The sequence below is a fragment of the Thermoflavifilum thermophilum genome (assembly GCF_900116565.1).
Lineage (GTDB): Bacteria > Bacteroidota > Bacteroidia > Chitinophagales > Chitinophagaceae > Thermoflavifilum > Thermoflavifilum thermophilum.
This window is the reverse complement of sequence record NZ_FPCJ01000001.1, coordinates 2,322,239-2,379,909: the sequence shown is the minus strand read 5'-3', so window position 1 is coordinate 2,379,909 and position 57,671 is coordinate 2,322,239. Positions and strand designations below refer to the sequence as shown.

Here is a 57,671-nt window from a genome sequence, read left to right as displayed (position 1 = left end):
ATTGTGTGCTGGATCACTGCGGTGGATTGGCTCTGGAAACGGTGGATGGAGGCGATTTAGAAAATGTAACCATCAGCAACATCACCATGCGCGATATCGTGAACACGCCCATCTTCATCAGACTGGGAGCTCGCCTGCGTGGCCCACAGGGCACACAACCGGGACATGTTGACAAAGTAAGCATCAGCCATATTGTGGTGTATAGCAGTGCATCCCGTGCAGCTTCTACCATCAGCGGCATTCCAGGTCATGATATCGAACATGTTACCTTAAGCGATATGCAAATCTTTTTACAGGGCGGCGGCACGGCCGACCAGACAAGCATCACTCCATCCGAAAAAGAAAATGCTTATCCCGAACCTACCATGTTTGGTACGCTGCCCTGTTATGGATTTTATATCCGACATGCAAAAAATATTGCGATCGATAACGTGCAAATTCATACCATTGAAAAAGATGCAAGACCGGCTATCCAGACGGATGATGTGAAAGAAGTGCAATTCCGGTTTCTCGATCTGCCGGGAGATAATCCCAAACCCTATTTCCATTTCATTCGTACAAACAACATTGAGATTTACCATTGCACAAATACAAAAGACGAATTTATTTCAGCCACTACAGATGAAACAAGATAAAATATTTTGCTCGTCGGATGATCTTTAATTTCTAAAACATACATCATGAAAAAAATATTATTGTTCGCATGTGTTTTATTGTGTTATCTAATGCCATCGGTTGCACAAAATAAGATACCTGTTATGCAAACCGGTGGACATTCCATGCCTGATGCCTGGATTGATGCATCTACGCATCATTTGATCATAAAACTAAGCCGTCGTCCAGGTAATAATCGCAGCTTTTATTTTCACAACTACCCATTCATTCAAACACCCGATGGCAAAGGATGGGAAATGATTTATTATGGAACTACACCCCAGGACAATCAACTGTTTGCTGTAAACCTGCAAACCTATCAAAACCGACAGATCACGCATTTGCCTTTCCGGTTTGGTGGTGAAATCATTGCACCCAAATCCAAAACTGCTTATGTACAAAGCAGAGACAGTGTGTTCAAAATCAATCTGGAAAACGGAAAAGCTGAACTGATTTATGTTTTTCCGAATGATTTTCATGGGCACATTGCATCGGTGAATTGCAACGAAACGCTGCTGGCTGGTGTGTGGAGCGATCCGCGGGAAGCCGAAATCCTGCGAAGATATCCATCCAAAAGCGGATTTTTTAATCGCATTTATGAAGCGCATATTCCGCATGTATTGTTTATCCTAAACTTGCAAACCAAACAACTGCAAAAAATAGATAGCGAAGATACCTGGCTCAACCACGAACAATTCTCGCCCACCGATCCGGATTTGTTGCTGTATGCCCACGAAGGTCCCTGGGATCAGGTCGATCGGACATGGGTGATCAATGTAAAAACAAAAGAAAAAATTTTGCTTCACAAACGATCGGTACCGCGCGAAATCAATGGCCATGAGTGGTGGGCGCCCGATGGAAAATCGGTATGGTTTGATTTGCAAATCCCCCGATCTGTCACATTTTATATCGCAGGTGTGCCCATTGCCTATGCAAATGGACATTTCATCAAAGGAAAAGAAATTCGCTATCCCATTACCCGCGATGAATGGTCTATTCACTTTAATCTCTCGCCTGATCAAACCATGTTTTGCGGCGATGGAGGCGATTCCACACAGGTAGCACATGCAAAAAATGGAATGTGGATCTATCTGTTTAAAAAGAACGGCAATCAATTGCAGGCAGAGCGTTTGGCAGATATGCGATATCAACGTTATCGGGCGCTGGAACCCAATGTACATTTTTCACCGGATGGCAAATGGGTCATTTTCCGGGCCAATTTTGAAGGAAAAGATGAAGTGTATGCAGTGAGTGTGAAACGTTATGAATGAACTATATTGGGTTTGTTATGATGAAACTTCGGCTGAGAATTTATTTGTTGATGTTTCTGGCAGCACATCAGGCTTTGGCTCAAACGCCATGGCCGCAGGTGCACGTAGAGGCTCGTCCCTGGACGCGCTGGTGGTGGCTTGGCAACGCCGTAGATACAGCTGGGATTGCCTATCAGCTGCAAGCCTTGCATGATGCCGGATTTGGTGGCGTAGAAATCACACCGATCTATGGAGTCCATGGATTTGAAAAACAAGAAATCCCCTATTTGTCTGATCGCTGGATGCAAATGTTACAATACACCATCCGCAAAGCGCATCAGTTGCACATGGAAGTGGATATGAATAACGGCACGGGATGGCCTTTCGGTGGTCCGCAAATTCCCCTCGATGAAGCCGCTTCGAAAGTGATTTTTCAAACATATATCCTGCATGGAGGAGAAAGTCTTACCGAAAAAATATTCGCCAAAGATCCACGGCAAAAGTCTATTGCAAAGCTGCAAGCCCTGATGGCTTTTTCAGATCAGCATGAAAAATTGGATTTAACCTCAAAAGTAGATACATTCGGCTATTTGCACTGGCAGGCACCTCCGGGAAAATGGTTGTTGATTGCCGTATTCAACGGAAAAACTTTGCAAAAAGTAAAACGGGCAGCCCCAGGCGGCGAGGGCTGGGTAATGGATCATTTTTCCCGGACAGCATTACACACCTATCTGCAACGTTTTACACAGGCATTTCAGGGAACACATACTCCGCTTCCACACAGCTTTTTTGATGATTCGTATGAAGTATTTGGAGCCGACTGGACTGCCCATTTCTTTACAGATTTTAAGCGATTGCGTGGCTATGACTTGCGAAATTATTTACCTGCTTTGCTTGGAATAGGAAACCCCGACACGGTGCAGCGCGTGATCATGGATTACAGGCAAACATTGGCCGACCTGCTTTTGCATGATTTTGCAGAACCCTGGACGGCCTGGGCACACCAGATGGGCCGCACCACCCGCTATCAGGCGCATGGCTCACCAGGCAACTGGATTGATTTATATGCCAGCGCCGATATTCCTGAAACCGAATCATTCGGTTCTTGCCATTTCAATATTCCTGGCATTCCGGAAGATTCGCTTGGCATGCGTGCAGGTCAGCTCGATGAACGTGTATTAAAGTTTGCCTCATCAGCTGCCCATATCTCTGGTAAACGTTATGCCTCATCTGAAACATTTACCTGGCTGGGCGAGCATTTCCGCGTGAGCCTGGCTCAATGCAAACCCGTGCTCGATGAGATGTGGATATCCGGTATTAACCATGTTTTCTTTCATGGTACACCTTATTCTCCGAAACATGCGCCCTGGCCTGGCTGGCAGTTTTATGCTTCTGTAAACTTTTCACCCTACAATCCCATCTGGCACAATCTGCCAGCTATGAATCAATATATCACCCGCACCCAATCGTTTCTTCAGCAAGGAAAGCCAGATAACGATATCCTGCTATACTGGCCTGCAAGCGATGTATGGGCCAAACAAAATCAGAATTTACTATTTCAACTCACAATTGGGAATACGCAACAGTGGCTCGATTCCACCGGATTTGGGCAATTAGCCGATCTGTTAATCCATCAAGGATATAGCTTTGATTATATCTCCGATTATTTTATCGAAAAAACAACAGTAGAAAATGGAAAAATAAAAACTCCCGGCGGTGATTATAAAGTTTTGATCATTCCACCCTGCACTTTCATTCCTCTGCACAGCTTTTCCCACATCTTATCATTGATAAAAAATGGTGGAAAAGTGATTTTCCTTGATCATTTTCCAGAAAATGTACCGGGATTAAATGCCTGGCAGTTGAGAAAAGATACCCTTGAACAATTCAAAAATCAGATTAACCAGGCATGGATTTTTCACCAAACCGAAGTAAAAAAAATCAACAAAGGATTTGCCTACATGGGTCCAGATGTTGTTGCGTTATTATCAATGGCCGGTGTGAAGGCTGAAAGCATGGTACGCAACGGATTATCTTTTATCAGAAGAAAAACAAACGATGGTTATATATATTTCATCAGCAACCTGAGTTCAAAAAATTTCAATGGATGGATAACGTTAAATATTCATGCACCTTATGTTGTGATATATGATGCTTATGCCAATCGAACGGGAATAGCAAAACTGAAACAAGCTCCAAATGCAGAAGGAATGAATACAACCACTGTTTACTTACAAATTCCTTCGGGATATTCATACATATTGAAAACCACTAACCAGACTCCTGTGCATATACCCAGATGGACTTACATTCCCTCGTGGCAATCGAATTCAAATCTTTTGCGCCTATCATTGGACACTTCGTGGACTCTACAATTTATAGAAGGAGATCCTGATATCAAAGGAATTTATCGTTTAAAAAAATTAGGTTCATGGACTGATTTGAATGATTCGGCACGCACGTTTGCAGGTACAGCCCAATATCAGATTAGCTTTCAGATAACAAAAGAGCAGAAAAGCAAAGCTGATCAATGGATATTAAAGCTGGGACAGGTAGATTTCAGTGCAAAGGTTATATTCAATGGCCATGATGTGGCTACTGCATGGGCTGTTCCGTTTACTTGCGATGTAACTCCTTATATTCAAACAGGAAAAAATGTACTGCAGATTCAGGTCACCAATCTGGCAGCAAACCGGATTGCAGCTTATGACCGAAATAAAATCCCCTGGAAAATTTTTAAAGATATTAATGTGGTGAACATGCAGTACCAGCCGTTTGATGCCTCAAATTGGGGCACGGTACCATCCGGATTGATAGGACCTGTATGGCTGGAAGGGTATAAAAATAAAAATGATTTTTAGTTTGTTTACCTTTTTCATATCCATTTGTGATGCTTCATGTCTGTTTTCATGATGCTATTTTTCTTGTACTTCTTTGTCAAAATTGAACTTAACCACATCACCCATCAAACATAAAATAAAAGGTTGGTTATAAAAACAAACCGGGACAGGTTGTGCTGTTTCTGTAAATTTTGTAATTTTTGGCGAGATTTGCATGGGATACTTGAGAAATGTTCTTTTTTGCATCATTGAGGCATTAAGGAAGAGAATACAGCCAATAAAAATTATTATTCGATAAATTACACGCAAAATCTATGCTTTCCAAAAAAACCAAATATGCCCTCAAAGCCATGATTGTGCTGGCCAGAAATCATGGCAAGGGTCCCATGCTTATCAGCACCATTTCTGAACAGGAAAACATTCCGAAAAAATTTTTGGAAAACATCCTGCTGGAGCTTAAAAATGCCGGCATGCTGGCGAGCAAGAAAGGCGCCGGCGGCGGTTATTACCTGCTGAAACCACCCGATACTATCATGCTTTCGGATATTATACGCCTGATGGGTGGACCTATTGCGCTGGTACCTTGTGTAAGCCTGAATTTTTATGAACCTTGCGAAGAATGCAAAGATGAACTCACATGCGGCATCAGGCAGGTAGCCCTGCGGGTGCGGGATGCATCTCTGGAAATCCTGGCGAAAACCAGTATTAAAGACCTCGCCGAAAAAGAAGACAGCCTGATAGCCATGCATAAAAAAACACGACAAAAATCCCACGCCAAATAGAAAACTTCTAATTTACCTTCGTTTTATTTAAAATTTTCTATTTTTTTCCGCATTATTCCTATTAACTCCACTAAATTAGTAGAGAAACCATATTTTTGTGTTATTAAAAAATGATCATCCCATGAAAAGTTTTCGCACGGAGCTGGAAAATCCTGTTGTGGAACAGGAAATCATCGAACTGGAAAAAAAGATCCGTCAATATCTCACGGGGGAATTGCACCCGGATCGTTTCAAAAGCCTGCGCCTGGCCCGCGGCATTTACGGTCAGCGCCAGAAAGGCGTGCAAATGATCCGCATCAAACTACCACAAGGAAGATTAACCACAGCGCAGCTAAAACGTATAGCCGATATCTCCGACGAATATGCAACCGGAAATCTGCATTTAACCACCCGGCAGGACATCCAATTGCATTTTGTAAGTCTGGAACGTACACCGGAATTGTGGACTAAGCTGGCTATGGATGACCTTACCATCCGGGAAGCCTGCGGTAATACTGTGCGAAATATAACCGGTTCGCACCTGGCAGGTGTGGATCCGAATGAACCTTTCGATGTTACTCCATACGCAGATGCTGCATTCCGGTATTTCCTGCGCAACCCGGTGTGCCAGGATATGGGCCGGAAATTCAAAATCGGCTTTTCCAGCAGTGAACAAGACGAGGCTTTTGCTTACATACACGACATCGGCCTGATTCCACGCATCCAGGAAAAGGATGGTAAGCTCGTGAAAGGATTTAAAGTAGTAGTGGGTGGCGGATTGGGAGCACAGCCTTTCACAGCCAAACTGGCTTTTGAATTTTTACCTGCTGAAGATTTGCTTCCCTATATTGAAGCTGTATTAAGAGTTTTTGATCGATATGGTGAACGCACCAACCGACATAAAGCCCGGATGAAATACCTGATTGAAAAGCTGGGTATGGAAAAATTTACCGAGCTGGTGCAGGCCGAATACAAAGGTCTGAAGGCTTTTCATGTGCCCATCGAATTTCACGAACAGTTAGAACATCTTCCAGAACGAATAGAGATACCGCCATACACCATTTCCAATACTGAAAAATTCCAGGCCTGGTTAATTACCAATGTCATTCCCCAAAAACAGACGGGCTATCGGGGGGTGTACCTGAAAATTACAAATGGCAATATCTCTTCTGATACAGCCCGCAAACTGGCTGATCTGGTCAAATCCCTTGCAGCCGATCAAATGCGGGTTACCAATAACCAGGGCATTTTCATTCGCTATGTACCCGAACAGGCACTGGGCTATTTGTTTACCCGACTGGATGAACTTGGGCTGGCTGAACCTGGATTTGATTCCACTGCCGATGTTACATCCTGCCCGGGAACAGATACATGCAACCTGGGTATTTCTAATAGTACAGGCATTGCCCGCATGCTGGAACAGGTCATTCTGCAGGAATATCCCCAATTGATTTACAACAAGGATATTAAAATCAAAATCAGTGGTTGCATGAATTCCTGCGGCCAGCATGGCATTGCTACCATTGGCTTTCATGGCGCTTCGCTGAAGGCGGGCGGCAAAGTGCTCCCCGCGCTGCAGGTGCTGCTGGGTGGAGGTCCCACCGGACACGGTGAAGGCAGGCTGGCTGAAAAAATCACCAAAGTACCCAGCAAACGTGCACCTCAGGCCCTACGTTTGATCCTGAACGATTACCTGAAAAATGCTCAGCCGGGAGAAACATTCAACGCCTATTACGACCGGCAGGGGAAAAACTATTTTTACAACCTGCTGAAACCTCTAACCGATCTAACCAATCTGCAACCCGATGATTTCATTGACTGGGGGCAGGAAGTGGAATATTCGACTGCCGTCGGTGTAGGCGAATGCGCCAGCGTAGTGGTGGATCTGGTTTATGTGTTGCTGAACGAAGCCGAAGAAAAACTTGAAATAGCTGATCAGTGGCTAAAAGACGGAAATTACGGAGATGCTGTTTATCAGGCTTATACAGCTTCTGTCTATGCAGCCAAAGCTCTGTTGCTGGATAAAGAAGTAAACTGCAACACCCATATCGGAATCATCAATGATTTTGATCAGCATTTTCAGGCGGCTGAATTTGATGTGGCTCCTTCGTTTGCCAGCTTCGTGCTGCAAATCAATCAGCACGAACCTAAGCCTGATTTTGCAGAGGCTTACCTGCATCAGGCACATCGCTTCCTGCAAAAAGCCAGAACTTATCATCAGCAAAGATCCATAGCGGTTGCAGATGCCCAAGAAACCATTCCTTCCTAATTCAAGCCATGAAAAAATGATGAAAAAGAAACTAAGTCTGGTCGGTGCGGGACCTGGTGATCCGGAACTGATTACGTTGAAAGGGATGAAAGCCTTACAGTCAGCACAGGTCATTTTATACGATGCCCTCGTGCATCCTGATTTGTTGGGTTATGCTTCACCGGAATCACTGAAAATATTTGTTGGCAAGAGAAAAGGATTTAAAGCCTATACCCAGGAAGAAATTCATGAACTCATCCTGCATTATGCTACACACTATGGTCATGTAGTGCGGCTTAAAGGAGGCGACCCATTTTTGTTCGGCAGAGGATATGAAGAACTGGCTTTTGCTCAACAACATGGCATGGAAGTGGAAATCATTCCCGGCATCAGCAGTGCCATAGCCGTTCCCGAGCTGCAGCATATTCCCGTAACCCTGCGGGGTATCAGCGAAAGCTGCTGGATTACTACCGGAACTCTTGCGGATGGCCAGTTATCAAACGATCTGCAGCTGGCTGCCCATTCCAGTGCCACTATCGTAATTCTGATGGGCGTGCATAAGCTTCCTGAGATTGTGGCTTTGTATCGTCACCTGAAAAAAGAGCACATGCCAGTGGCTATTATCCAGAATGGTTCATTACCGGATGAAAAAATGGTAATCGGATACATGCACGACATTCTGGAAAAAGCCTCTGCGGCTGCCATTGAATCACCTGCCATCATCATTATTGGTGAGGTGGTAAAAACACATCCTTTGTTTTCAACTGAAAATTATCATCCTGAAAACGTGCTTGTTGCTGCACATGCTCACTGAAAACTCCATATCGCCTGCAAAAGCTGTATCTGCTGAAGAAAAGTCGAGCAGCAGAAATACTCTTTTCCCTGTTTTTCTGAAAGCAGAATCTCTTCGTTTTCTGATTGTAGGCGGCGGTAAAGTGGGATTGGAAAAGCTGGCTGCTTTGCTGGGCAATGCACCACGGGCATACGTAAAGCTGGTGGCACCTGATATTTTGCCTGAAATTCGGAAGTTTGCAAATGCCGGCCATCGTCTCATATTGATTGAAAGAGCTTTTGAGGCTCAGGATCTGGAAGATATTGATATCCTGATTCTTGCAACCGAAGATCATGCATTACACAAACATATTCATGCTCTGGCAAAAGCCCGTGGCATCCTTACGAATGTGGCCGATACGCCCGAGCTCTGTGATTTTTACTTAAGTTCTATTGTACAAAAAGGGCAACTCAAAATTGCTATATCCACAAACGGACTTTCGCCCACCTTCGCAAAAAGGCTTCGGGAATGGTTTAACGAAGTCATCCCGGATGATATCGACAACATTTTATATCGCCTGAACGCCATTCGCAATCAGCTGAAAGGAGATTTTGCCTACAAGGTACAGCAGCTGAATGTACTGACAGCTTCATTTGTGCCCAATCATACGAAATCTGCAAAACAATCGTCTCTTCATAGCCAAACAAATCCTTCCACTACCCTAAAATCATCGAAACATCAACTGGTGATAATCGGTATCTATCGCTGGATCATCGTGTTACTGGCGATAGGATTGATTGCCATCGGGTACGAACTAAAGCCTTTGTTGTCAACAATATCCTGGCATGAGTGGACAGGCCGCGCAGTGGATCTGCTGGGTAAAGATTTCATCTGGTTTCTGGTAGGGGGATTTTTGGCAAAGTACATTGATGGCACGCTGGGACTGGGATATGGCACCATAGGAACCACCTATTTGCTCTCATTTGGTATTCCGCCTGCACAGATCAGCAAAACCATTCACATTTCAGAAATCTTCACCAGTGGTTTTTCCGGATGGATGCACTGGCATTATCGCAACGTAAACAAGAAACTGTTCCGCGCTTTGGTATGGCCCGGACTCATAGGCGGCATAGCCGGAGCTATATTGATTACGCATTTGCAACATGCTGCATTGCACACGATCAGACCTGTGATTGCATTGTACACGTTTTTTCTGGGAGTCAATATTTTGCTGAAAGGCATTCGTTTTCGACGAACACAACAACGGAAAATAAAGCGTGTGGGCTTTCTCGGGATGATCGGAGGTTTTCTGGATGCCGTTGCTGGTGGCGGCTGGGGTACACTGGTTACTTCTACGTTAATAGCCAGTGGCCGCAATCCGAAATACGTGGTGGGAAGCGTGAATCTGGCGCGTTTTTATGTGGCGCTGGCAGGGTCGGCCACTTTTCTGGTTCTGCTGGGGCTTTCCCAATGGCAGGTATTATTGGGTCTGCTGATAGGCGGTGCACTGGCATCACCTCTGGCAGCCCGCACTACCCGCAGCCTTCCCACCCGGCAACTATTGGTAATTTTAGGTTTGCTGGTGATGTTGCTCAGTTTATGGATTGTATATAAAAGCTGGTTACACTAAAACATCAATGAAATGAGTAGCGTATGGACTGCTGAACGATTGCAACAATTACAGGCAGGTTTTGCTGACCCGCATGATGCAGAGGCTATATTAAAGGCGTTGGCTGCCCATTTTCCTGCCCATACCATCTGCTTTTCCAGCAGCCTGGGCTGGGAAGATCAGGTGATCACCGACATGATCTGGAAGGCTCAGTTGCCCATCGAAATTTTTACGCTCGATACCGGAAGACTGTTTCCCGAAACTTATTCGCTGATGGAGCGCTTGCATGAACATTATGGCAAACGCATAAGGGTCTATTTCCCGGATGCAGCTCGGGTTGAACAACTGGTGAATGAACGCGGGCCCAATTGTTTTTATACTTCCGTAGAAAATCGCAAACTCTGTTGCCAGATCCGGAAAGTAGAGCCCCTGGCCCGCGCACTGCAGGGCATGCAATGCTGGGTTACAGGCATACGCGCTGAACAATCGCCCGAACGCAGCCATTTGCCACAGGTAGAGTGGGACGAAGTACATCAGATCGTGAAAGTTCATCCTCTGTTGCATTGGACGCTGGATGAAGTAAAAGCTTACATCCGCCAGCATCGGGTGCCTTACAATCCCTTGCACGACAAGGGATTTGTGAGCATAGGCTGTGCACCCTGTACCCGCGCTATTCGCCCGGGCGAGGATTATCGGGCCGGGCGCTGGTGGTGGGAAGATCAAACCAAAAAAGAATGCGGATTGCATGTTTCATCCATCAAAAATTAATCGGTTGTATCATCTTATGAGACATTAAAACGTATGGTGTATGGCAAAACAGGTGTATGATTTTGACTATCTCGATTATCTGGAATCAGAGGCGATCCATATTCTGCGAGAAGTAGCCGGACAGTTTGAACGGCCAGCCTTGTTGTTTTCCGGAGGAAAGGATTCTATTACCCTGGTGCATTTGGCATTAAAAGCCTTTCGGCCTGGCAAATTTCCTTTTCCATTGGTGCATATTGACACCGGACATAACTTTCCTGAAGTATTGCAGTTCCGCGATGATCTCGTCAACCGGATCGGTGAACGATTGATTGTCCGAAAAGTAGAAGATACCATCAAACAAAAAAACCTGGAACCACCCAAAGGCAAGCTGGCAAGCCGTAATTTCCTGCAGGCTTATACTTTGCTCGATACCATTGAAGAATTTGAATTTGATGCCTGCATTGGGGGTGCCCGCCGTGATGAAGAAAAAGCACGTGCTAAGGAACGTATTTTTTCTGTAAGAAATGAATTTGGCGAATGGGATCCGCGCCTGCAAAGGCCGGAGTTATGGAATATCTACAATGGTAAAATCCATAAAGGTGAAAACGTGCGCGTGTTCCCCATCAGCAACTGGACGGAACTGGATGTTTGGCATTATATCCTGCGGGAAAATATTGCTTTGCCATCCATTTATTACGCCCATACGCGTAAATGTCTGCTATACGAAGGCCAGCTGGTGGCTGTTTCACCCCATATCCAGATCGAACCGGACGATGTAATTGTAGAAAAAACCGTTCGTTTCCGTACCGTAGGTGATATGAATTGCACGGCTGCCATTGAATCACAAGCCCGTACCACCGAAGAAATCATCCAGGAAATCCTACAATCCAAAATCAGCGAACGCGGCGCCACCAGAATCGATGATAAATTTTCAGAAGCCGCCATGGAAGATCGCAAAAAGGCAGGTTATTTCTGAAAAACAGAACAGATTTAAACGTTGAAAAATCAAAAACTTTTCTAACATGGATTTATTGCGATTTACAACCTCAGGAAGTGTGGACGACGGTAAAAGCACGTTGATTGGCCGTTTGCTATACGATAGCGAATCTATTTTTGTTGATCAGCTGCAAGCCCTGCAAAGGGCTTCCAAACACCGGGGCAGTGAACAGCTTGATCTGGCATTGATTACCGATGGCTTGCGTGCCGAACGCGAACAGGGAATTACCATTGATGTAGCTTACAAATATTTTTCAACACCCAAACGCAAATTCATCATTGCCGATACACCCGGGCATATTCAATACACCCGGAACATGGTTACAGGAGCTTCCACAGCCAATCTGGCCATTATTTTGGTGGATGCCCGCCAGGGCGTAGTGGAGCAAACCCTGCGCCATACCATCATTGCAAGCATCCTGCAGATTCCGCATCTGGTGCTGTGCATCAACAAAATGGATCTCGTCAATTATTCGGAAGACCGTTTTTACGAAATTGTACATGCTTATCAAGAAGCCATTCAAAAACTGAATGTAAAGGATGTATATTATATTCCCATTAGTGCGTTGCATGGCGATAATGTGGTGTACAAATCAGATCGCATGCCCTGGTACACAGGCAAGCCTTTGCTGACTTATCTGGAAGAAGTACCCGTTGCGCAGGATATCAATCAGGATATTGCACGTTTTCCGGTACAATATGTAATCAGGCCACAGGATGATGCTTATCATGATTATCGGGGCTATGCCGGAAAAATCATCAGTGGCAGCTTTCATGTAGGACAGGCCGTAACAGTATGGCCATCCGGTTTAACCAGCACGATTGATCGGATTGAATATGCACAACAACCTCTTGCAGAGGCACGTGCTCCCCAATCAGTCGTTATGTTGCTTAAGGATGATCTGGATATCAGCCGGGGTGATATGATTACACCTGCTGATCAGCCGCCCACACTCACCCAGGATATTGCAGCCACCATCTGCTGGATGGATAGCGCTCCATTGAAAACGGGCGACAAGCTGCTGTTGCAACAAGGACCTACGCTTGTGCGTTGTGTGGTGAAAAATATTGAATACAAAATTGATATCAACACGCTTTCCCATCAGGATGCAGCCGGCACATTACAACTAAATGATGTGGCACGCGTGCAAATCCGCACCGCCAAACCTCTTGCCGTGGACGCTTACGCCAAAAACCGGGCATGCGGAGCAGCTATTCTAATCAATGAAACCAGCTACAATACGGTTGCTGCCTGTCTCATTGAAAACTGAATAACACAATTTTTAAACCCATCTCCACTGCACCATAGCAGTGGAGATGATTATTTATTGACCATAAGAAAACCACCCTATCCGGAATTGTGTTTCAGGCAATAAAATAATCGCATCTGAATTCAGGGATTCATAATAGTAAAATACCCTCACACGTGATTGCATTTGCCTTGCACACAGGTTTCTGCACAAAGGCTCTCCGCCGGCTTACAGATCCATTCATCAAAAAATAGGAAAGAATCCACACGGAATGTATAAATTAGTCGCCCCGAAACGTGAAAATCATCTTTCTTTCAGCATTACGTTTAACTTTAAAATATACACACTATGAAAAAACATCTAAACCTGCTCATCATTGTGGTATGTTTTCAACTGGGGATGATAGGAATACATTTCCAGGCTCAAGCACAGGAGCCCCGCAGACCACAGCCTCCCGCTACTGAAAATGCCACTCAGAAAGACAAATTGCCACCCGCACAGCCCGATGTAACCACTACAGGCAGTGTAACAGTTGAGGGGCAGCGAATCGACTATCAAGCCGTTGCTGGCACCATTCCCCTGCTTGACGACAATGAGCAAGACACTACAGCACGTATGTTTTACGTAGCTTATTTCAAACAAGGCGTAACCGACGAATCCACCCGTCCGATTACATTTCTTTACAATGGAGGTCCTGGATCAGCTACTATTTGGCTGCACATGGGCGCATTTGGCCCTCGCCGCGTGGTGATCGACACCACGGTGCACATGCATGGAGCTCCGTATGAACTGGTAAATAATGATTACAGCCTGCTGGATGCCAGCGACCTGGTATTTGTAGATGCTCCGGGAACGGGCTTTAGCCGCGTGATGCAAGGCAAAGAAAAGGATTATTATGGCGTAGATCAGGACGGACGCGCTTTCAGCCAGTTTATCATGCGTTTTATTACCAAATACGGACGGTGGAACAGCCCGAAGTTCCTTTTTGGTGAAAGTTATGGCACAACCCGCTCTGCCGTACTTTCAAGCATGCTGCAAAGCATGTATGATATTGATTTAAACGGTGTGATCCTGCTTTCGCAGATTCTGAGTTTTGATAATTCCATTGATGGTCCCTCACGCAATCCAGGCAATGATATGCCTTATATCCTGGGCCTGCCCACATTTGCAGCTACAGCCTGGTATCATCATCAGCTTCCACAACAGCATCCGGATCTGGAAGCTTTTCTCAAAGAAGTAGAAAACTTTGCCACGGGAGAATATGCACAGGCATTGATAAAAGGCAATACGCTCGACTCGAATACCTTCAATGCCATTGCCGAAAAACTGCATGAATATACCGGTCTGGACGTGGATTACATTAAAAAGGCCAATCTGCGCGTGGATGGCGGTGAATTTGAACAGCAACTGCTCAACAAAAAGGGACTTACCACCGGTCGCCTGGATACTCGCTTTTCAGGTCCTTCACTGGATATCCTGAGCCAACGGGCTTATTATGATCCACAATCCGAAGCCATCAGCGGAGCTTATGTAGCCTTATTCAACGATTATGTCCGCAAAGTGCTGAAATATGGCCAGAACATGGATTATCATCCTACCATTTATGGCCGCATGCAATGGGATTGGACTCACGGAGGGTCGAGAATGGGCGTGAATGTGATGACCGATCTGGCTACAGCCATGAAGAAGAATCCTCGCCTGCAAGTGCTGTTGCAAGCCGGCTATTATGATCTGGCAACACCTTTCTACGAAGGCGTGTATGAACTGCAACATTTGCCCATTCCAAATGACCTGCAGAAAAACATTCATTTTGAATTCTACCAATCAGGGCACATGGTATATCTGCATGTACCATCCTTAAAACAATTGCATGATAGTACCAAAAAGTTTATTGAATCCCTGTATTCACCAGCACATTAATTATTTCCTGCATCAGCCATAACAGCATCACCTCCAGATTCATGCATATCTGGAGGTGATTTTTTTATTGAAGCAAGGGGAAACATTATTTGTCAAAATCTGTAAATAAAGCATGCGCATGTATTTCTTCCAACCTCTCATTAACCCATTGGATCCACATCCACAATCATTCGCACATTTCGGAAGGAGCTGTTTTGTTGCAGCTGATTACAAATATTCACGATTTTATTTTTCTGTTCCTGCAACTTCTGAGCAGAGCGGGGCAAGCGAATGAGTATTTCCTGAAGATATTCATTGCGGATCCGGCTAACCAAAGGTGCAGCCGGGCCCGTGATCTGACCGGGAAACTTGTCAGACAATTCACCTGCAAGCAAATGTGCAGCTTCAGCAACTTTTTCCTGCTGGGTATGTTTGAGTATAATCTTTACGAGCCGGGTAAAAGGCGGATATTGAAAATGCGCCCGGGCTTCAATTTCCATCTGAAAAAATGCTGCATAATCATGTGCCATGACATGAGCCAGTACAGGATGACGCAGCTGATAGGCCTGAATCACAACTATCCCCTTCTCGCCCTTTCTTCCGGCCCGGCCACTGACCTGTTCCATTAACTGAAATGCCCGTTCATTGACCCGAAAATCTGGATAGTTTAGCAAACTATCGGCCAGCAAAATGCCCACCAGACCCACAGAATCAAAATCCAATCCTTTCACTACCATTTGCGTGCCCACCAGGATATCAATTCTTCGTTGTTCAAATTTGTAAATCAATTGATGATAACTATCTTTTTTTCGCATGCTATCCAGATCCATCCGTGCAATGCTGGCTTTGGGAAAAAGGGTATGCAATTCATCTTCTATTCTTTCTGTTCCGAAACTTTTGTGTATGATGGCGTGGCTGCCACAGGCCTGGCATTGGGTAACCGGCGGATATTTTCGTCCGCAATAATGACAAAGTAGCTGATGGATGGATTTATGATAGGTTAATGCTACATCACATTGCTGGCAATGAGGCACCCATCCACATACCTGGCAGATTTGCGAAGGTGCATAGCCTCTGCGGTTCTGAAACAAAATCACTTGTTTGTGTTGCTGCAGGGTGCGGCGGATATAATCTTCCAGCAACGGAGTAATATGCCTTTCACCGCGATGCTGACGTGGAATGGTATGCATGTCAGCCAGTATCATATCCGGCAGGGCAATCTGGCCATATCTTTCCTTTAACATCACATATCCGTATTTGCCCTGCATGGCCTGTTGATAGGTTTCTACAGCTGGTGTGGCTGATCCCAGGATTACACGCGCATCCAACAGATGCGCATAGTAAATAGCCGCATCACGCGCATGATAGCGAGGAGCCGGATCCTGCTGTTTGAATGATGAATCGTGTTCTTCATCTACAACGATCAACGATAATTTGCAAAAAGGCAGCCATAAAGCCGATCGGGAACCTACAATCACCTGCAGACTTCCTTCCCGCACTTTATTCCACATTTCAACCCGCTCATTATGACTTAATCTGGAATGATAAACACCCACCTGATTGCCAAGATATTGTTGCAAACGACGAATCATCTGTGCGGTTAAAGCAATTTCCGGAAGCAGGTACAAAACCTGTTCACCCTTTGCAATTGCTTCCTGGATCAGCGATACGTAAATCAACGTTTTACCGCTGGAAGTAACACCATGCAGGAGCACTACCCGTTTTTCCCTGAACCAATCATGAATTTGCTGCACACATGTTTGCTGGGATTGTGTAAGATGCAGTTGCTGAATAGCACCATCATAGGTAAATGCAATTCTATCAACCGTTTGTTTGATTTCCTGAAAAATTCCTTTATCAATTAATGCTTTTAATTGATTGTGGCTGGCTTCAGCTTGCTCCAGCAAATCTTTTTTCCGCACCCATCCCTGCTTTTCTCTGAGCTCATAAAATTTCATCAATAGCTGCAATTGTTTGGGAGCTTTCTCAAGTTGATCAAACAATTGATGCAAAGCCTTTTCATCTGCATAAACCGGGGAAAGAAGAATATAGGTTTCCAGTTTGGGACGATACGATTCGCGAATGGATTCGTATGCCACACAAATATGTTGATCAATCAATGATTTCACTACTGCCTGTGCAGATACGTAAGAAGTCTCTCCAATCAACTGCTGCACTTCTGCAAGCGTTAATTCGTGCCTCACAGCCAATGCCTCCACGATCTGAAAAGCCTCATCTGTCAGCTGCACAGCAAGTGCAGCAATAGAAGTTTCATCAGCATAGGCAGGATCGAGCTGAATAATGGTTTCACTGCTCAATTTCAGATGAGCGGGTATAGCCACGTTCATCACCTCTCCTTCCGTGCAAGCGTAATATTGGGCTATCCATTCCCAGAAATGCAGCTGATGCGGCCACACCACAGGATATTCGTCCAGTTTGGATAAAACCGGTTTTACGGCGTAAGCAGCAGGTGCTTCATCATGTATGCGCTTGATAATAGCGGCATACTTGCGCCGTTTGCCAAACTGAACAACCACCCGCATACCTGGTTCTACTTTCATACCTTCAGGAATCTGATAGGTATAAAGTTTGGGCAAGGCGAGTGGTAAAATCACATCGGCAAACATGGCTTAAAATTAAAGCAAATCCCCTGCAGAGATTCAACAAAATGCAGATGAAATAAAATGATAATACCGGAATAAAGTGGGCATTACTTAGCAAAAATCAATAGCTTCTACATCATAAAGCCATGCATCGGGCACAATGTGAAAACAAATCAATCAGTATGAAAAACAAACAATATTTACCTGCAAAACTTATCAGAATAACATTAGAATTCTACAGAAAAACTGCGGTAAAATGCATGAAAATGAATCTACGAAACTACTTTTCAAGCAAGCCAACGTCCAAGCCTGTAAACAATGAAACAAGGAAAGGATAAAATAAATAAGAAAAGGAAGTAAAAAACAAAGTCTCTGAATCAAAAATTATTTTACGCAAATGCACGATTTCAGATCAACATGCACCTGATAAAAGATACGTTTCAAAGTAACATAAGTAGTGGGAGCTATTGGAGTCGAACCAATGACCCTCTGCTTGTAAGGCAGATGCTCTGAACCAACTGAGCTAAGCTCCCATGTTTCAGGGTTGCAAAGATAATGGCTTCTGCAAAACAGAAAAAATTTTCCTTGCAGAATTTTATTCAATTGTCCAGTCAATGATACGATTGATCCAGCTTTCCCGATAGGGTGCCTGCACCCGGATGTAATTATCGGTATATCCTTCCATTATTGCTGAATGGCCTGGCTGACTGGCAGGTTTCACGCTGGCTTCAAACAAAACCGGACGAATCGTACCGACAAAACGTTGCACAAACGCTTGATGCTTGGCGGCCGATAACTGCCGGAGTATTTCATTGCGCTGATGCCGAACGGCAAGCGGCACTGATGGCTTAAGAGAAAGAGCGGCCGTATGGGCGCGTTCAGAATAGGTAAACACATGAAGATAAGCGACGGGAAGCGACTGCAGGAAGTCAACTGTTTGTTGGAAATCTTCATCGGTTTCCGTGGGGAAACCCACAATCACATCTACACCGATGGCGCAATCTGGAATATGTTCGAGAATAGTATGCACTTTTTCGGCATAAAGCTCACGGCGATAGCGTCGGCGCATGAGCCCCAGGATGCGGTTGCTGCCGCTTTGCAACGGAATATGAAAATGAGGCATCCATCGGGATGATTGCGCCACAAAGCGAATGATATCCTTTGTAAGCAAATTGGGTTCAATTGATGAAATCCGGAATCGTTCAATGCCCTCAACCGTGTCGAGCGCCTGCATCAGCTCCAGCAGGGATTCCTGATGTGTATGCTGATTCGGATCCGTTTTGCCAAAGTCACCCAGATTCACACCGGTTAGCACAATTTCTTTCACGCCGGCAGCCGCAATCTGTCGAGCCTCTTCCAGTACGCTTGCAATGGTATTGCTGCGGCTTTTGCCGCGCGCCTGGGGGATGGTACAAAAGCTGCAATGATAATCACAACCATCCTGCACTTTTAAAAAAGTGCGTGTGCGATCGTGCAGGGAATAGGCACTATGAAAATCCTTAACCTCCTCAACCTCGCAGGAACAAATACGCCTTGTGGATTGTTCAATTTGTTGCAGATGGGCTGCGAGCCGGAATTTTTCTGCTGCCCCCAGTACCAGGTTTACCCCCTCGATAGCCGCAATTTCCTGCGGCCGCAGCTGTGCATAACAACCCGTAACCACCACCACGCTTTCTGGAGCCATCCGCTTGATGCGCCTGATGATTTGCCGGCACTCCTTATCGGCCTGTTCCGTAACCGAGCAGGTATTAATCACATACACATCGGCCACGGCTTCATCCATTCGCCGGAACACCTGATATCCTTCGGCTTCCAGCATACGGCCAAGCGTGGAAGTTTCGGCAAAATTGAGTTTACAGCCCAGAGTATGGAAGGCTACCGTTTTCATGGGTATGCAAAGTTAGGAAGAATAGGCGGGAATTAAGGAATTACAGCAGATGGCGGCATTCTCTCTATCGGCAGGTGTGCGGCTTTTGACAAAGGCTTTTTACATCAACCGAACATGCACTTCCTGAACAGCATGATTTTCTCCTTTATCCAGAATCAGGGTGGCTCTCCGGCGAGTAGGAAGAATATTTTGCAGCAGATTTGGCAGGTTAATGCTCTCCCAGATTTCATTGGCCAGCCGAATGGCTTCCGCATCGCTCAAGGACGCGTACTGATGGAAATAGGATTCTGGACGTTTGAAAGCTGTTTCGCGCAATAACAGGAACCGATCAACATACCATTTCCGCAGATAAGCTTCTTCGGCATGTACATAAATTGAAATATCAAAAAAGTCGGACACAAACAGCGGGGCTGCCCGCCTGGCCCCCGGTGAGCCAACCTGCAGCACATTAATGCCTTCAATAATCACTACATCCGGATGATGAAGTTCAATATACTGATCAGGTAAAATGTCGTAGTGTAAATGCGAATATACCGGAGCTTTTACGTGATCATATCCGGCTTTCAGCTGCTTGAGAAACTCAATGAGCCTCTTCACATCGTAACTTTCCGGAAAACCTTTTTTATTCAAAATGCCTCTTTCTTCCAGAATTTTGTTGGGATACAAAAAACCATCGGTTGATACATTTTCCACACGGGAATGCTGAGGCCATTGTTTCAATAAAAACTGCAACGTGCGTGAAGCCGTACTTTTGCCCGCTGCTACGCTGCCTGCCAATCCTATGATAAACGGCGCCTGCGGGCAACAGCCTGGTAAATGTTCATTCAGCTTTTGCCGCAGTTGTTGATACGACATGATGTAATCATGCAACCAACAGGCCAGCGGCAAATAGATATCACGGATTTCTTCGGGTGTGAGTGGTTCGTTCAGGGCTGCCAGCCTGGGAATCTGCTGGTCAAGCATATCAATAAATGGTAACTGATGGCCGCATTGTTTCCATTGTTCCCGACTGAAAGAGCGGTACAAAACCTGATCAGGCGTTTGATTCATGATTTGTGCAATAAAATGATTTACACATTAAACCGAAAATGCATGACATCACCATCCTGCACCACATAATCTTTCCCTTCCATGCGCAATTTGCCATGCTCTCGGCAGGCAGCTTCCGATCCGTATTGAATAAAATCCTCAAAGCTAATGACTTCAGCTTTAATAAATCCTTTTTCAAAATCACTATGAATTACACCCGCAGCCTGTGGAGCTTTCCAGCCACGATGAATCGTCCATGCACGCACTTCTTTTTCTCCTGCTGTAAAAAAAGTGATGAGATCCAGCAAATGATAGGTCGAACGAATCAGCCGATGCAGGGCCGGCTCTTTCATTTGATAAGCTTCCATGAACATTTGCCTGTCTTCTTCGCTTTCCATTTCAGCAATCTGGGCTTCAATGCTGTTATTCATGATTACCATTTCAGCATTCTCTTCAGCAATAGCCTGTGCGAGGGCTTGGGTATAGGCATTACCCGTGAGCATGGAATTTTCATCTACGTTGGCTACATAAATCACTGGCTTGGCAGTCAGCAAAAACAAATCGGCAATAGCTTTTTTTTCTTCATCCGTCAAGGAAAGTGTGCGGATATTTTTTCCTTGCTGCAAATGTTGGCGGCATCGCAACAAAATCTCAAATTCTTTTTTCATTTGTGCATCCGAAGAAGATTTCACCGTTTTCTCCACGCGCTGGATTTTCTTTTCAACACTTTCCAGATCTTTCAGCTGCAATTCGGTATCAATAATTTCCTTGTCGCCCACGGGATCTACAGGACCTTCCTCACGGATGATATGGGGATCATCAAAACAACGAATCACATGTACAATGGCATCCACTTCGCGGATGTGCGAAAGAAACTTATTGCCCAATCCTTCACCTTTGCTGGCGCCTTTCACCAATCCGGCAATATCTACCCATTCGATTACTGTAGGGACAATCCGCTGCGGATGCACACAAGCAGCCAATTGCTGCAAACGCGGATCGGGTACTTCAACCAGGCTTACATTGGGTTCAATGGTACAGAAACGATAGTTGCTGGCCTGCGCTTTTACACTGGTACTGACTGCATTGAACAGGGTGGATTTTCCTACATTGGGTAAACCTACGATTCCGGCACGAAGGGGCATCTGAAAATTTTTGGCGCAAAAATACGGATACTTGAGCAGGCACGCAGACAAACGATTGTTTCCAATTTCGGATTACCCGTCAAAATTCAGATCAATATGTATTTTTACGCCTTTGAAATGCTTTTTTCATGATTGATCCACACATTCAAGGCACAGCCATCATCCTTACCGATGGGGCATTAAAGGATGGTCCGGCCAAAACAGCTCATGGGCTGATTCGCGGCACTGAACGTTTTACCATCCTGGGAGTCATTGATCCCGTCTGGGCGGGGCACGATGCAGGCGAAGTGCTGGATGGAAAAAAAAGAAATATTCCTGTTTATGCTACCGTGCAGGAAGCCATCCAATCAGCTCCCCGGCATATCGAATATGCACTGGTAGGTATCGCTCCCAAAGGCGGCAAGTTGCCCCCCGAGATGATTCGTTTGTTGCTGGAATGCATCCGGCACGGACTTCACATCGTGAGTGGTTTGCACCAGAATTTGAATGATATTCCAGAACTGGTACAGGAAGCTTCGCAAAAAGGCGTGCAATTGATTGATATCCGCAAGCCCAAACCCAAGGATCAGCTGCATTTCTGGTCGGGCAAAATCTTTGAAGTTACCTGTCCTATTGTGGCTGTGCTGGGCATGGATACCAAAATCGGGAAACGTACCACAACCCGTTTGTTTACAGAGGCTTGCCGCCGTCATGGCTTGCGGGCCGAAATGATCAGCACCGGCCAAACAGGCTGGATGCAAGGTGCCAATTATGGTTTTGTGCTCGACACGATGTACAACGATTTCGTATCCGGGGAACTCGAGCACGCTATCCACAGCTGTTTTACAGAACAACATCCAGATGTGATTTTTCTGGAAGGGCAATCGGGTCTGCGCAATCCTTCCGGGCCATGCGGCGCAGAGTTTTTGCTTTCGGGGGGTGCCCGATATGTGATTCTGCAATACGCACCCAAACGAATGTATTTCGATGATAATCCTGCCTGGGGCCCTATTCCCGAGCTTATAGATGAAATTGCCCTGATCCGCATGTACGGATCCGAAGTGATTGCCGTAACCCTCAACACCGAAAAATGCAGCCTGGAAGAAGCTTTGCAATATCAACAAGCTTATCGGTCAAAAACTGGATTGCCAGTTTTGCTGCCGCTGGAACAAGGAGTTGATGAAGGTATTAACCTGATCCGCAGACTGATTGCATCTCACAAAAGCCCGTCCGCATGATTATCCGCGACCTGCAAATCCGCAAAGAAAACCTGGGGCTTAAACGCCCTTATACCATCGCCTACAAAACGGTGGATCATGTGGAAAATGTAGTGGTTACCCTTACCCTGCAAAACGGTATCGTGGGATGGGGAGCGGCCAATCCAAGCAAATACGTGGTAGGAGAAGATGTTGATGATACCTGGAACGTGCTTACCCATGCTGATCAGGCGCGGGAACTGCTCATCGGCTCGGATATCCGTCGGCTGGGTGAATTGCTGAACCGCGTGCATCAAGCATTTCGGGGGCACGCAGGGGCTCTGGCTGCCCTGGATATTGCCCTGCATGATGCTTTTTGCCAGGCTCTGGGTATTTCCCTGGTAGAGTGGCTGGGGCAGGCTCATGAAAAAATGCTCACATCCGTCACCATTGGGATAAAATCCGTGGATGAAACATTGGCTGAGGCCGAAGAATATCTGGGTTTGGGATTTCGTTGCCTGAAAGTAAAACTGGGACATTCCTGGGAGGAAGATGCAGCCCGTGTCGCGAAATTGCGCGAACGCTGGAAAGACTTGCCCATTCGCGTAGATGCCAATCAGGGTTATGATACGGATTCCTTGCTCAAATTTTATCATGAGATCCAAGATTATCACGTGGAGTTGATTGAGCAGCCCCTGCCAGCCCATGCCATCGATGCCTACAGGCGATTACCCGAAGAGCTGAGGCACATGATTGCCATCGATGAATCCCTGATTACACCGGCTGATGCTTATCAGCTAAGCCTTCCACCCGCTGCGGGAGACATTTTCAACATCAAACTGATGAAATGCGGAGGCATAAGCGAGGCCTTGCATATTGCCACCATTGCCCGTCAGGCAGGAATTAGACTGATGTGGGGCTGCAACGATGAAAGCATCATCAGCATCAGCGCTGCCCTGCATACAGCCCTTTCCTGCCCCCATACGCAATATCTGGACCTGGATGGGAGTTTTGATCTGGCAAGAGATGTGGTGGCAGGTGGATTCAGGTTAGAGGATGGATATCTGATGCCTGTAACGGACAAACCCGGCTTGGGATTGCAGCCGCTTTCGTAGTACAAGAAAACTCCTGTACGGATTGAAGCCGGACTGATACAACCCAAGCCAAGATCCTTTTCTCATCCGAGAGACGAAGTATTACCAATTGCAAAATTGCATCTTATGGCATTGAATATTGTCTGGATTGCCTTTTTCCTGATTGCTTTTGTGGTTGCTATGTACAAGCTCATCGTGCTGGGCGATACCCATATTTTTCAGGATATGGTCAACAGCACGTTTGATGCAGCCAAAACCGCAGCCGATATTTCGCTTGGCCTGATAGGAATCATGACTTTATGGCTGGGCATCATGAAAATCGGCGAACGGGGCGGAGTGGTGCGGGCCTTTTCCAGGCTCGTTAGGCCCGTATTTTCGAAACTTTTCCCGGAAATTCCGCCCGATCATCCGGCCGGTGGCTCTATCCTGATGAATTTTTCAGCCAATATGCTGGGGCTCGACAATGCCGCTACCCCCCTCGGCCTCAAAGCCATGAAAGAACTTCAGGAATTGAATACCGAAAAAGATACCGCCTCCAATGCCATGATCATGTTTCTGGTGCTGAACGCATCCAGCCTTACCCTGCTGCCCATCAGCATTATGGCTTATCGGTCCCAGGTTAAGATACCGGCTGCCAATCCGGCTGATGTATTTTTACCTATTTTGCTGGCTACTTTTTTTTCTACGTTGACCGGACTCGTGTCGGTAGCCATTTATCAGCGTATCAACCTGTTCCAGAAAGCTTTGCTGCTGCCATTAGGGGGACTCACACTGGTCATTGGCGCTCTGCTGTATTTTTTCTCGCAATTGCCTGCTGCAGAAGTAAACACCATCAGTGAGGTGCTGAGCAATTTTTTATTGTTTTCCGTGATTATAGCCTTTATCGTACTGGCCATGATCCGAAAGGTAAATGTGTACAGTGCTTTTATTGACGGCGCAGTAGAAGGGTTTCAGATCGCTATCAAAATCATTCCCTATCTGGTGGCTATTCTGGTGGCTGTGGCTGTATTCCGGGTTTCCGGGTGTATGGATTACCTGATTCAGGGCATAGCAGCTGTGTTTCACGCATTGGGGGTAAATACGGATTTCGTACCTGCCCTGCCTGTGGCTTTGATGAAACCATTAAGCGGAAGCGGCGCCCGAGGGTTGATGGTAGAAATCATGAACCAATATGGAGCCGACTCATTTCCCGGGCGTGTCGCATGCGTCATACAGGGATCCACCGAAACCACCTTTTATGTATTGGCTGTGTACTTCGGCTCAGTAAATATCAAAAAAACGCGATATACCCTGCAATGCGCGCTGCTGGCCGAACTGGCAGGCATTGTGGCAGCGATCATCATAGCCTACATTTTCTTCCATCACAGCTAATCCTCTGCCAGCCAATATTTCCGGCGGATCATCAGCAGTTTTTCATCTCTTAACAGCTGGTTAATGAAAAGAATTTTTCCCTATTAATCAAAATGTTTTATGTTAAAAAATGATTATCTTTCGGAGCTGTTTTAAACCTACAAGAATATGGAGCCGAATCAAAAATTTGTGTACACCGATGCCGGTGTTACGGCAGAGCATCTGCAGTTTTTTGATGCATTTGGTTTCATTCATTACAAACATTTCTTTACACCCGCACAAATACAGCGTGCCATTCAGGCAGTGGAAGAACTGGAAGCACAATGGATTGCAGAGAAAAAAGACAAAGTCTTTGGCACGCCGATCAAATACGGCAAAGATGAGAATGGACGTACTGTGATTCATCGGTTTGCATTTGCTTCCCTGCACCATCCTTACCTGCATGAGATGCTGCAGGATCCACGTATCCAGGAGCTTAAAAAATTTCTGGGCGACGTGCCGGACGCGCGTATAGCAGAAAACGAAAAAGACGGGCTCGTCATCAACCATTACATCAACACGGGTGAAAGTGAATTCACCAAACTGGGCTGGCATACGGATGGCCTGCGTGATCTGGTATTGAATTTCAAATTGTATCCCATGCTGAATGTGGGCATTTACCTGGACGATTCACCGGTGGAAAAAGGCGGCCTGCGTGTGTTACCCGGCACACATAAACAAGGTCTTTACCAAATGATGTTCCGCAAAAAATATTTTGTAGATAACACACCGGATCCGGATGAGCTGATCATTGAAGCGGAAGCCGGTGATCTCACCGTTCACTCCGGGCGCATCTGGCATAGGGTAGCATTGGCAACGGTGCAGGGCGCGGCCAGCCGCCGGCGGGTGATGTATTTCCCCATCATCAGCGGAAAATACAGCCCCAAATCCCATCGGAGTCCAACTCCCATCTATCATCGCTTTTTGCGGATGATTAAATAGCGCTATTTTTGGAAATATGAGATATGCACTGGTAACCGGTGCCAGCAGCGGCATTGGAAAAGAAATAGCACGTTGCCTGGCACAACGGAAATGGAATCTGCTGCTGGTTGCGCGCAATGAAGAAATACTGGCGCAAACATCCGCTGAATTGCACCAACAATTCCAGGTGGATGTCCGCTATCTGCCGGCTGACCTGGCCGCATCATCAGAAGTAGAGAAGCTCATTCAGTGGGTGCATCATCAACAAATACCCCTGGGTGTGCTGGTTAACAATGCGGGTTATGGAGTGTGGGGAGCCTTTGACAGGCTTAGCTGGCAGGCACAACAACAAATGCTTCAGGTAAATGTGATGGCCTTGCTGCAAATTACCCATAGTTTGCTACCCCTGCTGCAGTCCGACAAAGAACCAGCTTATATCCTCCAGGTGGGAAGTCTGGCCGGCTACCTGCCTCTGCCTTATTTTAACCTGTATGCCGCTTCCAAAGCACTGGTGAATTCTTTCACAAGAGCGCTGGCTTATGAGCTGCGCAGCCGGAATATCTATGTAACCTTGCTGGCACCGGGAGCCGTTGCAACCCGTTTCAATGAAAGAGCCGGGCTCAAAGACATACCTGCAGCACAACGATATGCCATGCCAGCTGAAATAGTGGCCAAAGCTGCCATAGATGGGCTTTTTAAAAGAAAAAAAGTGGTGATGCCAGGCTTCTCGAACCAGTTGATGGCCCAACTGGTAAGTAGCTTGCCTAAAAGCTGGTCAATGACTGTTGCTGCCCGAATCTATAGGCCACAACAAAGCTGAATCGCTTTATGGATACTGACCAACATACAGACTTGCCTCAAACATCCCTGCGGACGGAACACCTCCATCCTACTGCAGAAAACGTTGCTCATAGTAAGTTAAAACACCTGAAACAAGCATGGAAAACAGCATTCCAGATTCCTTTCTTCTGCTGGAATGCACTGCTGACACTGATAGCCGGCATAGTGCTGGCTTATATTGCACAATTATTTTTCCCCTACATTCAGCAGCGGCATGGCATTACACTCTATGACCCGCTGCTGCAGCTGATTCCAGCACACGACGTATCCTTGTTACTGTTTGCATGCCTGTATATTCCCATGTTGGTGTGGTTAACTATGCTTATTGCATACCCACGAAGCCTGCTTCAGGTACTGATGAGCATCATTGCGCTGCAAACCCTCCGCCTGATTACCATCTGGGCCATACCGCTGGACCCGCCGCAGAACTGCATAACATTGCGCGACCCATTGGTTTATATCCTGGCCTATCATCATTTGCCTGTTACCCGTGATTTGTTTTTTTCCGGACATACAGCTACCATGATGGTATTTTATCTTGCTGCACCGAAAAACAAAAAGCACTTGCTGATCATCTGGATGGCTGTAGTGATCCTGTTGCTGCTGATACAACACGCCCATTACAGCATCGACATACTGGCTGCCATTCTTATAGCTCCTGCCATCTGGATTTGGATGGAAATATATCTTTCACGTGGGTTAAATGGGCTGCCCACCTGGGAAAAATGATATTCCTTTACACAGATTGTATCAATTACGCCATACATCAGAATAGTTGGTTTGATTGCCTGTTATGCATGTTGCATTTTTTATTTTTTACGTTATCAATCTTTGTGACTTCTGATTTGAAGTTTTTTCATTTTGTAAACTTACTTGATGGCCAAATGCAAATCATAATGCACTACGTACAACCTCACAAAATTTTCGCTTATTCAATGGTTGCAACCGGAACATAAGAAAGCGTTGTTCCCGGTTCTGATACCTTTTGAAATCATCTGCATACGTACCTGGTTTTAAAAAATTGTATTATTTTTATCTGTGTAAAAAACTTTTCTGACTTGATTGCACCAGTTGTGACTCAATGATAAAACCCTTGTATAAAATAAGCTTCTTCAAAAACTTCTAAATTATGCGTAAGTACTGCTTTCTGCTTTTGCTCACTTATTTCGGGATTATAACCACCGCCCCGGCTCAGCTTGATATCAGGGGTGCCTGGCTGCGTGTACAGCATGCATCATCGCCCGTGAAGACGGTTGCCTTGTTTGGCGATCGGGTATTTATGGAAAGTGAGGTGGATACTGCTACTCATCACATTGTATTTGCTGGAGGTGGTACCTACACGCTTCATGGCGACACGCTGGATGGGCAGTTTTTATATCAGATGGGTGATGAAACCATGCAGCCTGCCAGCTTTCAGTTGGTACTAAAAGGCAATGATGAAGAGCTGAGCTTCACCACTCCGGATGGTGAAACACAACGTTGGAAACGGATTGACAATGGACAAGGAGCTTATGCAGGAACCTGGCGCATTGTGCAGCATCAGCAAAATGGTCAGCTGCGCGATATCCCCCAGACCGGCGATCGCAAAACCTTAAAACTGCTTACCGGTACCCGCTTTCAATGGGCTGCTGTAAATATTGCAACCGGCCAGGTTTTTGCCACCGGCGGCGGAACCTACAGCGTGAGCAATGGTCAGTACACCGAACATATTGAATTCTTTTCCCGCGATTCTACGCGTGCAGGCATGTCGCTGCCCTTTACTGATGAAATCAAAGGTGATCTTTGGTATCACAAAGGTAAAACCACAAAAGGTGACCCTAACTTTGAAGTGTGGAAGCGAGTGGAAGAATAATGATCTCCGCATTTCAGAAAATATGTATTTCACAAAGAAAAATCACTACTTTTCCAACACATTCAATTGCTGATAAACAATAACCCGTAAAGACCCTACCTATGCTGATTCACACATTTCACAAATCCCGAAGGCATAGAAATTCAGCCTTATGGCTGATGATGAGCCTGCCGATCTTATGCCTGCTTCACCCACAACAAGCTGGAGCTCAGCAACACCTGATTCGTTTTGAAAAATATCAATTGCCCAACGGACTCACTGTGATTCTGCACCGCGATACCACGGTACCCGTTGTGGCGGTTACCATGATGTATCATGTAGGCTCAAAAAATGAAACACCCGGGCTGACAGGATTCGCTCATTTTTTTGAACACCTGATGTTTGAAGGATCCGAATACATTCCACGCAAATCATTTGAGAAATACATCACCAACGCCGGCGGCAGCTATAACGCCAATACCACGCAGGATCGCACGTTTTTCTACGAAGTACTTCCTTCCAATCAGCTGGCCCTTGGTCTGTGGCTGGAAAGCGAAAGATTGCTGCACCTGAAAATTGATAGTATCGGTGTCAATACCCAACGCGAAGTGGTGAAAGAAGAAAAACGCCTGCGAGTAGATAATCAACCCTATGGCACCATTTTCATTGAAGTATTGAAACGAGCCTTCAGCGGACCTTATCACTGGTCGCCTATCGGATCAATGGATGATATCAATCGAGCACAATTGGGACAATTCCTGCAATTTTATCATACCTATTATGTGCCCAACAATGCGATTCTTTCCATCGCTGGCAATATTGAAATTGACAGTACCAAAAAATTAATCCAGGCTTATTTCGGTTCTATTCCAAAAGGCAAAACTCCTATCCCACGCCCTGATCCGAATGAACCACCGCTGACACATGAAATCAAAGACACCATCTATGATCACATTCAACTACCTGCCGTCATAGAAGCTTATCGCATGCCAAAAGAAACCTCACCCGAATATTACGCAGCACAGGTGCTGGCCACAGCTCTTTCTGGCGGGCCTTCATCCCGGTTGAATACGGTGGTAAAAGATCAGAAACAACTGGCCGTAGCGGTTGCATCTATTCCTTATTTCAATGAAGATGCCGGTTTGCTGATCAACTATGCGATTGCAAACATGCATGTAAATCCTGACAGCCTGCAACAGGCCATGGATCAAGAAGTACATAAACTAACCACACAACTGCTTCCGGAAAAGGAATTTGAAAAAATCATGAATCAGATTCAAACCGATGTGGTATCCAGTAACAGCACCATGCTGGGTATTGCGGAAAGCCTGGCCGATTATCAAATGTTTTTTGGCGATGCCAACCTGATCAATCAACAATTGCAAAAATACCAGCAGGTAACACGCGAAGAAGTTTTACAGGTTGCCAAAAAATATTTGCGACCGGATAATCGGGTCGTGTTGTATTATTTGCCAATATCACAAAAACAAGCTGCAGGCGAATAAACCATTGAATCTTCAAAACCAAATCATATGCAAAAGATTTCTGTTTTATTACTGTTCATCTTGTTAAATGGCATAACTGCCTTCGCACAAATAGATCGAAGCCATCCGCCAGCTGCAGGTCCAGCACCGGAAATCCACATCGGCACACCCGATACATTTACCCTGGACAACGGATTGAAAGTATTTGTGGTGGAAAATCACAAACTGCCCTGGGTTACAGCTACACTGATCCTGGATCATCCACCGGTTCGGGAAGGTGAAAAAGCGGGTTATGTATCTATGGCTGGCCAGATGCTGCGCACAGGCACGCTGGACATGAATAAGCAACAATTGGATGATACCATCGATTTTCTGGGTGGTAATATCAGAACATCCAGCAGCAGCGCCACAGCATTTTCACTGAGTAAAAATTTTCCTGCCTTGTTTGCGATATTTTCCGACATAGTCTTGCATCCTTCCTTTGATACAACAGAACTGGAAAAACTCAGGAAACAAACACTTTCATCTCTGGCACAACAAAAGGATAACCCCAATGCCATTCTTTCCCATGTTACGGATGCTCTGACTTACGGCAAACAACATCCTTACGGTGAAATTGAAACCGAACAAACCGTCAGCCACATCAACCGCGATGATCTGGTGCAGTATTATCAAACCTACTGGCGGCCCAACACAGGTTATCTGGCATTTGTAGGTGATATTACGCCCCAGCAGGCACGTGAAGTCACGCAAAAATATCTGGCTCACTGGCAACCCGCACCGGTGCCCCATCCCATCTATCCATTCCCTGAACAACCGAAACAGTTGACTGTGGCAATCGTGAACCGACCGACTGCCGTACAAAGCAATATTGCCTTTGCCAATCCCATTGACCTCAAACCTGGCGACATGCGCAATTTTCCGGCTATGATCATGAATGAAATTCTGGGTGGAGGATCGAACAGCCGGCTTTTCATGGATCTCAGGGAAACACATGGCTACACATACGGTGCCTATTCATCGCTCAGCAATGATCCTTATGTAGGTATATTCCGGGCCAGCACAGCGGTAAGAACAGAAGTTACCGACAGCGCTATCAGCAGACTGCTGGCCGATTTGCAGGATATGCGCACCAAACCTGTAACAGAAGATGAATTAACTCGATTCAGAAATGCGCTTTCCGGCAGCTTTGCACGCTCATTGGAAAATCCATCTATCATTGCGCAGTTTGCTATCAACATTGAACGATATCACATGCCGCGCGACTATTATCAACATTATCTGCAATATCTCGCACAAGTAAATGCTGAACAGGTTCAAAAAGCTGCGGAACAATTTATTCAACCTGATCATGCCTATGTGATTGTAGTAGGCAATGCAAAGCAGTTTGCTGATAAGCTGAAGGCTTTTGGTAAACTGGAATATTACTCTGTTTACGCAGATCCGGTTACACCCGATACCACTACACAGGCACCGCAAGGAATATCAGCAACCGACGTCATCAATCATTATCTCACGGCCATCGGTGGAAAAGAAAAATTGCAACAGGTAAAATCATTCAGCCAGGTTGCAGAAGGTGAAATACAGGGTCAACAGGTGCGCCTCACCGAATGGCACTTGCAGGATCAGCATTACATGCAGGAACTTTCTTTGCCATCATCAGGTATGGTGATTACAAAGATAACGATGAACAAGGATAGCATCCGCATGCAGCAAATGGGCCAACAAGTCGCACTTACACCTCAAATGAAACAACAAATCCAACAAAATGCAAAATGGTGTCCTGAACTGACATTGTTAAATCAGGCAGACAAACTAACGCTTACCACCGCTACCGATGAAAATGGTAAACAGGTATATGCGATACAATACACACAACCCAATGGAACCATCACGTACCAATATGATCCGCAAACCGGTTTAAAACTTCATGAAATTCATCAGGTGCAGCTTAATGACAGAACCCTGACTTCTGTATATGATTTTAGTGATTACCGTCAGGTAAAGGGTCTGCAACTGCCTTATGAAATTTCCACCAGCATGGGACCTCAGCGTGTTACTTTCCACGTTACGCAAATACAGATCAATGAAGGATTAAACGAAAGTGATTTTCTGTAATGGTTAATTAACAAATACAGTTTTACCTGAAACAGCAAACAAAAAATGCAGGGCAATCAAATGAGCATCATTAAAATCAGAAAATGAAATTCCAGGTTACACTTGGAATAATGGGGAACAAAGCAACTTTTTTGGCCTGTATTTGCAGGTTGCCCTGCAGCAATCCTCCTGATTGATCGAAGTAAATGAAATACGGATTCAGCCGGCTATATACATTGTATATAGAAAACATCCAGCTGTGATGAAAACGATGATGTTTGGGTTTGGGTGTATAAACGGCAGCTATATCAAGCCGGTTGTAAGGTTTCATGCGATAACCATTGATTTGCGTATAGGATTGCGTCAGAACACCTTCAATGAAATAAAACTGATTGGGAATCGTTACAGCATTTCCGGTAGCAAATACAAAATCAGCTGAAAAATTCCATCGATCATTCAACCGATAACCAACCACAAGATTCAAATCATGCCGCCTGTCAAAACGTGCCGGATATTTTTGCCCGTCGTTCAGATCCGGAAATTTTCTCCAGGTCCAGGAAAGCGTATAGGAAAGCCATCCCGTTAGTTTTCCTTTTTGTTTGTGAATAAACAATTCACTACCATAACTCCATCCTTTGCCAAATACAAAACTGTTTTCCGGGTCATCAAGAGAAGGTGTATATCCTTCAGCAAATTCAATCTGATGATACATTTGTCGTTCATATATCTCCAATGAAGCTTCCCACATCTGGTCATGCAGCTGGGTAAAATAACCTATCGTATATTCCCATGCTGTTTGTGGTTTTACACGATAAGTGCTGGGCACCCAGAGATCTGTTGGAAGTGTAGTTCCAGAATTCGATACCAGATGAATGTATTGTGCCGTGCGGGTAACAGAAGCTTTCAGTGAAGCCTTTGTATTCAACGAAAATCGTGCTATAAGGCGAGGCTCCAACTGCATGTAGGTTTTTACTGGCTGAAACCTGCGATAGAAAACGGAATCATCATGTCCGCTGCCATCAGGTTGTACACGCACATAAGGCCCCACCTGCTGAAACAGGCTGTAGCGTATGCCCAAATTGAAGCCCCATCTTTCACCGGCCTGCATATCATCCAGCACATATACAGCTGCTTCATGTGCATATTTTTTCATGGGATTGGCAGGATGAAAGCTGGCAGTATCCGAACGTCCGGAAGCTGTGGAAGGTTGAAAAGTATGAAAAATATAATCATATCCAAATTGCAGATGATGATGCGGATTCAGATAATAATCCACATCTGTCTTCAGATTCCAGTCGTGAATACCGGAATTCAATCCAACCGTGAAATTATTTTGTGTGGCACCAAAGCTGAACCGATAATCGTTGTATATCAGGGATGTATTGGCAAACATCCGTGCATTGAATACATGATTCCATCGAACAGTTGCGGTGGTATTGCCCCACGGAATATAGGCCTGAAAAGTATTTTCACTGCTGCGGAAATGAAACACATCCCGTCCCAGATAAGCACTCGCATACAACCTGTCACGATCAGAGAATTGCTGATTGAGTTTTGCATTTAGATCATAAAAATAATATCCAGATCCGTAAAACGAACTGGATTTGCTTACGAAGGGTTTCACCAACATATCCACATACGTGCGCCGTGCTGAAAGCATATATGATGATTTGTTTTTTCGGATAGGTCCTTCTATAGAAAACCGGGAAGCAATCAGCCCTATTCCACCTTCACCATGCATTTGCTGATTATTGCCATCTTTCATGGAAATATCAATTACCGAAGAAAGTCTTCCTCCATAATTGGCTGGAATACCTCCTTTAATCAACGTTACATTTTTAATCGCATCAGCATTGAAAATGGAAAAAAATCCGAACAAATGACCGGTATTGTAAACCGGCGCATCATCCAATAAAATCAAGTTCTGATCAGCATTTCCACCTCGTATATACAGACCGGTATTACCTTCCGATGCCTGTACACCCGGAAGCATCTCCAGCGTCTTTAATACATCCACTTCACCTGCCATGACAGGCAATGATTTTACTTCCTGAATGGGTAAACGAATGCGGCTTACCTCCGTGCTTTTAATCTGATCATGTACCCGCGAAACAATGGTTATTTCCTGCGTGGTGTAATGCAAGGGCTTCATTAAGATATCGAGTGACAAATCTTTTTCGAGCATGATCAAACATGAATCAATTTGATAACCCGGATCTATCACGTATAGCTTGTAAGTACCTGCGGGCAGAAGGATAGAATAAAAACCATAATGATTGGTGCTGACATCTAAAACACTGCCTGTAGCTGATTGTACATGAATATCTGCACCTATCAGCAGTTCACCATTCAGGCTATCGCGTACATACCCACTAAGAGTGTACTGAGCAAAACCAGTAAATGAAATCATCAGCCAGAAACATACCGCAGGGCATATCCTGCAACATTTGCTTTTCCATAAATTTTCCTGAGAAATCAAGCGCATTGATTCAGATTCTGATGAAGCAAATTAAACAATAAAACGGCTTGCTGCTGCCTGTTGGCTGGCAGGGTTGTGGAATCATCCAGTATGGGAATTTTTGATAGCTTTGCCGGCCTGAATGATGGTGAGTTTGCAACATATTACGCTTGAATTTGGGGCACGCAGCTTGCTACATAACATAAACTGGCACATTGGCAAAGGAGAACGCATAGGATTGGTAGGTCGCAATGGTGCCGGAAAATCAACCCTGTTGAAACTCATTGCCGGTGAATTATCGCCGCAGGAAGGGTTTGTGAATCGGCAGCGTGAACTGCGCATCGGATTTTTTCACCAGGAATTGCTGAGCTTTCAAACAGAAGCGCCCATCCGCGATGTGGCGATGAGTGCGTTTGATGAAATCAACCGTTGCTGGCAACGCCTGCAGGAACTGAGCCAGCAGATGGCCTCCAACCAGCAGGAAAGCCTGATGCAGGAATATGGCGAATTGCTCCATCAGTTTGAAACAGCCAATGTTTACCAATTGAAAGCCCGTACGGAAGAAGTGCTGGAAGGCCTGGGCTTCCAGACGAGCGACCTGGATCGCCCTTTTCATACCTTTTCCGGCGGCTGGCGCATGCGCGTATTGCTGGCCCGCCTGCTGCTGCAGCAGCCCGACTTGCTCCTGCTCGACGAACCCACCAATCATCTGGATTTACCCAGCATGCAATGGCTGGAAAATTATCTGCAACAAATCCCCGGCACTTGCATCATTGCCTCGCACGACCGCCATTTCCTCGATAGATTGGTTGAGAAAATCGTGGAAATCGATCAGCAACAACTTTTTATCTATACCGGAAATTATAGTGCTTACATCGCACAGAAACAAGCCAGGCAGGAGCATCAGCAAAGGACATATGAAAATCAGCAGGCTTTCATTCAACATCAGCAAGCTTTTATAGAACGCTTCCGGGCAAAGGCTACTAAAGCCGCACAAGTGCAGAGTGCAATCAGAAAACTGGAAAAACTGGAACGCATTGATCCCGTTGAAGCAACAACAAATACACCACGCTTTCAGTTCCGGATGCAACGTGAACCGGGACGACTGATCATGAGTGGGCATCACATCAGCAAATCATACAACGAAAACACTGTATTGAAGGATGTTTCCTTTGAAATCATGCGGGGTGATAAAATTGGTTTGATTGGTGCCAATGGCCGTGGAAAATCAACCCTGCTCCGCATCCTGGCAGGCCAGGAATCATTTGAAGGAAAACTGCATACCGGGCACCATGTGGTAATGGCCTATTATGCACAACATCATACCGAACAACTGAATCCAGCCAACACCATCTTGCAGGAAGTAGAACAACATGCTCCCTCCTACACTACCCAGGAAATTCGCAATGTGCTCGGGCAGTTCCTATTCAGTGGCGATGACATTTTGAAGCCCATACAGGTATTGTCAGGCGGCGAAAAAGCCCGGGTGGCTCTGGCCAAATTGTTTCTCACACAAGCCAATTTCCTGTTGCTCGACGAGCCCACCAATCACCTGGATATTCCTTCCATAGATGCGCTGAAACAGGCATTGAGCAATTTTCCGGGTAGTTATATCGTTGTTTCTCACGACCGCTATTTTCTGGAGGGAATGATTCAAAGAATCTGGTATATTGAAAATGCACAACTCTGCGAATGGCAGGGAGATCTCATTTCCTGGGTCCAGCAAAAAGCATTTGCAACAGCTTCTTCATCTTCAACCTATACTTCCCGGCAAATTAACCAGCCTGCTGCAGAAGAGCGAGCCCGCAGAAAAGCCTATCAACAACAAAAACGCCAGTTTGAAAAAATCGAAAAACAACTCGATACTCTCCAGGCAGAAATTCGCAATGTTGAACTACGACTGGCTGATCCCGTCCTCTATGCTAACAAACAGGAATTTCTGAAGATTGAACAACTCTACCGCAATCTTCAATCCCAATATCAGGATTTGCAAACCCGCTATGAAGAAGCGTTTGAGCGACTGATGGAAATGGAGAAAGAACTATAATGCCTGCACATCGTTGAAATCCGGTAAATTTGAAGCACACAAAATCTGCGTTATGCCTGCACAGGATGTCTTCATCGTAGGTGCTGCCCGTACGCCAATCGGCAGCTTTCAGGGGGCTCTCTCATCCGTACCTGCCACCGAACTGGGTGCCATTGCCATTCGCGAAGCGCTGAAACGCGCTCAGGTGGCTCCTGAACAAATTCAGGAGGTATTCATGGGTAGTGTGCTGCAGGCCGCACTGGGTCAGGCTCCTGCTACCCAAGCCAGCCTGAAAGCCGGAATTCCCGACAGCGTGCCGGCTACATTGGTAAACAAAGTATGCGCCAGCGGCATGAAAGCCATCATGCTCGGCTCCTTGTCCATCGCATCCAATGATGAGCATTTCATTGTGGCCGGAGGCATGGAGAACATGAGCCAAACGCCTTATTACCTCACTAAAGCACGCAGCGGATACCGGTTGGGGCACGGCGAATTGATTGATGGCATGATTCTGGACGGGTTGTGGGATCCTTATCACCAGTATCACATGGGCAATGCAGCTGAATTATGCGCCCGCACCTATCATCTTACGCGTGAACAACAGGATGCATACGCCCGCCAAAGCTATGAACGGGTTGCACAAGCCTACGCCAACGGATGGATGCAATCGCAGCTAGTTGCCGTGGAAGTGCAAGAAGGTAAAAACATGCGGACGGTGCAGGAAGACGAAGAATTCCGCCGTGCTAATTTTGAAAAAATGCCTTTGCTCAAACCCGCTTTTGAAGAAGGGGGTACCATCACCGCAGCCAATGCTTCCAAAATCAATGATGGAGCGGCTGCCGTGGTGCTGGCCAGCGAAGAGGCCGTAAAAAAATCAAATCTTCGCCCCCTGGCGCGCATCGTTTCCTTTGCCGACGCCGCACAAGCTCCCGAATGGTTTACCACCACCCCCATCAAAGCCATGGATAAGGCTTTGCAAAAAGCCGGATTAAAAATTCAGGATATGGATTTTGTGGAAATCAACGAAGCCTTTTCCTGCGTGGCCATGGTAAATGCCCAACAGATGGGCATTCCGGAAGAAAAGCTGAACGTGTGGGGAGGAGCCGTGGCATTGGGACATCCCCTGGGCTGCAGCGGAGCCCGCATCGTGGTTACCCTCCTGCATATCCTGCAGCACCACAAAGCCCGGTACGGATTGGCCGGCATCTGCAACGGAGGCGGCGGTGCCAGCGCCATGATTATTGAAAACCTGTTGCGTTAACAAGTTCAGTTCAAATCATCAACAAACGGTAAACATACCTGTCATTCATTATTTCCTATTCCCATCTATGCAAAATGAATCACTTCCTTTCACATAACACGATACATGTTAAATCAACACGAATAAATTAAAACATATTCAAACATACAATTACAAACATGTGCACCTCAAAAAGGAATTTACCCATAACCCGAAAATATAGTTGTCTGCAACAAGGATTTGTGTCCCTGATGCCAATATGGATAATCCTTATGAGCATATCTTTTGTATGCAACATCGGTACAGGATATGCGCAAACTACATCCGTCCGATCATACAACGTGCTGGATTGGAACGGTCATCAGACCCTGCATGATTTTATTACACAAAGATTACACCAGCAATACCGACATCGGGACAGCCTGTTACATCAAGCTTTGTTGCATCATCAGCTTGAGCAATACCAGCAATATTGCCGGCAGCAATATCTTTCCATTCTTGGATCCATGCCTCCAAAAACACCTTTGCATGCACAGTTGCTGAGTACGATCGCAGAAGATGGATATCGGATTGAAAAAATCATCTTTGAAAGTTTGCCGCATCATCATGTAACAGCCAATCTGTATGTCCCTGTTGGAAAAGGACCCTTTCCCGGTATCCTGTTTTGTTGCGGACATGAAGCAACAGCCAAAGCCACTCTTACCTATCAGCAAACCGCTATCTTGCTGGCCCAGCATGGATTTGTGGTTTTAATGATTGATCCGATCTCACAAGGCGAAAGATATCAGCTCACGGATTCTTCGGGTAATCCTCTAACCCGCGGGGGCACTACGGAACATACCTTGCTGGCTGCAGGCGCCAATTTGCTGGGCACCAGCGTAGTAAAAGATGAAATGTGGGATAACATTCGGGCAATAGATTATCTATGTTCCAGGCCTGAAGTAGATAGCACGCGTATTGGATGCATAGGCAATTCGGGTGGGGGCACACAAACGGCTTATCTAATACCCTTAGATGCTCGTATCAAAGCAGCCGTCATATGCAGCTATGTAACCCGCAGGGAAAGAACATTATGGCTGCTGGGACCGCAGGATGGCTGCCAATGGCTGCCAGGCGAGAGTGAAGCGGGGCTGGATATCAGCGATTATATCATCATGTTCGCTCCCAGACCTGTATTGATTCTTGCAGGCAGGTATGATTTTGTGGATTTCAATGGTACACTCGATGTGTATCATGAATTGCAGCAGGTGTATGATACATTGGGTGCTTCCTCCCATATTAGTCTTTTTGCTTATGATGACGGACATGGCATTCAGCCACCCAAACAGGAAAAAGCCGTACAATGGTTCCGGAAATGGTTTATGCATGATGATATGCCTGTCCACGAAAAAGCGCTTCCTACATTGCCTGCAGACAGCTTGCAGGTAACCATCACAGGTCAGGTGAATACAGCATTTGCAGATGAGCAGACATTGCCGGCAATGCGGCTTTCCATAGCCAGGAGCTGGCAAGCCTCACGTACCCATTGGCTTCATGATAGCAGCCGAATGCAATATCAAAACATGATCAAACGAATCTTGCATCTGCCTGAATCAAATCATTTTTCCATTGACACCCAGCAAATGGGCACTGTGGTTATTGCAGGTTATCGTTTTCAAAAAATCATTATTCGTGGAAATGATTTCCCACCTATACCCTGTTTGATAACCGATCCATCAGCATTCAAATCATTTACGAAATGGAAAATAATGTTGAATCAGGCCGGTAAAGATGCGGTATTGAAAGATAGCCTGTATCTGATGAAATCTATCCGGCAAAGCTGTATGCTGCTGATAGCCGACCTCAGAGGTATGGGAGAAACAGCCGATGATGCGGCCTTTAATGATAAGAAATATATGAATCAGGAATACCGGAATGCCGTGCTGGCTTTGTTCACCGGATTTTCCCTGCCTGCACAGCGCACACAGGATGTGTTGATGCTGCTGAATTTTATTACACAACATACATCCCTATCTTCATTACCGATAGATATAGAAGCCACAGGGCCGGCTGCTGAAGCAGCTTTACTGGCTGCAGCACTTAATCCGCATGTCCATCAGTTCACGTTATCCGATATGCCGGATAGTTTTATGGATTTTCTTTTGCATCCTGCCACACCCAATCAATACAGCTATGTAATTCCCTATGCTTTAACCTGCTTTGACCTACCTGATTTGATTCAGTTTGTTGGATCGGAAAAAGTCAGGATTACAAACAAATAAGGTGTTCTACAAAATGAATCTTAAAATATTATTGCATATCAGCTTGCGCAGGTTCCCGAAAACTATAAAATAAATATATCAGAAAAGGCAGTATAAACAGGCTCCCACCGAGCAATGCCCAAGCAAGCGCATTTATGGTTGCATCCGGCGCACGATGGATAAACAATGACACGTGTGTGCCGTTTTGCAAAATCATGAAATCAGGAAAATGATGATAACCTACGGCAAGTAAAATCATGGTTACCTGAAAACATGCCAGCATACGCAATAAAAATTTTCTCCTGCCCCTGATGCATGCATACCAGAGCCAGCCCAGAGAAATCAAAGCAGCAATAATGGCAAACTTTCCCACCGGGTTGCCAAATATCCATTGCCATAAAGAAAAATGTGCCCAATGTGAAGTTAAGAATACACCTATACCAGCCAGTAAAGCTAAAATATTCGATACAATGGCTTTTGAAACAAATCTGCGTTGATCATACGAAGTAACGGCTTCACCTATCAGATAAACTGCTGCCAGAAATGCACAAAGGGCAACGGTAAACAATCCTACCATAAAGCAAAAAATATTCAGCCAGGGTTTCAGATATAAATCCGAAAAATGATGAGCATAAGGATTAATGTTACCTGAAATCACGGCACCAGCTATCATACCCAAAATCATGGGCGTAATAAAACTTGAATACACAAAGATGGCATTATACACCGTTTGCATCCGATCCCTGACAGCATCATAATGCCGGAAAATAAAAGCTGTGCCCCGCAAAATGATGCCCAGCAACATCAACAACAAAGGTATATGCAGATATGTAGTAAATGTGGTATAGATTTCAGGAAATCCTACAAACAAAATCACAATGAAGATAATCAACCACATGTGATTGGCTTCCCATACCGGTCCAATAGCCAGATAGGTGATACGCCTTGTGCGCGGCTGATTGCGGGAAGAGGTAAACATTTCCAAAATACCCGCCCCAAAATCAGCACCTCCCAAAAGCAAATACAACAATAAGGAAAGGTAAAGATACATGATGACTACAAATAGCATGTTTCAATTTTTATCTGAAACAACATCGTATAAAACAGGTACCATTTTGATTTGACGATAAAGCAGAAATATCACCATGGCCGACAGCATCAAATATATCCCTGTGAAAACATAAAAGGTATATACAATACCCGGCATAGGGGTCACTGCATCCGCAGTACGCATGATATGATCAATAATCCATGGCTGACGGCCCACCTCCGTGACCGTCCAACCAGCCTCTATGGCTAAGAATCCTCCAGGAATTGCCATGATGTGCCATTTAAGAAACCATGGTTGATGCAGCCATTTTCGGTATTTCCACACACCGCATAAACTGATTACAGCCAATAAAAAAAGCAAAATGCCAAGAGCTACCATTATTTGATAAGCAATATGTACTATGCCTACCAATGGCCATTCATTCTTTGGAATACGATCCAGACCGATTACTTCGGCATTGGCCTTTCCATGCACCAACACACTCAGCAAATCCGGAATTTCAATTGCATACTTGAGCCGATACACGATACTATCAGAACCGGAAGCAGGATGGACAGCAGACCAGATGCCTCCCACAGACAGGGGTGCGTGAGATTGTGTATGATAAAGCCCTTCCATGGCAGCCAGTTTGGCAGGTTGCAGCTTTGCCACACTTCTGGCCGCAAAATCGCCGCTGAATGGTTGCAACAAAGCGGCAATGGCTGCAAAACTCACAGCAATTCGGAAAGCTCTCAAATGAAATTCAACATTCTTTCCGCGATACAACATCCAGGCATGTACACCCGCAACTGCAAATCCTGTGGCAATAAAGGCAGCTAAAATCATGTGCAGGGCCTCAGGAATCCATGCGGCATTATACATGGCCTTCCAGGGATTAATATCGGTAAAATGCCCGTTTTCGTAAGTAAAACCAGCCGGGCTGTTCATCCACGCATTGGCTGATACCACCAGAATACCAGATGCCAATCCGCTCAAGCCAATCAACAGTCCGGTATACCAATGAAACCATCTGTTGAGTTTTTCCCAACCATACAAATAAAAGCCCAATGCAATGGCTTCAATAAAAAATGCCGTTCCCTCCAGCGAAAACGGCATGCCAATGATAGGCCCTGCATATTTCATAAATCCTGGCCACAATAGTCCCAGCTCAAACGACAACATGGTACCCGACACGGCACCGGTAACGAAAAATATGGCTACTCCCCGGCTCCAGGCACGCGTAATATTTTTGTAACAAACATCTCCTGTTCGCAACCATTTGTAATGAGCTACAGCCATGAAAAACGGCATCACCATGCCAATGCAGGCAAATATGATATGAAAGCCAAGCGAAACACCCATTTGCGCACGAGCAGCCAGAAAGTCATCCATGCGAATAATACGTTTTAATCATCTCCACAAACATTCATCACAAAGATACTTGGGAAATGATATGAACGTATTAGCAAAACGCACGTGATGATTGAAAGAAACCATGCTGTTTGCAGCGGAAAGAAAAACGATCAGCTTTTCGTAGAAGTAAAAAACAATATTTTCACCGATACCATCAGTATAAACCAGGCAAATATTTTCTTGACGACAAGATCGGGCAACTGTACAGCCATTTTTCCTCCCAGATAACTTCCCAACAGATAACCACTGACAAGCAGCAAACTGGCAGATATGTGTACATATCCCCGCAGATAATATTCCCGTGCTGCAAGCAGACCAATAGGCGGGAGCATCATGGCAAGGGTAGTTCCCTGTGCCTGATGTTGACTGAACCCAAAAATATATACCAACGCCGGTACCACCAAAATGCCGCCGCCCACACCCGCAAGGCCACCCAGATATCCCGCAATGATCCCGAGTAGCAACAGCCCTGCCATTGTAATCACACTGAACTGCATAACATAAAACTTTACTGCTGTTTAACGGATATATTTGCTCTTGCTTTTTCAATTTCTTCAAATGGGCCGTATTTATGTTGTGGCTCCTGAAATGAGTCGGCATACGGTCCAAAGGGATAATCCACAGGCTTATCGGCAATCCTGGGCCAGTCATACTTCAAATCCCGATAAGCCTGTCGGGGCTGTGTATTCACAAAAGCGGCCACATCCCAGGCTTGCTCATCGGTTAACAGCGGATGCAAGTAACTTGTTCCAAACGGCATATTATTTTTAACAAATGCCGCAAACTGGGAAATCCGATACATACCGGCACCCGTATTGTAACTATGTTTACCCCACAACGGAGGATATTGATATTCACCTGTACTATCCACCCACAAGCCTTGTCCATGGCGTCCATGGCAGTTTTGGCAGTAAGTCATAAATACCATCCTGCCGGCATTCGTATCGGCTGCACGTTTCAAATAATTCAATTTTTCTGTACCAGCTCCCCAAACTGTGGGTGTTCGGCTACCGGCAGAGCTGTTTGCATGAAGTTGCCCTCCAATCCACAACAAATAAGCTACAAAAGCTTTCATTTCCCGCGAATTAGTGTCCAGTGCCTCACCGTTTAAACTTCTTTTCAAACAGGCATTTACGCGAAAAGCAACGGTTTCTACCCGATCATTCCGTGCACGATATTTGGGATAAGTAGATGCCACCAATGAAAAATTATTGGCAAATGGCAATGTTCCCGCAGCCAGATGGCAATTCTGGCAATTCATGCCATTGCTGATATGTGCAATTTTGCCCTTTGGACCCAGATAACGGGCTGTGTGTACAACCAATAAGCGGCCATAACGAATCAAATCTCCCTCTGCTGTATGTGGAATTGTGTGGGTATCGGGTGGTATCCAGACAATATTTGTAACTGGTTGTTGATACAATGCATGCTTTTGATGAAGAATATGCATACGATATTCATGCAACCATATCCTTCTCCACACAGAGAATAAGATCAGGATTCCCAATCCTGCCGTTAGCCACACAACTATCCACCTTCGTTTCATGCATCCGCATCAAACACGACAATAGGCGCAGCCATGCTCCTGTGCTCGCCCCACAGCCCACACACCTGAAGGTACCACTTCAATGCCTGGCAACACATTGTCCAGAAAATCTTTTCGCACCGCTTCGGGATCCATACTCATGCCCTGAGCCACAGCAGCACTATATACCCGAATGGCCATATTGCATACACAAAACATTACTCCCTGCTGCTGAAGATCATTGATGCCAATCGGTACAGGCCCTAATCCGGGTAAAATAAAATCATTTGGATCCGGCTTCCAGTAAGGGTTCCGAACCGATGGCTGCCCCGTTTTCGGATCATTGTACTTGAATGCTTCCCCCAAATGATATTTTTCCCATAATGCAGGTTGCATGGCAAAAGGTATGGATTCATGCCGCAAAATAACTACCACACTGCAATCCTTGGGATCTGTACCGGTTGATTGATTTGTAACTAAAAAAACTGCCGGCCATGCAAAAGGAAAAATATCCTTGGGCTCAGTAACATCAAATACAATGCGATGTTTACCCTGAATTTTATTAAACCAGCTATCCGGATCTTCAGCCTCAACCCATGAAGCAACAGGATTTACAGCAGAAGTAAGCGGAGAAGTGAAAAGTGTAACAGCCCCTGCTGAAATCATTCCAATGAAACCACGCCTGTGGATAAATGTGTTGTTCTTTGTCGTCATTTTAAAACTTTTTAAGGTTATCAATGTTGGTATTGATGTGCGTTAGAAAATGTATAACATGATTAAAAAGACATAGCAGAATAGAATATCACCTTCTCTCATACAAACAAGAATACAGGTATTTATACCAGATATTCAAATTGAGCAGAATAATAACTAACGTGCTACTTTAATATATCCAAATCCATTGCGTTGTTTGCTGATAATCTCATAAATACCATCTGGTACGGTTTGCACGCCGGTGATCAATTGGGATTCTGTTACATGCTGACGATCCATGGCGATATGACAAGCCTTAAAAGCAACTCCCAGTTTAAGAAGTTTTGCAATTGCATCTTTATCTACAAACTTATCTTTTCGCACCAGATCAAGGCCCTGCCCATAGACAACTACTTCCAGCTGAGCATCCGGATGAGCCGATTTAATCAATCCCGCATCACGGATAACCTGTTGTTGTGCAACCGGATCATTGCTGGTAAGGTCAAATACAACCTTGTAATCAGATTTCTGCGCAGAAGCCAACTGCTGAAAGATTAACAAAACAGCAGAAAAAAAGATGAGCCTGAACATAGAATTTATTTTTGGGGAATAACAACACAAAATTTGAAATCTATCCGGGTAAAGTCAACTACATAAACATGTAGTTTTATACGATCTTATTTTTCAATGCTTTGATAACAGCCTCCCTTCCGCAGTTGACATGAAGTTTGTGATAAATGTTGCGAATATGAAACTGTACAGTAGCAAGGGATACATGGCATGCATCTGCAATCATTTTGTAGCTGTATCCTTTTACAAGATAACGAAGTACATCCATTTCTCTCCCCGAAAGCCCGTACTTATTTTGATGACCCGCCTGCTGGCGAAAATATTGTAATACTTTCTGTGCGATAGCAGGCGACATGGGCACACCACCTTCCTGCAATTCCCGAATGGCTTCATGCAAGTAACTTAATGAAGTGTTTTTTAAAATATATCCACTGGCACCTGCACACAAGCTATCAAATAACTTATCTTCATCCTCAAATACGGTGTAAATAATCACATGTGTTTCCGGATAAGCTTCCTTAATCATTCTCACACCCTCAATTCCTGAAACATAAGGCATGCCAATATCCATAATCACCAGATCAGGGCGAAGCGTAGCCACCATTTCACCGGCCCCTTCACAGGATCCAAAATCAGCAACTACCACATAGTTACCTGTCTGTTCAAGATATAGCTTCAGTGATTTTCTTAACTTTTCATTGTCTTCAAATAAAATAATGCGCAAAATCATGATATAAAGCTAAATATGAAAACAGATATGAAAAACTACATATTCATGCAGGTTTAAAATAAAGAATAAGATGAGTACCTTTTTCAGCACCTGCACTGATATCGAGCAACCAGTTATGTCGCATTGCTCTTGTTTTCATATTATACAAGCCATTGCTCCAGAGATAGTTATCCGGATTAAATCCTTTTCCATTGTCGGCTATTGTCAGGGAAAACATGTTTTGTTTTTTCTCAAAAACAATCTGCACGCTGGTAGCTTCAGCATGCTTCACAATATTATGAATGGCCTCTTTGAAAATAAGTACCAAATCGCGCTTCTCATACATAGTCATTTTAAATCCGTCGGCGTCAAGTATCATTGCATGTACTTGAATATTACTGTATTCAAGAACCTGTGAAGCATAACGAATCAGAAACGGAAGTACCTGTGTAAATGAATCGTTACGTGGATTTATCGTCCATACAATTTCTCTCATCGTGTCTGAAACATGCCGACTATCTTCTACGATTCTTTTGAGCAGATCGTTTAACTGAACTGTTACGCCGGTTTGTCCGGCAAGGTTCTGCTGTAGTTTTTCTTGTGCAAGCAGCGCTGTCAGGCCAATAGTAGTCAAATGAGAACCAATTTCATCGTGCAAATCATGCGAAATCTGCGTTCGCATGTATTCGAGTTTCACCAGTTGAAGAATGCGATAACGATACCAGCCGTATATGATACCAAACCCGCAACACACAAGAAGCAGATAAAACCAAAAAGAATGTGTAAATGGAGTTACAACCATAAAATCCAAATGTTCAATATCCGGCCCCCATTCACCTCCGCCTCGCGCGGCTTTAATATATAAATGATAATTACCCGGTGCCAGATTAGCCAATCTGATCTGCCGCTGATGACCAATATTTATCCAGGAACCTGTTCTGTTGTTTCCTTCATCCAAACGATAAGCATAAATATTGCTTTTCCCATTGGTAAGATTGATACCGGTAAAAAATACAGAAATATCGTTGTCATGATAAGGAATCCGGATATTCTCTGCCTTAAAATCATCCATGATCTTATTTTTGATATATATGCCTGTAATTCTTACAGGTAGAGGATACGAAGAAACCGTCATCCGATCAGGATTAAAGCTGATGATACCACCCAATGTACCCACATAAACCAGATGAGTTGTGGAATCTACATAGAAATTACCTGTAAAATAAGAAACGGGCAAGCCATTTAATTCCGTGTAATAAGAAAAGGTATGATGATTCGGATGATAGCAACTGATTCCCTTTGTTGTTGCAAGCCATATATTCTGCTCATATTGCATAATGCCTCTTATTGATCCGAAGTTTAATCCCTGGCCGGGTCCATATATCTTTGTTTGCTGGTTTTTTGGGTTATATTGAATCAATCCAACCGGATCAACAGCATACCAAATATTGTGTTGATGATCCACGCATATTGTTCCTGTGGCTGCCGTTATCTTTCCTTTCAACACTTCAGGAGTGACTATTTGAAACTGACGGGTTTTACGAGTCCAGTGCACCAATGAACCCACATCATCGTTTACCAACCAAATGTCACTGTTTTCATCTTCCACAATTCCCGTAGGATAACGATACGGATAACTACCTGCATGATTGGGAATCAGCTGAAATTTTTGCTGTTTTATATCATAAATACACAACCCGTGACCAAGACCCATTCCCATCCACACAAGGTCTTTGCTATCAGTAAATTGAGTGGTAATAGGCACTGAGTCCAACAAACCTGGATGGTTCTGTAAAATCCGGCCCGCATGATTATTTTTTATATCATACCACATTAATCCCATTTGCGTACCCAACCAAAATGTATCGCCTCTTTCATGGCGGATGTTCCAGACCATGTTTAGTAACTGATTCAATAACCTGGAATGTGGGTAAGAAAAAAGAAAATGAGTAAGTTCCTTGCCAGATAAATCGAGATTATACAATCCACTTCCATAATTAGAAATCAGCAAGTTATTTTTATACCTGTACATCGAGAGGACATCATGGCGCTGACTACCTTTTTCCAGCCAGAAAGATTCAAAATTCTGTTTATCAGGTGAAACTCTCAACAGACCATCCGTCTCTGTCGTAAACCAGAGATTCCCTTCCCTATCTGAAAAAATTTTTCGAAATGTATATTGCGGAAAATAAATCTTCGGGTAAAACACCAACGAAAGACTATCACCCGTATCCCGTATTTTAATCAACGAAAAACCTTCATTCTGATATGCAAGAGCCAGCCATCCGTTTCCAATTTCTGAAATCTGTTCTATTAAAGGTATTAAGCGATTGCTATTCCATACCCGAATTTGAAGAAATCTGCAAGCGGCTTTATGTTTCGTCAATTCATCCCATACATACAAACTATCATGCATGGAGGAAGCAAACAACAAATAATGCCCATATACACGAAAACAGAGATTATTGTAATGCAGCTGATTTAGAAAATCCAGATCAGGTGTATGTAATTTACTCACTGGTATCATCTGTTTCATACCCGTATGACATAAAAACCATGTGCGATGAGCCTGTGTTGTATAGGGATCGGATGCAAAAGGCAAATTCAATAAAACCAGTGTCCCCTGCTTGACAGATAAAGGAATGATCTTCCATACATAATTTAATCTCCTTCCATACAAATCATAAGGTCGTACATGCCTGTAAGAAACATACACGAGGTGCAATTGATTGCTAAGACAGATGAGAGACGCACGGGTACCTAACCACAAATTCCCTGATGCATCTTTCTCCATATTCAGAATCACATTGTGATAGGCTTCCCATAATTTCTTCTCTTCATTTTGCATGCTTACTTCAGGCTGATCGAGTTCGGGAAGATGCAAATCATCGAGGGTAAAATAAAAATTATGAAATTTCAGATCCCGGGTATTGAGAATACTTAACCCCCGGTTGGTTGCAATTGCCAGATGAAAGGAATCAAGTAAAATGAGTCGGTGGATGTAATTATCAGGCAGGGTATTGGAATGATCGGGATTTGCGTAAAACGTTCGGATTTCAGTTCCGTCAAACCGGTTTAATCCATCATCGGTCGCAATCCACAAGTACCCATCACCATCCTGCACCACGTCCGTGACCATATTGCTGCTTAGTCCATCGGCCATGGTAAGCTTTTCCGGATCATGCAAAACTGGCTGGGCAGCTACTGAAATGCATATCCTGAAAAGCACAAAGCATGTGCAAAGGATTCTGGGGTACATCCAAAACTAATGAATCACCCCAATTTAATCATTTTTTTAGATTTTAGAAAATAACTCAACTCATTAGGTTTCAGGTTTTGATTGAACTCAGCTTATATGATCATGATTTAGCTTAGATCAATTGGAGAAAGAAACTTTAATCAATTGTTAATGGGTTTCAGATAAGCAAATCATTCAAAATTTCTTTAGTATTGTGAGGTAAATTTGCAACTCGTAGAGTTGATTTGGGCCTGTGACCTGAAAAGAGTTTCCCAACCAAATGTAACATGAACATGAATAAGTACATCCGCTGTATTGTTCTTCTTTCTTATTCCACCCCACACTCCAACTTGCTCTTTCATCCCGAACGAGCTTACGCTTTTCTTATTTAAATCATGGATTATGAAAATCCAGAAAAACCATCTGCTTATCCGTTGGTTCTCACCGTTGCTTACCCGTAATTACATGCTTTGGCTCTGGTTGGGTATGGGTGGAATAGCTTTGTTAAGCGAAGCCATGAGTCATAAGGTCAATAACAATTATTTTGTTTTTACGCATGTATATTTTCATCTCCTACATCAACAACCGTTATATATCCCTTATCCGCATGAATATGCCGATGTGAATCTATATGGACCCTTGTTTTCCCTGATTATTGCCCCTTTTGCTATCATGCCCATATCGGTTGGTGTGGTTTTATGGGTCATGGCAAATATTCTGTTTTTGTATGCAGCCGTAAAGCAATTGCCAATACCGCATGAGCATCAGCAATTTGTGATGTTGTTTTCGGCAATGGAATTACTGATGAATGCGCAATGGTTGCAATTCAATGCATGTATTGCTGCCTGTCTGCTTTTAAGCTTTGTTCATTTCAGAGATGATAAGCCACACCTGGCAACATTGTGGATCGTATTGGGCAGCTTCACTAAATTATACGGGATAACCGGACTGGCTTTTTTGCTGTTCAGCCGAAAACCCATGAAAGCTTTTTTCTGGCTTGTGATATGGGGTACAATTGCATTTGTATTACCCATGTTGCTCAGCTCGCCGGAATATATTGTAAGCAGCTATCAGCAGTGGTTTCAGGCATTGATAATAAAAAATGCCAAGAATATGACAGCATCTTTAAACAATTATTATCAGGATATTTCGGTTATGGGATTAATTAAACGCATAGGAAATATTCATGCCGCAATAGATGGATGGGTGATTCTTACGGGTTGCTTACTCATGTTGATTAGCTATTTGCCAATCATACGGTTTCGTTTTGATCCATCGTTTCAATGGTTATGGTTGAGCAATATTTTGTTGTTCACCGTTCTATTCAGCACCGGATCTGAATCTCCCACCTATATCATTGCAGTTCTGGGCGTAGCCATCTGGTATGTGACCTACGGTGCAGCAAAGCACAGAAAACTTGCTGAAGGTTTATTGATTTTTACTTTTTTCATTACAAGCATAGCCAGTACGGATCTGGTTACGCCATGGGTAAGAATTAATATCACCAGGCATTTTGCATTAAAAGCCCTACCATGCCTGCTGGTGTGGATGATGATAATCTTTGACCTGATGACAGGATTTGTGAAGCCAATATGGAGAAAAACAACTGTTCCTGAGAAAAACCTTTCCATATTTTCATCATAGAGTAGCATGAAAATTTTGTTTTAGTACACAATATTCTTTTATGGAAAAGGTTATTACACTGGTTATTCCTGCATATAATGAAGAACACAATCTTCCTGTATTGGTGAAAAAATTATCTGATTTCTTTCAGCAATATTCCCGCTATCGGTTTGAATGCATTATAGTAGATGATGGTAGCACTGATCATAGTCGGGAAGTAATAAAAAAACTTTCAGCCGAATACAAATGGCTTTATTATCTTTTCCTTTCCCGCAATTTTGGAAAAGACATTGCCATGAAGGCCGGAATTGATCAGGCAAGGGGTGATGCCATTATTACCATGGATGCTGACGGACAGCATCCGCTGGATTTGATTCCCAGATTTATTCAGGAATGGGAATCGGGATATGATGTGGTGTATGCTTATCGCAAGGAAGCTTCGGATCATTATACCTATATGCAACGGCTCCGTTCCAGGCTTTTTTATGTGATTGCCAGCAAACTTACGGATTTAGATATGGAAGAGGGGCTGTCTGATTTCAGGTTATTCAGCAGGCGCGTGGCACAAATCATCACACAGTTTCAGGATAAAGAACTTTTTCTCAGAGCCATATTCAAATGGATTGGATTCAAACAAAAAGGGGTTCCCTATCAACCTTTGCAACGTGAATATGGAACAACAAAATATACCCTGAGAAGCCTGATCAGGCTTTCATTGCAGGGTATCACCTCATTCAGTGTCAAGCCTTTAAACATGGCCATTTATCTGGGTCTTACCATATCCATTCTTTCTTCACTGTATATTCCTTATGTGATCTGGAGTTTTATGTACAATCATCCCATCTCCGGCTGGGCTTCCATGATTGTAACCATTGCATTTTTTGGCGGATTGCAATTGATGATTCTTGGCATCATTGGTATTTATATTGGTAAACTGTTTATCCAGACACAGTTTCATCCGCCCTATATCATCGAATCCACCAATATGCAATCAGCTTCTTATCTGCACTCTTATACTTATCCTGAGCTTCATGCTATTACACCCGAATAATGATTCACATGAGTGATTATCAAAAACAAGCTACCGTTTTGCTGAGTTTTGACCTGGAAGAATTTGATCTACCATTGGAATATGGGTATGTCATTTCTTTATCCGACCAGATTGCCATCACGACAGAGGGATTGCAGGCTCTTTCAGAAACGCTGACCCAATACGCAATAAAAGCTACTTTTTATACTACTGCCCGATATGCAACTCATCAGCCTGAGTGGATAAAAAAGCTTATCCAGGATGGCCATGAACTGGCTTCCCATGGTATGCATCATGGTGAATTTAACAGAAATGACTATGCTGCATCACGGGAAATACTTGAAAATCAATTTCAAGTACCTATTTACGGATTCCGGATGCCGCGTATGAAACAAACAGATATTGATGCCCTTGGAAAAGCAGGTTATAGGTATCATTCATCACTTCATCCAACCTGGATTCCGGGACGTTATTGCCATCTCCGGGAGCCAAGAACAATTACTACTCAGCAACATATTCTTCATATTCCTCCCTCTGTTACGCCCCGTTTACGTTTCCCTTTGTTCTGGTTATCCTTTCACCTGATTCCTTTTGATAAGTATATCGCACTTTGCCGACAGACCATACAAACAGACAACTACCTTCACCTCTATTTTCATCCCTGGGAATGGGCAAGTTGGCCAAAAAGACTTATCAAACATATACCTTTCTACCTGCGGGTACAATCAGGCATAAACATGAAACAACGGTTTAAACTTTGGATTGAAGCAATCAGCCAAACCACATTGAACTTTACCACAACTTATGACTGGCTGAAGCAAAACTATTGGAAAGATGAAAGCCTGCCCGATGAAATACAGCCTGACAAAAACTTATACCGCAGAACCTTTGAGTAATGGATGATGTTTTTTTAATCGGTAACCCAGCAATAAATACGTTACCGCCGAAATCAATGCGTTTATACCTATCACCCAACCAGACAAAAGTAACGCACTGGCTGGTTCGTTAAAAAACATCCACAAAATAATAAACCCTAACATAATAGAGAAAATACCACTGAGCATCAACCAAACTTCTCCTTTAATTTCCCTGCGAAGGCGAAAAGCCGAAATAAATTCCATCAAGCCAATCAACATAGACCATATCCCAATGCTTGCCCATAGAAAAGCAGCCAACACCACAGTTGAAACCAATGGATAGAAAAATACAACCAGTCCGGTCAGAATACCCAAAATACCACTAAACAGCAGCCACCCCCAATGCTTCCCTTTCTGCATTTTGCGAACAGAGAGGACTACAGCAAATATCCCGTCCGCAAAAGAAAATGCACCAAACACAATAGTCAAAGCAAAGATTGCCGTAACCGGCATAAAAAATGCAAGTAAAGCAAAAATCAAGGCCAACAAGCCTCGGATGATAAAAGCCCACCAGTTGAAACTCAATTCACAACCCGCGAGAAAAGATACTTTTTCCCCGGCCGACTGAGATTCATGTGGAAGTTCCATGTATGAAGTAGTTTTTTAAGAAATCGCTTATGCAGTTTTTTCTATTTTCCCTTCGGTTGATTCCGGTTTTTCCAGCAAAATCTTGGTCATAGCATGATAATGATGTTGGAGTTCATGCACCGTGAGTGCATGTTCGATTTCACGGGTATGCTCACCATGGCAGATGAGCAGGCAATGAGCCCGGTTTTGCTTGTCGGGATAACGAATGATGAAAGGTCCTTTTACATAAGCAATGCCGTGCGGGCCGGCTATTTCCGGGTTTTCCCGTTTTTCAAATCCAAAGGAAAACAATTGTTCTTCTGTAAGAGGTATGGGATCCACTGCTTCCGGCTCATACCAGTAAAGATTGTCCTCAAAAGTACGTACACACACCTGCCCATCGGCCAGCTCTTCTACCTGGCCTTCGATCCTTTCGTTTTCCACTTCCACAAGTACCCAGTCTCCTACCTGAAGTTCTTTGTAAGGTATCATGGCTTGCTTATTTTTAAGGCTCTTAAATTTCAACAAAATCTGTGGAATATACAAGTCTTTTGATTGATTTTCAGGATTGTTAATATGCATTTTCGTATGAAACCTGAAATTTTCTCTGTATCCTGAAGGGTTTTGTTATCTTTGCGTTTACGATTCCCATTTATCCTGAAATTCAGATCTATGAACGAAACCATCACACAAGGGCGCATAGCCGAATTATTGGGCGACCAGGCCGAGTATTTGCTGAATCATGTCTGCAAGACTATTGATGCTTCTCAGCTGACGCTGCCAGGCCCGGACTATCTGGATAGAGTATGGCTGAATTCCAACCGAAACAATCAGGTGTTGCGCAGCCTGCAGGCTATTTTCAATCATGGCCGACTGGCAGGTACGGGGTATATTTCTATTTTTCCGGTTGACCAGGGCGTGGAGCACAGCGCCGGATCGGCATTTGCTCCCAACCCGATGTACTTCGATCCGGAAAACATCATCCGGCTGGCCATTGAGGGTGGGTGCAATGCTGTAGCATCAACCTTCGGCGTGTTGGGTATCATGTCCAGAAAATACGCACACAAGATTCCTTTTATAGTAAAAATTAACCACAACGAATTTCTGAGTTATCCCAACCGGTATGACCAGACTCTGTTTGGTACCGTGAAAAGTGCCTGGAATATGGGAGCTGTGGCTGTAGGCGCCACTGTGTACTGGGGTTCAGCCGAAAGCAACCGGCAGCTAAAAGAAATTGCCGAAGCCTTTGAGCTGGCGCATGAGCTGGGCATGGCCACCATTCTCTGGTGCTACACCCGCAACAGCGCCTTCAAAGTAAACAATGTGGATTATCACACCTCTGCCGATTTAACCGGCCAGGCCAATCACCTGGGCGTTACCATCCAGGCCGACATTATCAAGCAGAAACTTCCTACCAACAACGGAGGATATCTGGCCACCAAACATGGCAAAACCAGCCCACTGGTCTATGAAAAGTTAACCACCGATCATCCTATTGACCTTTGCCGGTATCAGGTATTAAACTGCTACAGTGGCCGCATCGGGCTTATCAACTCAGGTGGCGAATCCAAAGGCCAATCCGACCTGGCCGAAGCCGTTGCTACTGCCGTCATCAACAAACGTGCGGGTGGAATGGGGCTCATCCTGGGAAGAAAAGCCTTTCAACGGCCTTTCAGGGAAGGCGTGCAACTCCTGCATGCTACGCAAGACGTATATCTGGATAAGTCCATCACCATTGCCTGAACCCCATGATGCCGGGTTTGTTTTGCCAGCATGGATATGCCCCAAAACAAGCAAACCTTCGGTATTCTCTTTTCCATTCTGGCCTTGAGCTGGAATTCTAAATTTCGTGCACTATGGCAAAATGGTTTCAAAGGATCAAAAAAGGAATTGAAACTTCCACCAGTGAAAAAAAAGAACCGCCTGACGGCCTCTGGACCAAATGCCCCAAATGCAAAAAGCTCATCCTGACCAAAGACCTGAGAGAGAATAATTTTGTATGCGATAAATGCAATTATCATTTTCGCATCAACTCGGCCGAATACTTTCAGATTCTTTTTGATGAAGATCATTCACGGGAATTATTTGGCAATATTTATCCGGTGGATATCCTGGGATTCAAGGATATCAAAACCTATGAAGAACGGCTGCAGGAAGCCCAGAAAAAAACGGGACTGGCCGATGCAATCCGCGTGGGCGCCGGTAAGGTCAATGGGTTTGACCTGGTAATCGCGTGCATGGACTTTGATTTTATCGGAGGTTCCATGGGTTCGGTGGTGGGTGAAAAAATTGCCCGTTCGGTAGATTATTGTGTGGAACATCGCATTCCGTTGCTGATTATTTCCAAATCGGGTGGTGCCCGCATGATGGAAAGTGCATTTTCTTTGATGCAAATGGCCAAAACAGCCGCCAAGCTTACCCAGCTTGCAGAAGCCCGCATTCCCTATTTTTCACTCATGACCGATCCAACCACCGGTGGCGTTACGGCATCATTTGCCATGCTGGGTGATATCAATATGGCTGAACCCGGCGCCCTGATTGGATTTGCAGGGCCCCGCGTCATCAAGGAAACAATTAAGAAAGATTTGCCGGAGGGTTTTCAAACCGCCGAATTCCTTCTGGAACACGGTTTTCTGGATTTTATTGTGGACCGCAAGGAATTAAAGACCCGCATCAGCGAGCTATTGCTGCTGTTTAGTAAATAATGTTGTTACACGCCCATCCCGTATCATTATGGAAATCAGCAATCGCTCGGCATGGTTTAACTACGAAATCAAAGACCGCTATATTGCCGGAATGGTGCTCACGGGCTCTGAAATCAAATCCATCCGCGAGGGAAAGGTGAGCTTCAACGACAGCTTTTGCTATTTTCAGGGCGATGAGTTGTTTGTGAAAAATCTGCACATTGCAGAATATAAAAATGCCACCTATAGCAACCATGATCCCTTGCGGGAAAGAAAACTCCTGCTGCAAAAAAGAGAATTGAGAAAACTGAAAAATGCCGTACAGGAAAAAGGCTATACCATTGTGCCCCTGCGCATCTTCATCAATGAAAAAGGATGGGCTAAAATGGAAATTGCACTGGTGAGAGGTAAAAAGATATACGACAAACGCGAAACCATCAAACAAAGAGAAGCTCAGCAGGAGATCATGCGCCGCTGGAAAAGATAACCTATCTCTTCCTTGTGTTTAATGCACATCTCTTTGTTTTTTGTTGTGATAGGTCATATAACGAGCTGTTTCATAAAATGCATACATCCAGGTGCGCATGGCACGAAATACAGAATCTGTATAGGCATTCTGCGGAATAGGATTGTTGTTTACAATCGAGACAAACTGATATTGATTAGGTTGATGAATGGATTGTTTGAGATAGTACGCACTGTTTACCAATCCCATCTGGTCATTATCCCGCTCGATGATAAAAGCCATGTTATGCATAGTATCCTGCAGATGCAATAAATCGCGGCCCAGCGTAAAATCGTGATATGATACATTAGCCAGACCAGCCAGCGTAGGCAACACATCCACCTGCGATGCAATCATGCTGTGCCGCTCAGGTTTCAACCATGCAGGTGCATAAATGATGAAAGGGACATGCTCACTGGTAAGCCTTTGATCTGTCCATGCACGGGGAAACATGTTGCCTGCATCACCATTGATTCCATGATCCCCAATGAAAGCAAAGATGGTATTTTTGAAATAAGGTTCATGGCTGGCTGTATCCAAAAAGGTTTTCACACAAAAATCAAAATAGCGGAAAGCATTGAGTTCTTCATTCGAGAAAAAACCATATTTCTTCAAAGTATCAACCGGAAAATTGACTTTCTTAAAATATCGCAAATCCTCATCGGGAATGGAATAGGGACG

At 44.6% G+C, this 57,671-nt stretch carries 45 protein-coding genes and 1 tRNA gene (2 of these 46 running past the window's edge); 29 read left to right on the top strand and 17 right to left on the bottom strand.

Annotated elements, in window-relative coordinates:
* The 11 genes from BM367_RS10135 to BM367_RS10085 all read left to right on the top strand — a co-directional run.
* Nucleotides 1-635: the final stretch of a rhamnogalacturonidase gene (locus BM367_RS10135; protein ID WP_092460215.1), read on the top strand. 937 nt of this gene lie to the left of the window's left edge; the window shows 635 of its 1,572 coding nt (coding positions 938-1,572); the start codon falls outside the window, past its left edge; the stop codon is at nucleotides 633-635.
* Nucleotides 636-680: 45 nt separating this feature from the next.
* The gene (locus BM367_RS10130) at nucleotides 681-1,925 is read left to right on the top strand and encodes an oligogalacturonate lyase family protein (RefSeq protein WP_092460214.1); all 1,245 of its coding nucleotides are present in this window, start codon (nucleotides 681-683) and stop codon (nucleotides 1,923-1,925) included.
* Between the two features lie 17 nt (nucleotides 1,926-1,942).
* Nucleotides 1,943-4,765, top strand: a complete 2,823-nt coding sequence (locus BM367_RS10125; RefSeq protein WP_177224192.1) for a glycosyl hydrolase — start codon at nucleotides 1,943-1,945, stop codon at nucleotides 4,763-4,765.
* Nucleotides 4,766-5,058: 293 nt separating this feature from the next.
* Nucleotides 5,059-5,526 carry an RrF2 family transcriptional regulator gene (locus tag BM367_RS10120; RefSeq protein ID WP_092460210.1) on the top strand — a complete coding sequence of 156 codons (468 nt, stop codon included), beginning with the start codon at nucleotides 5,059-5,061 and terminating at the stop codon, nucleotides 5,524-5,526.
* Between the two features lie 121 nt (nucleotides 5,527-5,647).
* Nucleotides 5,648-7,774 carry a HEPN domain-containing protein gene (locus BM367_RS10115; protein WP_092460208.1) on the top strand — a complete coding sequence of 709 codons (2,127 nt, stop codon included), beginning with the start codon at nucleotides 5,648-5,650 and terminating at the stop codon, nucleotides 7,772-7,774.
* A 19-nt stretch (nucleotides 7,775-7,793) separates the two neighbouring features.
* A complete protein-coding gene (gene cobA / locus BM367_RS10110; protein ID WP_092461016.1) occupies nucleotides 7,794-8,567 on the top strand; it encodes a uroporphyrinogen-III C-methyltransferase in 774 nt (257 codons plus the stop codon).
* Nucleotides 8,557-10,155, top strand: a complete 1,599-nt coding sequence (locus BM367_RS10105) for a TSUP family transporter (RefSeq protein WP_143104005.1) — start codon at nucleotides 8,557-8,559, stop codon at nucleotides 10,153-10,155. Before cobA ends, BM367_RS10105 begins: the two co-directional genes overlap by 11 nt.
* A gap of 12 nt (nucleotides 10,156-10,167) precedes the next feature.
* Nucleotides 10,168-10,902 carry a phosphoadenylyl-sulfate reductase gene (locus tag BM367_RS10100; RefSeq protein ID WP_092460204.1) on the top strand — a complete coding sequence of 245 codons (735 nt, stop codon included), beginning with the start codon at nucleotides 10,168-10,170 and terminating at the stop codon, nucleotides 10,900-10,902.
* A gap of 40 nt (nucleotides 10,903-10,942) precedes the next feature.
* Nucleotides 10,943-11,857: a sulfate adenylyltransferase subunit CysD gene (cysD, locus tag BM367_RS10095; protein WP_092460202.1), complete on the top strand. Its 915-nt coding sequence runs from the start codon at nucleotides 10,943-10,945 to the stop codon at nucleotides 11,855-11,857.
* A gap of 46 nt (nucleotides 11,858-11,903) precedes the next feature.
* Nucleotides 11,904-13,148 carry a sulfate adenylyltransferase subunit 1 gene (locus BM367_RS10090; protein ID WP_092460200.1) on the top strand — a complete coding sequence of 415 codons (1,245 nt, stop codon included), beginning with the start codon at nucleotides 11,904-11,906 and terminating at the stop codon, nucleotides 13,146-13,148.
* 327 nt (nucleotides 13,149-13,475) lie between these two features.
* Complete coding sequence (locus tag BM367_RS10085) at nucleotides 13,476-15,047, top strand: S10 family peptidase (RefSeq protein WP_222842617.1); 1,572 nt, start codon at nucleotides 13,476-13,478, stop codon at nucleotides 15,045-15,047.
* A gap of 140 nt (nucleotides 15,048-15,187) precedes the next feature.
* Here BM367_RS10085 and priA read toward each other — a convergent pair whose 3' ends face one another.
* From priA to ychF, 5 genes are all read right to left on the bottom strand, one after another.
* Complete coding sequence (gene priA / locus BM367_RS10080; RefSeq protein WP_092460198.1) at nucleotides 15,188-17,653, bottom strand: replication restart helicase PriA; 2,466 nt, start codon at nucleotides 17,651-17,653, stop codon at nucleotides 15,188-15,190.
* Between the two features lie 434 nt (nucleotides 17,654-18,087).
* A tRNA-Val gene (locus BM367_RS10075) sits at nucleotides 18,088-18,162 on the bottom strand.
* Between the two features lie 62 nt (nucleotides 18,163-18,224).
* Nucleotides 18,225-19,517 (bottom strand): tRNA (N(6)-L-threonylcarbamoyladenosine(37)-C(2))-methylthiotransferase MtaB, encoded by a 1,293-nt coding sequence (gene mtaB, locus BM367_RS10070; RefSeq protein ID WP_092460196.1) that lies wholly within the window; start codon nucleotides 19,515-19,517, stop codon nucleotides 18,225-18,227.
* 99 nt (nucleotides 19,518-19,616) lie between these two features.
* Complete coding sequence (gene coaA / locus BM367_RS10065; protein ID WP_092460194.1) at nucleotides 19,617-20,567, bottom strand: type I pantothenate kinase; 951 nt, start codon at nucleotides 20,565-20,567, stop codon at nucleotides 19,617-19,619.
* Nucleotides 20,568-20,587: 20 nt separating this feature from the next.
* Nucleotides 20,588-21,691: a redox-regulated ATPase YchF gene (ychF, locus tag BM367_RS10060; RefSeq protein WP_092460192.1), complete on the bottom strand. Its 1,104-nt coding sequence runs from the start codon at nucleotides 21,689-21,691 to the stop codon at nucleotides 20,588-20,590.
* Between the two features lie 128 nt (nucleotides 21,692-21,819).
* Here ychF and BM367_RS10055 point away from each other — a divergent pair, with 128 nt between their 5' ends.
* From BM367_RS10055 to BM367_RS10015, 9 genes are all read left to right on the top strand, one after another.
* Nucleotides 21,820-22,908, top strand: coding sequence for an N-acetyltransferase DgcN family protein (locus BM367_RS10055; protein WP_092460191.1), 1,089 nt, complete (start codon nucleotides 21,820-21,822; stop codon nucleotides 22,906-22,908).
* Entirely contained in the window at nucleotides 22,905-23,981 is a 1,077-nt protein-coding gene (locus BM367_RS10050; RefSeq protein ID WP_092460189.1) for a mandelate racemase/muconate lactonizing enzyme family protein, read from the top strand. The genes BM367_RS10055 and BM367_RS10050 overlap by 4 nt, the downstream gene beginning before the upstream one ends.
* 105 nt (nucleotides 23,982-24,086) lie before the next feature.
* The gene (locus BM367_RS10045; protein WP_092460188.1) at nucleotides 24,087-25,331 is read left to right on the top strand and encodes a nucleoside recognition domain-containing protein; all 1,245 of its coding nucleotides are present in this window, start codon (nucleotides 24,087-24,089) and stop codon (nucleotides 25,329-25,331) included.
* A gap of 147 nt (nucleotides 25,332-25,478) precedes the next feature.
* Nucleotides 25,479-26,291: a phytanoyl-CoA dioxygenase family protein gene (locus BM367_RS10040; RefSeq protein WP_092460186.1), complete on the top strand. Its 813-nt coding sequence runs from the start codon at nucleotides 25,479-25,481 to the stop codon at nucleotides 26,289-26,291.
* A gap of 16 nt (nucleotides 26,292-26,307) precedes the next feature.
* Nucleotides 26,308-27,090 (top strand): SDR family NAD(P)-dependent oxidoreductase, encoded by a 783-nt coding sequence (locus tag BM367_RS10035; protein ID WP_092460185.1) that lies wholly within the window; start codon nucleotides 26,308-26,310, stop codon nucleotides 27,088-27,090.
* A gap of 8 nt (nucleotides 27,091-27,098) precedes the next feature.
* Nucleotides 27,099-27,839: a phosphatase PAP2-related protein gene (locus BM367_RS10030; protein ID WP_092460184.1), complete on the top strand. Its 741-nt coding sequence runs from the start codon at nucleotides 27,099-27,101 to the stop codon at nucleotides 27,837-27,839.
* Nucleotides 27,840-28,239: 400 nt separating this feature from the next.
* Nucleotides 28,240-28,962 (top strand): hypothetical protein, encoded by a 723-nt coding sequence (locus tag BM367_RS10025; RefSeq protein ID WP_092460183.1) that lies wholly within the window; start codon nucleotides 28,240-28,242, stop codon nucleotides 28,960-28,962.
* Between the two features lie 101 nt (nucleotides 28,963-29,063).
* A complete protein-coding gene (locus BM367_RS10020) occupies nucleotides 29,064-30,446 on the top strand; it encodes a M16 family metallopeptidase (RefSeq protein ID WP_245759962.1) in 1,383 nt (460 codons plus the stop codon).
* A gap of 27 nt (nucleotides 30,447-30,473) precedes the next feature.
* Nucleotides 30,474-32,543 carry a M16 family metallopeptidase gene (locus tag BM367_RS10015; protein WP_092460182.1) on the top strand — a complete coding sequence of 690 codons (2,070 nt, stop codon included), beginning with the start codon at nucleotides 30,474-30,476 and terminating at the stop codon, nucleotides 32,541-32,543.
* 76 nt (nucleotides 32,544-32,619) lie between these two features.
* Here BM367_RS10015 and BM367_RS10010 read toward each other — a convergent pair whose 3' ends face one another.
* On the bottom strand, nucleotides 32,620-34,932 hold the full coding sequence (locus BM367_RS10010) for a TonB-dependent receptor (RefSeq protein WP_245759961.1): 2,313 nt from the start codon (nucleotides 34,930-34,932) through the stop codon (nucleotides 32,620-32,622).
* 190 nt (nucleotides 34,933-35,122) lie between these two features.
* Here BM367_RS10010 and BM367_RS10005 point away from each other — a divergent pair, with 190 nt between their 5' ends.
* The 3 genes from BM367_RS10005 to BM367_RS09995 all read left to right on the top strand — a co-directional run bounded on the left by BM367_RS10005 (nucleotide 35,123) and on the right by BM367_RS09995 (nucleotide 40,507).
* Nucleotides 35,123-37,027, top strand: a complete 1,905-nt coding sequence (locus tag BM367_RS10005) for an ABC-F family ATP-binding cassette domain-containing protein (RefSeq protein ID WP_092460180.1) — start codon at nucleotides 35,123-35,125, stop codon at nucleotides 37,025-37,027.
* A 52-nt stretch (nucleotides 37,028-37,079) separates the two neighbouring features.
* The gene (locus tag BM367_RS10000) at nucleotides 37,080-38,267 is read left to right on the top strand and encodes an acetyl-CoA C-acyltransferase (protein ID WP_092460179.1); all 1,188 of its coding nucleotides are present in this window, start codon (nucleotides 37,080-37,082) and stop codon (nucleotides 38,265-38,267) included.
* 251 nt (nucleotides 38,268-38,518) lie between these two features.
* On the top strand, nucleotides 38,519-40,507 hold the full coding sequence (locus BM367_RS09995) for an alpha/beta hydrolase family protein (RefSeq protein ID WP_092460178.1): 1,989 nt from the start codon (nucleotides 38,519-38,521) through the stop codon (nucleotides 40,505-40,507).
* 28 nt (nucleotides 40,508-40,535) lie between these two features.
* Here the strand turns inward: BM367_RS09995 and BM367_RS09990 are convergent, their stop codons facing one another.
* The 8 genes from BM367_RS09990 to BM367_RS09955 form a co-directional block, all read right to left on the bottom strand.
* Nucleotides 40,536-41,555, bottom strand: a complete 1,020-nt coding sequence (locus BM367_RS09990; protein WP_092460177.1) for a cytochrome d ubiquinol oxidase subunit II — start codon at nucleotides 41,553-41,555, stop codon at nucleotides 40,536-40,538.
* A gap of 3 nt (nucleotides 41,556-41,558) precedes the next feature.
* On the bottom strand, nucleotides 41,559-42,908 hold the full coding sequence (locus tag BM367_RS09985; RefSeq protein WP_092460176.1) for a cytochrome ubiquinol oxidase subunit I: 1,350 nt from the start codon (nucleotides 42,906-42,908) through the stop codon (nucleotides 41,559-41,561).
* A gap of 131 nt (nucleotides 42,909-43,039) precedes the next feature.
* The gene (locus BM367_RS09980) at nucleotides 43,040-43,426 is read right to left on the bottom strand and encodes a sulfite exporter TauE/SafE family protein (RefSeq protein WP_222842616.1); all 387 of its coding nucleotides are present in this window, start codon (nucleotides 43,424-43,426) and stop codon (nucleotides 43,040-43,042) included.
* Nucleotides 43,427-43,437: 11 nt separating this feature from the next.
* Nucleotides 43,438-44,475, bottom strand: coding sequence for a c-type cytochrome (locus tag BM367_RS09975; protein ID WP_222842615.1), 1,038 nt, complete (start codon nucleotides 44,473-44,475; stop codon nucleotides 43,438-43,440).
* Nucleotides 44,476-44,484: 9 nt separating this feature from the next.
* The gene (locus BM367_RS09970; protein ID WP_092460174.1) at nucleotides 44,485-45,168 is read right to left on the bottom strand and encodes a hypothetical protein; all 684 of its coding nucleotides are present in this window, start codon (nucleotides 45,166-45,168) and stop codon (nucleotides 44,485-44,487) included.
* Nucleotides 45,169-45,324: 156 nt separating this feature from the next.
* Nucleotides 45,325-45,738, bottom strand: coding sequence for a DsrE family protein (locus BM367_RS09965; protein WP_092460173.1), 414 nt, complete (start codon nucleotides 45,736-45,738; stop codon nucleotides 45,325-45,327).
* 76 nt (nucleotides 45,739-45,814) lie between these two features.
* Entirely contained in the window at nucleotides 45,815-46,447 is a 633-nt protein-coding gene (locus tag BM367_RS09960) for a response regulator (RefSeq protein ID WP_092460172.1), read from the bottom strand.
* 43 nt (nucleotides 46,448-46,490) lie between these two features.
* Nucleotides 46,491-49,655 (bottom strand): ligand-binding sensor domain-containing protein, encoded by a 3,165-nt coding sequence (locus tag BM367_RS09955; protein ID WP_177224190.1) that lies wholly within the window; start codon nucleotides 49,653-49,655, stop codon nucleotides 46,491-46,493.
* Nucleotides 49,656-50,066: 411 nt separating this feature from the next.
* Between BM367_RS09955 and BM367_RS09950 the strand changes: the two genes are divergently transcribed.
* From BM367_RS09950 to BM367_RS09940, 3 genes are read left to right on the top strand one after another with little or no spacing between them, the layout of a single operon-like run.
* Nucleotides 50,067-51,308 carry a glycosyltransferase family 87 protein gene (locus BM367_RS09950; protein WP_092460170.1) on the top strand — a complete coding sequence of 414 codons (1,242 nt, stop codon included), beginning with the start codon at nucleotides 50,067-50,069 and terminating at the stop codon, nucleotides 51,306-51,308.
* A 40-nt stretch (nucleotides 51,309-51,348) separates the two neighbouring features.
* The gene (locus BM367_RS09945; RefSeq protein ID WP_092460169.1) at nucleotides 51,349-52,338 is read left to right on the top strand and encodes a glycosyltransferase family 2 protein; all 990 of its coding nucleotides are present in this window, start codon (nucleotides 51,349-51,351) and stop codon (nucleotides 52,336-52,338) included.
* A gap of 8 nt (nucleotides 52,339-52,346) precedes the next feature.
* Nucleotides 52,347-53,213: a polysaccharide deacetylase family protein gene (locus tag BM367_RS09940; RefSeq protein WP_177224189.1), complete on the top strand. Its 867-nt coding sequence runs from the start codon at nucleotides 52,347-52,349 to the stop codon at nucleotides 53,211-53,213.
* Here BM367_RS09940 and BM367_RS09935 read toward each other — a convergent pair.
* On the bottom strand, nucleotides 53,190-53,720 hold the full coding sequence (locus BM367_RS09935; RefSeq protein ID WP_245759960.1) for an HdeD family acid-resistance protein: 531 nt from the start codon (nucleotides 53,718-53,720) through the stop codon (nucleotides 53,190-53,192). The two genes, BM367_RS09940 and BM367_RS09935, sit on opposite strands and share 24 nt — an antisense overlap.
* Nucleotides 53,721-53,849: 129 nt before the next feature.
* On the bottom strand, nucleotides 53,850-54,293 hold the full coding sequence (locus tag BM367_RS09930) for a hypothetical protein (protein ID WP_143104003.1): 444 nt from the start codon (nucleotides 54,291-54,293) through the stop codon (nucleotides 53,850-53,852).
* 180 nt (nucleotides 54,294-54,473) lie between these two features.
* On the opposite strand from BM367_RS09930, the gene BM367_RS09925 reads away from it, so the two are divergent.
* The 3 genes from BM367_RS09925 (at nucleotide 54,474) to smpB (ending at nucleotide 56,972) form a co-directional block, all read left to right on the top strand.
* Nucleotides 54,474-55,544: a class I fructose-bisphosphate aldolase gene (locus BM367_RS09925; RefSeq protein ID WP_092460165.1), complete on the top strand. Its 1,071-nt coding sequence runs from the start codon at nucleotides 54,474-54,476 to the stop codon at nucleotides 55,542-55,544.
* Between the two features lie 113 nt (nucleotides 55,545-55,657).
* Complete coding sequence (accD, locus tag BM367_RS09920; RefSeq protein WP_092460164.1) at nucleotides 55,658-56,506, top strand: acetyl-CoA carboxylase, carboxyltransferase subunit beta; 849 nt, start codon at nucleotides 55,658-55,660, stop codon at nucleotides 56,504-56,506.
* Nucleotides 56,507-56,534: 28 nt separating this feature from the next.
* Nucleotides 56,535-56,972 (top strand): SsrA-binding protein SmpB, encoded by a 438-nt coding sequence (gene smpB / locus BM367_RS09915; RefSeq protein ID WP_092460163.1) that lies wholly within the window; start codon nucleotides 56,535-56,537, stop codon nucleotides 56,970-56,972.
* Between the two features lie 18 nt (nucleotides 56,973-56,990).
* Here smpB and BM367_RS09910 read toward each other — a convergent pair whose 3' ends face one another.
* Nucleotides 56,991-57,671, bottom strand: the end of a protein-coding gene (locus BM367_RS09910) for an LTA synthase family protein (RefSeq protein ID WP_143104002.1). The gene runs 1,323 nt beyond the window's last position; the window shows 681 of its 2,004 coding nt (coding positions 1,324-2,004); its start codon lies beyond the right edge, outside the window; it ends in the stop codon at nucleotides 56,991-56,993.

Coding starts and splice junctions, on each gene's coding strand:
- BM367_RS10130 (WP_092460214.1), top strand. CDS start 681: ATGAAAAAAATATTATTGTTCGCATGTGTTTTATTGTGTTATCTAATG.
- BM367_RS10125 (WP_177224192.1), top strand. CDS start 1,943: ATGATGAAACTTCGGCTGAGAATTTATTTGTTGATGTTTCTGGCAGCA.
- BM367_RS10120 (WP_092460210.1), top strand. CDS start 5,059: ATGCTTTCCAAAAAAACCAAATATGCCCTCAAAGCCATGATTGTGCTG.
- BM367_RS10115 (WP_092460208.1), top strand. CDS start 5,648: ATGAAAAGTTTTCGCACGGAGCTGGAAAATCCTGTTGTGGAACAGGAA.
- cobA (WP_092461016.1), top strand. CDS start 7,794: ATGAAAAAGAAACTAAGTCTGGTCGGTGCGGGACCTGGTGATCCGGAA.
- BM367_RS10105 (WP_143104005.1), top strand. CDS start 8,557: ATGCTCACTGAAAACTCCATATCGCCTGCAAAAGCTGTATCTGCTGAA.
- BM367_RS10100 (WP_092460204.1), top strand. CDS start 10,168: ATGAGTAGCGTATGGACTGCTGAACGATTGCAACAATTACAGGCAGGT.
- cysD (WP_092460202.1), top strand. CDS start 10,943: ATGGCAAAACAGGTGTATGATTTTGACTATCTCGATTATCTGGAATCA.
- BM367_RS10090 (WP_092460200.1), top strand. CDS start 11,904: ATGGATTTATTGCGATTTACAACCTCAGGAAGTGTGGACGACGGTAAA.
- BM367_RS10085 (WP_222842617.1), top strand. CDS start 13,476: ATGAAAAAACATCTAAACCTGCTCATCATTGTGGTATGTTTTCAACTG.
- priA (WP_092460198.1), bottom strand. CDS start 17,653: ATGTTTGCCGATGTGATTTTACCACTCGCCTTGCCCAAACTTTATACC.
- mtaB (WP_092460196.1), bottom strand. CDS start 19,517: ATGAAAACGGTAGCCTTCCATACTCTGGGCTGTAAACTCAATTTTGCC.
- coaA (WP_092460194.1), bottom strand. CDS start 20,567: ATGAATCAAACGCCTGATCAGGTTTTGTACCGCTCTTTCAGTCGGGAA.
- ychF (WP_092460192.1), bottom strand. CDS start 21,691: ATGCCCCTTCGTGCCGGAATCGTAGGTTTACCCAATGTAGGAAAATCC.
- BM367_RS10055 (WP_092460191.1), top strand. CDS start 21,820: ATGATTGATCCACACATTCAAGGCACAGCCATCATCCTTACCGATGGG.
- BM367_RS10050 (WP_092460189.1), top strand. CDS start 22,905: ATGATTATCCGCGACCTGCAAATCCGCAAAGAAAACCTGGGGCTTAAA.
- BM367_RS10045 (WP_092460188.1), top strand. CDS start 24,087: ATGGCATTGAATATTGTCTGGATTGCCTTTTTCCTGATTGCTTTTGTG.
- BM367_RS10040 (WP_092460186.1), top strand. CDS start 25,479: ATGGAGCCGAATCAAAAATTTGTGTACACCGATGCCGGTGTTACGGCA.
- BM367_RS10035 (WP_092460185.1), top strand. CDS start 26,308: ATGAGATATGCACTGGTAACCGGTGCCAGCAGCGGCATTGGAAAAGAA.
- BM367_RS10030 (WP_092460184.1), top strand. CDS start 27,099: ATGGATACTGACCAACATACAGACTTGCCTCAAACATCCCTGCGGACG.
- BM367_RS10025 (WP_092460183.1), top strand. CDS start 28,240: ATGCGTAAGTACTGCTTTCTGCTTTTGCTCACTTATTTCGGGATTATA.
- BM367_RS10020 (WP_245759962.1), top strand. CDS start 29,064: ATGCTGATTCACACATTTCACAAATCCCGAAGGCATAGAAATTCAGCC.
- BM367_RS10015 (WP_092460182.1), top strand. CDS start 30,474: ATGCAAAAGATTTCTGTTTTATTACTGTTCATCTTGTTAAATGGCATA.
- BM367_RS10010 (WP_245759961.1), bottom strand. CDS start 34,932: ATGATTTCATTTACTGGTTTTGCTCAGTACACTCTTAGTGGGTATGTA.
- BM367_RS10005 (WP_092460180.1), top strand. CDS start 35,123: ATGATGGTGAGTTTGCAACATATTACGCTTGAATTTGGGGCACGCAGC.
- BM367_RS10000 (WP_092460179.1), top strand. CDS start 37,080: ATGCCTGCACAGGATGTCTTCATCGTAGGTGCTGCCCGTACGCCAATC.
- BM367_RS09995 (WP_092460178.1), top strand. CDS start 38,519: ATGAGCATATCTTTTGTATGCAACATCGGTACAGGATATGCGCAAACT.
- BM367_RS09990 (WP_092460177.1), bottom strand. CDS start 41,555: ATGCTATTTGTAGTCATCATGTATCTTTACCTTTCCTTATTGTTGTAT.
- BM367_RS09985 (WP_092460176.1), bottom strand. CDS start 42,908: ATGGATGACTTTCTGGCTGCTCGTGCGCAAATGGGTGTTTCGCTTGGC.
- BM367_RS09980 (WP_222842616.1), bottom strand. CDS start 43,426: ATGCAGTTCAGTGTGATTACAATGGCAGGGCTGTTGCTACTCGGGATC.
- BM367_RS09975 (WP_222842615.1), bottom strand. CDS start 44,475: ATGAAACGAAGGTGGATAGTTGTGTGGCTAACGGCAGGATTGGGAATC.
- BM367_RS09970 (WP_092460174.1), bottom strand. CDS start 45,168: ATGACGACAAAGAACAACACATTTATCCACAGGCGTGGTTTCATTGGA.
- BM367_RS09965 (WP_092460173.1), bottom strand. CDS start 45,738: ATGTTCAGGCTCATCTTTTTTTCTGCTGTTTTGTTAATCTTTCAGCAG.
- BM367_RS09960 (WP_092460172.1), bottom strand. CDS start 46,447: ATGATTTTGCGCATTATTTTATTTGAAGACAATGAAAAGTTAAGAAAA.
- BM367_RS09950 (WP_092460170.1), top strand. CDS start 50,067: ATGAAAATCCAGAAAAACCATCTGCTTATCCGTTGGTTCTCACCGTTG.
- BM367_RS09945 (WP_092460169.1), top strand. CDS start 51,349: ATGGAAAAGGTTATTACACTGGTTATTCCTGCATATAATGAAGAACAC.
- BM367_RS09940 (WP_177224189.1), top strand. CDS start 52,347: ATGAGTGATTATCAAAAACAAGCTACCGTTTTGCTGAGTTTTGACCTG.
- BM367_RS09930 (WP_143104003.1), bottom strand. CDS start 54,293: ATGATACCTTACAAAGAACTTCAGGTAGGAGACTGGGTACTTGTGGAA.
- BM367_RS09925 (WP_092460165.1), top strand. CDS start 54,474: ATGAACGAAACCATCACACAAGGGCGCATAGCCGAATTATTGGGCGAC.
- accD (WP_092460164.1), top strand. CDS start 55,658: ATGGCAAAATGGTTTCAAAGGATCAAAAAAGGAATTGAAACTTCCACC.
- smpB (WP_092460163.1), top strand. CDS start 56,535: ATGGAAATCAGCAATCGCTCGGCATGGTTTAACTACGAAATCAAAGAC.